The following is a 40,747-nucleotide window of genomic DNA, read 5'->3' on the forward strand; positions in this document are numbered from 1 at the left end:
GGCCTTCGGAGGCGGCCTCGCCGCCGCTAATGAGACAATATCCGAAACACCAACACGGTGAACGCGAATGCCAGAAGCGTTCGTCTGTGCCTGTTCGTCGAGCAAGCCCAAAGGTAACTCCAAGTCCACTGACGTGTCAGCGACTCCCTGCTGGCAAAAACAACAGCTGGGAGTCAACGGCATTGAGGATAGGAGTAACGGCGGTTTGGCACCGCCAGTCAGCCACCGTTTCGTGATGGGTTAAACGAGTTCCCGAAGAAGAAACTGGACTCATGGTTGCGAACCTGAAACTCCCACCGCTCGGGATTCCTCCGCCTTCAGGCGGAGGAGGATGTCAATCTCTGCTCTATCAGTCAGTCGTTGTCACACACCTCACGTTGGCTTCTGGACTTGCCGCGCAACGTCGCGCATCACAATAATGAGCGTTGCCCCTATTACGACCGTGGAGAACGCGGTCCAGAGGCGCACGTTGATTCCGTTGACACCCGCCCAGAACGGCACAGTGGGCCGCTGTTGCGCCGCAACGAACGGCCACAGCAGGTCCGATGGAATCTGGCCGGCGAACAGGCGCCGGTACGTGTCGCCAAGCAGGTGTGACAGGTACGCAACCACGAACGCGCCAGCAACGCGTGGTCGCTCTGTGTACAACCCGTACGCGAGTACGCCACCAGCAATCGGGAGCGCGAACGGCAGCGAATGGATGAAGACGCGACCGCTGGGGAGGACGCCGAACTGGTGTGCGAGCGGTTTGTCCACAAGGTCCGGAAATTGACTGCCAACCACGGTCACAAACATCACCGCGCGTGTTGGTAGGCGTCGGTCGCGAACCGCGACGTACGCCACTACTGGGAGGAGGGCAACGAGCAGATGCTCGTGGGGGAACACGTTCGTATTTCGTGGACAGGACCAAAGAACGTTCTCACCATCAATCTCGTAGTCACCAGTAGAAGATACCAGGCCGTCAACCTGTGCTAGACCGCTCTACTGGGTACAATAGCGTCAGAATATTATCAGTGAAGAGTGAGAGGCGGACGCTCGCCTACATATACCCGAGGTCGCGCAGCCGCTCCATCAGGTCCTCTTTGTCTTGAGCACGCCCGGCACGCTCGGTCGTTCCCTCAAGATCCTGAAGCCACGCGGGCTCCTCGGTCGTCTTGTCCGTACTCACTTCACTCCCGAGCGAGCGGAACCCGGCGAAGTACTTCGGCGAGATCGGAACGTCCTCTTGGGTGACCCCCTCGGGGAGGTCGTCGTCGGCCTGTGGGACGTACCCCTCCTCCGGGAACGCCTCGATGGTGTCAGGAACGACAAAGTTCCAGAAGGCATCCCAGACATCCGCCTCAGCAAACTGGAGGATGGGTTGAATACGGTCGTGCGGCGGGAACAGATCCGGATCATGCCGCGGCGAGAAGAACGTCTCGTCGGCACGGGCCTCCTGTTCGTCCCACCGCACACCCGAAATCACGCCGTCAATATCGTACTCTTCGAGGGCGTCGTTGAGCGCGACCGTCTTGAGCAGGTGGTTGCCGACGTACGTATCTAACAGGAACGGGAACGAATCCTCCTCGAACTCGAGGATCTCTCGGATATGGTGCTGGTTGTGCTCAGAGAGCGCGTCGACGGGGATGTCATCGCCCGGTTCGAGCCCATGCGCATCAACGTAGTCACCCACGTCCTCGTTGCGTGCGTACACCAGCTCAATGTCCCACTCGTCGGCCCAGTGTTCGACGAAGTCGGTAATCGAATCGAAGTGCTGGAAGTGGTCAATGAACACCGCAGTGGGCTTCTCGTAGTCGTACTTTTCGGCAACCTGATTAATGAAGTACAGCGTCAGCGTGGAGTCTTTGCCGCCCGTCCACATCACCGCCGGATTGTCGTACTCCTCTAACCCCTTGCGGGTAACCTCGACCGCCTTCTCGAGTTTGTGCTGGATCGACGGGTAGTCGTCCGGGTCTTCGCCTTCGCCGTCAGTGTAGTCGACGTCGACGCTCGCCGGGAAGTTATCGCTCATACATCGAAATTGTCTGTGAACGAACTAATATGGCTTCTGAATTTCGTCTCCGGAATTCGACATGCGTTAACACGCATCGTACCAGTAGACACGTTAGAACACAACCGATATGTCGGCAGATACACATCCACAGGTATGGGCCTGTTCGATCGGTTACGCGGCGATGACGATGAGCGTGTTGTGTTCCTTGGGATTGATGGTGTTCCATTGAATCTCGTCCAGGATCATCCTGACGTCTTCGAGAACCTAACTGACATCAAAAACACTGGCTCAGGCGGCCGCTTAGAGAGCATTGTGCCACCCGAGTCTAGTGCGTGTTGGCCGAGTCTCACCACCGGCGTGAATCCTGGCGCCACCGGTGTGTACGGCTTTCAAGACCGCGAGGTTGACTCGTATGAGACGTACGTCCCCCTTGGCCGCCACGTGAAGGCGACACGGTTGTGGGATCGTGTTACTGACGCCGGCCGGGATGCGACCGTACTCAACGTGCCTGTCACGTTCCCGCCATCAACCCGGATCCAGCGGATGGCGTCTGGCTTTCTCTCCCCTGATCTGGAGTCGGCCACCAGCGATGAGTCACTTCGCCGCACACTCGAGGAGTTCGACTACCAGACCGACGTCAACGCGAAACTCGGCCATGACGACGATAAAACCGAGTTTATCGAGAACGCCCACGCTACCCTCGACGCTCGGTACGAGGCGTTTGTCCACTACCTCGAGCAGGATGACTGGGATCTCTTCTTCGGTGTCTTCATGAGTACTGACCGGGTGAACCACTTCCTGTTCGGTGACTACGCGACGGACGGCGAGTACAACGCAGAGTTCCTCGAGTTCTACCGAACCCTCGACGAATACATCGGCGAGATCCGTGACTCACTCGACGACAACACCACGCTGATTGTCGCTTCCGATCACGGGTTCACCCACCTGGAGTGGGAAGTGAACTGTAACCAGTTCCTCGCCGAGGAAGGGTGGCTCTCGTATGAAGCCGATGACCATGATGCCCTTACCGATATCGGCGAAGACGCCCGAGCGTACTCGCTGATCCCCGGCCGCTTCTATCTCAACCTCGAGGGGCGCGAGCCAAACGGGGTTGTGTCCCAGTCGGAGTACGAGGCGACACGCGAGGAGCTCATCGCCGATCTCGAGTCGCTCACTGGTCCGGGCGGACAGCAGGTGTGTAAGCGAATCGTGAAAGGTGAAGACGCCTTTGATGGCCCGCACGACGACATCGCGCCCGATCTCGTCGTCATCCCCGCAAATGGCTTCGATTTGAAGTCTGGGTTCTCCGGGAAAGAAGCGGTGTTTACCGAGGGGCCGCGCAACGGGATGCACAAGTTCGAGAACTCGCTGCTGTACACCACAGAACCCGGCCTCAACTTGGATGGCGCGAACCTGTTTGATGTGACGCCAACTATTCTGGACCTTCTGGATGTCGATACAGACGTCACGTTCGACGGGACGAGCCTACTGGGGTAACCCTATTACCTGCCTTGCGGTCGCTGTTGTCTGGCACTCTTCGTTTGGTTGTCTCCACGCTGCTAACTGTGAGTGCGAGTGTTTAGAATTGTGACTATGGCACGAGTAAACGTTGTCGACCTCTGATTTGATGGTTTCCCATAGCGGCGGCGTGATGTTGTTGGCCGGGTTTCGGGTCGGGAGAGCCGTGTACCCCCACGGATCATCCCGGCGATTGTCGGGTAACTTCCTCTCGGCTTCTCTGTACCGACGTGAAATCTCCCCCTTCTGCTCCACCGCTCGTGGATTTCACCCTTCGACTCGGGATCTCGGTCGGTGTCATCATCTTTCTCCTTCGCCACAGTTTGTCACCACCTACGCATCGTCTCTCCACGAGCCCCACACCTCTCGATACTTCCCGAGTTCACGGTACTCCTTCTTCCGTTCGAAGGCGTCGATGGCGTACATCACCTCGTTGTCCTTGTCCCAGTCGATCAGGACGCGGAAGTCACCAACACGAAGCTTGTAGCCGGGGTGGTTCTTCAGCCGGTCAAGAAAGTGGTCGGGGAAGTCGCCGATGTCCTCCAACTTGTTGATGATCCGCTCGGCGTCCTCGGTCTCAAGTTGCTCCAACGTTTCGACCAACGTCTCCGTCAGAACGACTTCGTGGGCCACCGTTCAGCCCTCAGTCGTCGATATCGAGGCGTTCACGGGCCTCGTCCGCGGACATCGTCCGACCCGCTGCGACGTCCGCGTAGCCCTCTGAAACGCTTTCCTGTGCGCCGGGCGTCAGAATCGGCTCCGTGGTGTCGCGCAGCACCTCACGGATGAACTCCGAACGGTTGGTGTACTCCAACTCCTCGGCCAGTTCGTCGATTTCTTCGAGAAGTCGCTTCGGCACCTTCACGTTGAGTTTGACCATGTCCCCATCGCCGTTGTCTTCCGTGTCCGTGCTCATACTGTGTGGTACGTGGGTGGTACTCAAAGAACTGTCGCTCAGTCGTTTCGCGCATTGCCAACCAGTTCGTAGAGACCACTCTCATGAATCTTTTCGACGTGTCCGGCAGCGACAAGAACGTTCAGACGGTTGTGGATTGTCTGTTTCGACAGACCCGTCTAATCCACGAGAACGGCAGGCGTACACCGCCCCCTTTTGAGTTCATCGAGGATCTCTCGGTCGCTCTCTATCAATTCGTCCGCCTCGATCTTTGTTGCGGTCTTGACATTCTCCTGCGCCTGAAGACGCAGGAATCCCGAGCGGTGGGAGTTTCAGGTTCGCAACCATATCTCTGCCACTTAACGGGAACCCGTTTAACCCAGCCGTCGTGAACAGCGGCTGACTGGCGGTGCCAAACCGCCGTTACTCCTATCCTCGGCGTCATTCGACTCCCATCTGTTGTTTTTGCCAGCAGGGGGCTAAACGTCGCTTCGACGGACTCAGAGTTACCTTAGTGCTTGCTCAACCAACAGGCACAAGCCGAACGTTTCAGCGTTCGTGTTCACCGTGTTGGCGTTTCGGATACTGTCTCATTAGTGGCGGATAGACCGCCTCCAAAGGCCGCTCGGAATCGCTCCGTTCTGACCTGACCTTACCCTCTGCTACGAAGTGACAAGACTTGAAACTACGGATTGGAAACTCTGTAATTCCACCGAACGTGGTTAGTTTAGCGTAGTGTCGGATTCATCCTGCGGCTAAAGCCGCAGGTATTCTCCTTGATTTCGTACAACAGTTGTTATAAATACGATTTCTTCATTCATCATATTAGTTGTGAGAGAAGTCAGAAGCTGACAAACGGAAGTATTGCTTTCGCGTTTTCATCGTAGGAAAGCGCTTCAGCTTGACTCACACCCACGGGAGTGATCAAGTCGATCACCCGTGGAGCGTTGCCGGAGGCCCCCTCACGGGCTCCACCGAAAGTGAACGCCCCAGGATTCCCCACTTGTACGTCGCGGAATGAGCCGAAGTTCTCAGAGCCAACTACTGGAATAACTTCTGTGTTTGTGAGATCAATATCCAGACTGTCTTTGTCCACGATTAGTGTAACCGTGTTGGCAGTGCGATCGACCGCAATTTCCGGGGTGCCGAGGTTTGACCCCTCGGCGTTTATGACATCCCGCTTGAAGAAGTCAGATGCCCTCCCGAGGCCGCTAGCAGCGACTCGGTAATGCCACTCGTCGGCGAACTCTACGTTTACTCCCAAGTCGTCGCGTGAAGTTTTGCTTCCGTTAGCGAGTGACGGGTCGCGGAGCCATAGGGTGAAGATCTGCGGCGAGAAGTACTCTACGTCGAAGCCATTCTGTAAGCTTTCAACCTCAAAGGTGAACTCATAACTACTATCCGACTCGGTCAGCGTGAACTGCCGCAGGTCGAAGGCGCCATCGTTGAACGCGCTGTCAGTCGGGTACGTGTATGAACCGGGGCCGTAATCATCACCCACCGGATCGTCGAACTCAGTCTCGATGCCACTCGGGGGATCAGCGGGTCGGATACGCATCGCAGTCCCGCCGCTGGCTCCCATCGAGATAGCGACTGTGTCACCTGCTGAGACGCGATAATTGCTAATGTCGATTTCTGTCGGATTACGCTCCACGCCGGTCCCGGCGGCGTCGGCATACTCCGTCACCATCCACCCATTCTCCCGGCTGGTGAGGAATTCTTCGAGCGAGACTGTCAACTCTCGCGCGTTCTCGTCAGTCATCGCACCGAGGAACCATTCCTCACCACTGCGTCTAGCGACGATAATATACTCCCCGATGGCGGCGTCTACGACAGTCGTCTCGTCCCAGTTCGTGGGGACCTGTTTAATGAATTCAAACTCTGGTTCGGTATCGTAATTTTCTTTTTCAGTGTCCTTGCTCTCGAAGTCCGTGTACGCCGCAGGGAACGGGGGAGCACTACCCTGCTCGGTGACACCGATGGTGTTGAGATTGAGACCCCCAACATCGTCTGCGCCGAGTTTTATCGCTACCGTGTTGTCACCGGCTTCGAGATCGACCGAAACCGTGTGAATAGCCCAGTCATCCCAGTACTCAGTGAATGCCGGTGTGAGTTGTTGTTCGGATCCGCTGACCTCCAGTGTGAGTTCCGGATTCCCGTTCCTGGTAACTACGTCCCGGTTATCCTCTTCATCACTCGCGTATCGAAGGTGGAGATCGTAGGTTCCAGCCTCAGCGACATTCTTTATCCTGAACGCTACTGTCGCGCCTCGTGGTTCGCGGTTGGGATCTATGGGGACATAATGAGCACCGTAGGCATTGCGCCACTGATCAGCGGTGATCATACCGTTTAGGGCTCCGGCCTGTGCCTGAACAAACTCGCCGATCTCGAACGTGTTATCGATATACGCTTCGATGCGATCGGCAGCCATCTGGAGACCGGCTAGATACGCCGGATACATCGCTAACTGCTTCGCTCGAGTTGTCTGGATCTGCCCACCTTCGTCATCGTTGAATGTAATGTCAAAGATACCGGGCTGGTAACTCGTGGGGCCGGCGAGCATCCGGGTGAACGGAAGGGTAACGTGATGATCTCGTCCGACGTCCGCACCGAGCGCGCCGAACCCGTCATACTCCTGTGCTTTCACGACTTCCCGCGCAGCGACGTTGGGGTACGTCCGGATTTCACCAGTTGGTTTGATCCCCTCGTGGATCTCCAACATCTGGCGGTTCGCAGCGGCGGCTTGGATAACACTCCGGTGGTGGTTCACCGCACGCTGAGAGTGGTGGGTATACGTCGCCTCCTCATCGGCTTCTTCATCGTACAAGCCCGGGTCGTTGACATAGCCGTTCTTGATCGACCGAATCCCAGCCGCCTCGTACTCTGCGAATATGTTTTTATTTTCGATCTCGTCTTCGTAGTTGCCGAGATTCCCCGACGTCTCATTGTGCATGGTCATCTCGACAGCGTTCGAGAGATCGGCTCCGAACTGAGTGACCTCGTTCACATCAAAGTCCGGATACGAGTCATCAACACCAAGCTCGAGCGCTGCTCCATCGGCACCGGCACCATAGGTACTCCACCCCTCATTCCATCCTTCCGCGAGAACACTGTCGATGCCGTGCTCGCTCGCGAATCGCATATACCGTTTCATCCGCTCCGTCCGCGCGCCGTGGATGTACGAAGCAGGATTGTTACCATTGCCGGATATCTCACCATCGCTCTTATACTCCCAGTTGGCGCTTCCAGCGATCATCGTCCACCAGATACCGACGTACTTCCGACCGTCTTCAAGCCACGACGTGTCACCACCACTCGGGAACGCTGCCTTGTCGAGGGGGTCTGCTAGCAAGGGGATGAGTTGAGACTCTACAAGGTCTCCCGGCGTGTCCCCGATCTGGAGCGTTCGCCATGGGGTCACGTGGGGAGCCGAAGCCTTCACTGATGACCCGTCTGGAAGCGGCGCGAGCTCCGCCGCAAATCGTGGACTCCCTGCGCTAGATTGAGACGCCAGCGACAGGGACGCGTAATCGGTGAGATTCGATTCGTGAACGCTCAGATACGGCCCATCACCGCCAGTATCGATCGTCAGCGGCGTGTGTGCACCGCGTTGCACTGAGTTCCCAAGCGGCCGCGTAGATCCGGCTCCTGACGGAATGTCACTCAACGAGCTCGTCTCGTACTCCTGTTCGAACCTCGGATTTACCCACTCGTTTTCGATCCACCACGCGTCATAATCACCGGCGAAATTAAACTCCGTGTTCTCTGAGTTAATAATGAAGTCCCCAAATTCGTCACCCAACAGCACGCGGAACCCAAGCCCGCTGTTGAAGACACGCATCTCAAGGCTCGCTGTGCGGCCGTCTTCTGTTGTCTCCTCGTCTGTTATCTCTTGTAGATTGAGCGTGAGATAATTGTACTCCTCCTCGACAGAGGCGAAATCGCCCCACTCTGGTGTCCACGATTCTGTTGCAGTCCCACGCTCACCGCCAATAACAGCAATATCTGGTCCACTGCCGCTAATGTCTGTCCCGAACGCCTCTTGATCATTGAAGTTGAACCCAATTGGCGACGACTCCAGGTACGTCGTTCCTTCATAGCTGACAGTATAGCTGGGGACTCCCGAAGAGACCTCGACAGACATATCGATAGATCCGTCCGGGGAACTGACCGTCTGCGTATCGAGATCTCCTTCAATCGCGTTCGCATCGTCCGGCTTCTCGACATCAGCGTGAATGGTCACCGGAAGCGTCTGCTCGGCCGTAACGGATTCTGTATCGATATAGACGCCAATTGATTGGCTTTCGCCGACAGCTAACGTGGGCACGTCGCCCTCGCTGTTACGAAGCCGCTCATCCTGATTGCCTCCTCGATAAAAGTAGATGGAATCTGAATCAAAGGGTGTGTCACTGAAATCGAGAGTCCCCCAGGTGTAGATCGTCTGTGTTCCTTGATTTGTGATCTCAAAGACGTCATCAAACACGTACACGGAGTCGGGGCCTAACCCTTGACCACCAGAATCTGTGTCACTGAAATCAAGTCCAAGCTGACCGGTATCTGTTACTGTTGCGTATTCACCGTTCGGCCCGCTAGACGGTGCCAATCTGAGGAATGCATCCGCATCCCCCGCAACTTGAACACTAACATCTCGATTTGCTGTGACACTACTGAATGCACCAGTCCCGACGGCACTAGCGCCAGCGGCGCCGCCGAGCAACATGAGGAGTTGGCGTCGGTTCACCATGGTTGTTCAACCGATGCCCAATGACGGAATCGAACCGTCGGATCGTGGCTGAGAACCACAGACCACACCTGTGTGGGTGATACGCCATCGTGAAAATGTAACTGACTACACATCTGAGATGATAACTGAGCTATTTTTCCTCTCGTATCGCGTAAAGAGCCTTACTTATATGATCTTTGAAACTATATCATGTAGAACCCGGTGGGTTGACTATAAGTTCGAGAACTCGCTGCTGTACACCACAAAACCCGACCTTGATCTGAACGATGCGAACCTCTTCGATGTGACGCCGACGCTTCTCGACCTGATGGATGTCGACACCTATGAGACGTACGTCCCGCTCGGCCGCCACGTGAAGGCGACGCGGCTATGGGATCGTGTTACTGACGCCGGCCGGGATGCGACCGTACTCAACGTCCCTGTCACGTTCCCGCCGTCGAGCTGGATCCAGCGGATGGCCTCCGGCTTCCTCTCGCCGGACCTGAAGTCCGCGGCGAGCGACGAGTCGCTTCGCGAGACGCTCGACGGCTTCGACTACCGCATCGATGTCAACGCAAAACCCGGTCACGACGACGACAAAACAGAATTCATCGAGAACGCTCACGCAACACTGGACGCCCGGTATGAGACGTTCTCGCACTATCTTGAGCAAGACGATTGGGACCTCTTCTTCGGCGTCTTCATGAGTACGGATCGGGTGAACCACTTCCTGTTTGGCGACTACGCAACGGACGGTGAGTACGCCGATGAGTTCCTCGAGTTCTACCGGACGCTTTATCAGTACATCGGCGAGGTCCGTAACTCCCTCGACGACAACACGACGCTGATCGTCGCCTCCGATCATGGGTTCACCCACCTAGAATGGGAAGTGAACTGTAACCAGTTCCTCGCTGAGGAGGGGTGGCTCTCCTACGAAACTGCGGATCACGACTCCCTCACAGACATCGACAACGAGGCGCGCGCATACTCACTTATTCCCGGGCGCTTTTATCTCAACATGGAGGGTCGCGAACGCAATGGTGTTGTGCCCCAGTCCGAGTACGAAGCGACACGCGAGGAGCTCATCGCCGATCTCGAGTCGCTTACTGGTCCGGACGGCCAGCAGGTGTGTAAGCGAATCGTGAAAGGTGAAGACGCCTTTGACGGCCCACACGACGATATTGCGCCTGACCTTGTCGTCATCCCTGCGAACGGCTTCGATCTGAAGTCTGGATTCTCGAGCAAAGAGCCAGTGCTCACCAAGGGCCCGCGCAACGGGATACACAAGTTCGAAAACTCACTGTTGTACACCACGGAACCGGGCCTCAATTTACGTGAGGCCAACCTCTTCGATGTGACGCCAACTATTCTGGATCTCCTCGACGTCGACGCTGATGCCGCCTTCGACGGCGCAAGCCTTCTCGGATGACTGTGCGTCAAAGCTGACTGCTGCTGCTCTCGTGACTACCCAACATGAATCGCTGGGCGTTTGTTGTCCCTACAGGCGGAGCAGGCCGAGCCTCAAGGCTTGATTTTGAGACAGTTCAGGGTGATTCATTATCTCCCATAATCCCATAGAACTGTGCAACACGGTAGGCTGTAAAGGCGATGAACACGATTGGTGTCGAAATAAAGAATAGCAAAATCACCTCTTCACGGGTGAGCAATCCTGTGACCGCATTTCTGTTGAGACCCGGCAATCCCGCGAGGACGATTGGGACTAATAACAATATACTGAACATTAACGCAGCCGTCAATCGTGTGTACGGCCACGGTTTGTCGTCACCATCTGTCGATGACATTAGGCCTTCACCTCCTGACGGATGTCGCTATCTGCCGAGGAATGGCTAACTGTATCCCAATCTTGGATCGCCCACCGCTGAGCGCGCTGGACGCGGCCGGCCGCAGATTGGAATTGGCCGGGCTCGCCGTGTGCTTCGGCGTAGCGAAGGCGGCGGAGCAGGCCGTCCATATTCGCGTTTTGGATGCCCAAGCCAGGGCGTCGATTCACCTCAAGAACCATCGGGCCATTACTTTCATCAAACACAATATCAACGCCAGCGAATCCAAGCCCGCTGGAAATCGCTGCGCGAGAGGCCATTGTGAGGACAGCGTCCCAGTCTGGAATGGCGAATTCAAGATCAGCCCCGGTATCGGGATGCGACTCGATGAATGTCCCGCGAGTCTGCTGATAGCCACCGGAGGCTTCACCGGTTACAATGTCGATCGCGACAGCAATCGCACCGGTATGGATGTTGGCGGTCCCGTTTGACTCTTCCGTGGGAAGCCGAACCATCGACATCACAGGGAACCCTTGAAGCGTGATGACGCGAAGGTCGGGCACTCCACCCGTTGTTCGGTCCGCAAGCATCCCATCGGGTGTAATAAAGCCCTCTACAAGCGCCTCTCGCCGAGCACCGTAGTCACCAACGCCACCAACACAGATATTCCGCGCATGAGCCACAACCTCATCAGCGGTCAACTGTCCACGGTTCGTGAGAAATGTATCTGTCGCGTCGTCTCGCCCCCGAACAATCAGGATGTCGCGGCCGCCATACCCATCAAGTGGCTTGATAGCGAATTTTTCTTTGGTTTCCATCAGCGTCCGTAGCTCAGCAAAATCGGATTCATCTTGCGCGATGAGATAGGTTGCCGTTGTAGGGATTGACAGCCCGTGGAGCGTCTTCTTCATATCTCCTTTGTTGAACTGACTCATGATCGATGACGGATTGTACTTGTGAATGAACTCTCGATTTCGGACCCGCATCGTCAGGATGTCACTGGTGTTTCCGTTCCCAAGCGAGCGCCGGAGCTCTCTGAATCGGAGGTATTCGCCAAGCCGGGTGTCTGTGAGGGTTCCGAGGGCAATATTGACAGCAACGAGTGCGACCCAAAGCTCTGGTGAGTGAATGATGAGCCTGATGAGCGGTTCGAAGGTAATGATCATGAACGCAGCAGTGATTCCAACAAGGGTCGCAGCAAGACGCCGTGTCGCGGGTACCCACCCAGTTTCGGTGAGACTCCCAACAAACCGCTCGGCGTACCACGTTGTCAACACGACCGGGAAGAGAATGATCGCTTGAAGCGACGGGATGTCTTGGAGTTGCCCAGCAGCCTCGATAACGAACAAGCCAATCGCTGCGACGACAAGCAGTGACGCCACACGGTGAGGCGTTCCAAGATTCAAATCACTAATCGCAATACGAGCAAGGGTCGTGAGAATAAATATATACGCGATAACGAGAAATCCCCAAAATGGTCCAACAACGATCCAAGAAAAAGCCAGAATGACTGGCCCGAATACACCAAACGTACTCATTCCAATTTCATTCCGAAGGACAGCAATGACTGTCCCAGCAATCATCAATTGGAAGGCAAAGTCGAGATCTTCGGCTACGGGAACAAACAATGCTGAATTGCTTCGTAGAAACACGGCAACAACAGCTAATCCGAACAGCAGCACCAAGCTTGGAAGGTGCTGTTTAAAATTCAGATCCATGCGTTCTCTCCAAATGGCTTCCACAGTATTCTCTGGCTACTTTCTCTACCGTCAGATGACACGGCAGGCAAAAAGCAGTCACTTTGAGTCCACGTAATATACATTCCTTACTGTCATGACACGCCCGAGAATCTTAAACTAACCTCTTATATACACTTGATTTGGAGGAGCTTACCAGCAGCTTCGACTCTGTTAGTGTCTGAAAACTGCGGCTTCTGGTTCTTCTCGCGGGGCGTCTACAGGCGACCCAGATACTCCCACCCCACTGCTTCCGCTGTTAGCACAGAGCGACCTATACTCAACTCCCCCTCGCGGTCGATAGTTCACGCCGATTCTAACAACGTTGACAATCCGCTTCGAACCGCCGACACGGACTGCGCTAGTTCATGTTCGTTGTACTTGCCACCGCCTTTTCCACGATTGTACTCCGTCACCTCGGTGATCCCCAGTTGTGCTAATTCGCCCAAGTAGTCACGGACCGATCGCTCTGAGACCGGACTCACCCCTTCCGAATGGGCCATTGTCCGGTACGTCTCGACAACTTCGCGCGTTCGGACCGGCGTCTCGCCGCGTTCGTGGAGGCGTGTGAGCGCATATAAGACGAGTTGGCCGTGCTGAGAGTAGTTCTGGATCCCTTCGACAACCTGATCAGTCTGAACGCGCTCACGAGCCTGTTGAACGTGTGATTCTGTTACGATGTCGGACCCGCTCTCGCGGGCGACGTCACCGGCCTCCAAGAGGAGATCCAAGGCTTTCCGTGCGTCACCAGAGTCTTTTGCGCCGTAGGCCGCACACATCGCAATCACGCCATCTTCGAGCACACCATCCTGAAATGCGACGCGCTCGCGCTGTTCGAGGACAAGTCGGAGTTCGTCGGCATCGTACGCGCTGAAAGAGACCTCCTTTTCACAGAGCGACGACTGAACCTTAGAGGACAACTGTGTCCGGAAGTCTAGGTCGTTTGAGATACCGATGACACCAAGCTTCGCCTCACTCACGTCTCCATTTGAACGCGCACGCGATAGCTTATACAACAGTGAGTCGTCACCAATGTGGTCGACTTCGTCGAGAACAATGAGTACTGTTCCCTCACGTGAATCAAGCTCGTCAAAGAGGAACTCGTAGACACTCGCCTGTGGATAGCCTGTGTTAGATATCTGGCGTCCTGGTTCACGAAGCTCATTGACCAACTTGACAGCGGCTTGGTATGACGTGTTGAGCCCGTCACAGTTGATCTCAATTGTTGTGAGCTTGAGTTCCGATACGTCAGTTGCGTCCCGCTCAAGCGTACGGAGCAGATAGCGCGTAGCCGCAGTCTTGCCCACACCGCTCTTTCCTTAGAGAAAGACGTTTGAGGGAGTCTCGTTGTTGATGACCGGCTGGAGGGCTGCGTGGTACCGAGTCAGCTCTTTGTCGCGCCCGACAAGGCTATTTGGCGTCCACTCTTCAAGGAGCGCTTCTCGGTTCTCAAAGATAGAGTCGTTTGGAGTAAACGAGAAGTCATCCATACATTTGGCATTCGCTACTTATATATAAAACAATCACTTCCGTTGTTTCCGCTGTTTGGTGTCTACACCGTTCGCTCTTGACTCCGCCGTCTATTTTCCGTGTTGGAGCCGTGCTCTGTTAGCGCATTCTGGGTAACAAGGTGCTAGACCCGGTGTTCTGTACTAACAGCGGAACCGACGGGGTAGATGGAGTGAGTAAACCACCCTGTCTGGTGTCGTATAACAGCGGAACCGACGGGGTGGGTGGGGTGAGTAAACCACCCTGTCTGGTGTCGTATAACAGCGGAACCGACGGGGTGGGTGGGATGAGTAACCCTTTCTCCGTACTGTGTGTGAACAGCGGAAGCGGTGGGGTAATAGCTCACATGATATCACGCGTATCGAGCACGATGGATGCCATACGGCTGCTCGTTGCTCCCCCGAGATAGGATGTACAACGCGTGCTCATTCTACACTAACAGCGGAACCACCGGGGAGAGTGCTCTCTGCTATTCTCGGGCCTCGGCATCTATCTTACCGAAGTGCGAGGAGAAAGCCCCGTGCTTTAGCGCTGGGAGGATGTCGACAAACGATCGAACGCCCAGCACCGATCGATTTATTAAATACGCTGACAGGTACTGCGTATGCGCTCGTGGTTGTCGACGGAGTCCTCACAGGATTCTTTTGAACTGACGCTTTCCCAGCAGCAACTATCCAACCTAATTTCGCCACTGACGGCAGCTGCTGAGACGGCTGTCCTTGAGGTGCGCAATGATGAGCTCACAGTCCATGCGATCGATACAAAACGGGTTCGGGCAGTCACAACCACGCTTCCTGCTGCGTCCTGTCACCAGTATACAGGTACTCCCTGCCAGTTGGCGTTCGACCCCACAGTAATGGACGCCGCAATGAGCGGTGCGACAGCAAGCTCTCCGGGGTCGGCTGAGGTGACACTGTCATATCCCGGTGATGAGGGGGCGCTCAGCATTGTTTCGCAGTCGATCACCCAAACACAGCCTGTCGAACCAGACCCCGAACAAGCGCTGCCAACACAAACGGCGTGGCCGGAAAGTGCTACTGTTCACCACCAATCGAACACACTTGCTGCTGTGTGTGAGTATTTCACAACAGTTACCGAAATGGTCTCGATTGCGTATGATGTCTCCGAATCCGCGTTCCGGATTGAGAGTGTTCCCCGTTCAGCCGAGGAGAGTACAACTGAAACCGCAACAGCAGTGTATGAACGCTCGGCTACCGATTTACCTGGAGAAACAACCGCAGTATCCGCCAGCGCGACGTTCTACACGTCAGTACTACATGAGGCCGTTGCTACCATTCCTGAAAATATCCGCGTCAGTATCGATATTGTCCCGGATCATCCGCTCCGGCTGAGGTGGGTGCCCTCAGCGACGGCCCAGACGGAAGTTGATGTGGAGGCGGCGACGCTGATTGCGCCGTGTGACGTTACTGCGGAGGAAGAAGCGGAGGCCACATTCGGCTGGATCCGTCGCAGTTTGTTGAGTTAATGTGACAAATATTAACAGTTATGTGAGTCGACGTGAACCAACGTGGCATGGTCCCTGTATTCGCCCACGCCCTCTGTGGAGCAGCGCTGCTTCTCGTTTTTGTCTGGCCAGTGATGTTCCGGTATGAACTCGGTCCACGCACCATCCTTTGGCTCATCCCAATCGGTGGTATCTGGGGAAGCCTGCCAGAGCTGTACGCGCTTGGTTCACGCGCAGTTGGCAGTACACCAACCGTACACGACTCCCGATGGATGGAGCTGTTTGGACTCTACTATACCGTTGATCAGATGCTCGCACGTATTCACGTGTGGATCGTTATTGGCCTGGCGTTTGTCGCTCTTCTGGTAGCTGTGGCTGGCGTATGGATAGCGACGTATCTCGCTCAGATTGATGGTGTCGCAAAACATCCCATTGAACGCCTCTGCGTGGTTTGTCCCGCGGCACTCTGCTGTGCTGTATTGGCAACCGCCGCGTTGATGATTGTCCTCCGGATCCAACAAGGGTTCTTTACGGTGGGCAGCTTGATCGGAGTGCCAACCCAGTTCGCTGGTTGGGCAGTTGTTGGCGCTATCGGCATTGGTGCTGGTCCCTTACTCGCGGGTGGGATTGAGCTCACTATCCCCTCTTCATGCTGGCGGACATGGCGGCCGGCCGCGGCGGTCGGTGCTACAAGTGGTACCGCCGTGTGGGCTGGCATTGTTGTGGTCGCAGTTCCAGTTGTTACTCGGCAAACAGTCCCATCACTGTACGCTGGGTCACTTACTGGATGGGTCCTGTATGGTGTAGTCTTCGGTGGGTACTACTGGCTGATGCGATCGCCGTTCACGGCGGTTGCGAATGTGGGCCACCCCGGCTGATGTATTCACAAAAACACTGTTGTGGTGTCAGACGGCGGTTGCGTGGAGGCTGAGGATAATCTGTTGTTGTCTGCGACGTTGTTGTACTGACCCAAAGTTCCTCCCGGATCATTGAGCGGGTCTACAGGCGGTTCAAGACGAGTGCCTCGGGGCTTGACCCCGAGGGTGAAGCCGACCAATAGTTTTACACACACCGGCCTTGGAATAATTGATACAGTCACAGAACCCTCAAATACAGATTAAAGATCTTAATCTAATGCTGACTGAGACAGTTATGGAAATGTGGTACCTCTCAAAACTCGCGTCTCCGACGCAGTGAGACAGGTACTATCGGGCGGGGTGGAGCCGCCGACCCTCACGGACGCAATCGGGCTTTCGGGTGTTACTTCCAGCCGACCTCGAAAGAGGGAGGTCGAGGGGAATTAAATTCGCCTGCGGGTGTAGTGCTGAACCCTAAACGGTGAAGCCTCGGGACTTGTCCCCGAGGTACTTCACTCTGCTTTTGTTGTACGTCAGTGTCACAGCGGTCAGGTCCAAACTGTTTGACGAGTCACCGAGTTTGACCTCGGCGCGTTCACTGTCTCTCCGGGTTCTCTCAATACGAGGTTTCCGCTGCTTAGAGCAGAAATACCGCGTCCTCACGGGCAGAGAGAAGTTGGCGATAGAAATAAACCGTACGTACTTCACGACCCCACCATGTCAAGAAACTTTGACGCAGAAGATGAGAAAAATCTCATTGAATATATTGCCACACTGTGTGGCTTCTCTCGTCTCTCAACAACTCTCCCTGGACGGGATATTTACCCACCGTATCTCTTCGTTGGGGCGTTCAGTGTCTTGGATCTGGCCGTTCTCCAAGTCTACGTACACCTTACCGGTGGAACGCATATCCTGCTTGAAACTCCAAACACCGCCGCCGGGTATGTGGCAGTATTCTTAGGAGTGGTTGGAGTTCAGTACATGTCTCGTGGCTACGAGAACGCACTTGCTGCGCTCCGGGCACAGGATCGCATTGATCGGACCGAAATCGACCAGTTTCGGCGGATATTCAGTTGGCGAACAAAGGTTATTGTCTATATCTGCGCTGTTGTCGTGTTGTACGCAAATACGGTTTTTAACGTCGGCGTCCCAAACCGAGTAACAGCGATCAATTTTCTCTTCACTTGGGAGTTCGTGTTCCTCCCGGTCATCGTTGAGTTCGCGTTCACCTATTACGGCATCCACTTTCTATTACCACGGCGGATCAAAACGACCGATTTCAATCTGTTCTTTTATGATCCGCGCAATATGGGTGGGTTTGCCGCGGTTGGTCAGTTGCTGAAGCGGTCGTACTATATCTATACCGCTGGGCTGCTCCTCTTTTTCTTGCTCGTTTACGGGCCAGTACTGCTTTCGGTGGACGGATACGTGCCTGGCCTGTTTGAGTTGGCCTTCTTTTCAACAGCGTGGCTTGTTGGCCTGCTTTCGATTGGGTATTCAATGTACACTATTCACCAGCTGATGTCTGACAAAAAAGAGCGGCGTATTCGTGAAATTGAAACTGAGATCCATCAAGCAATTGAGAATCCGTACGACATTAACAACTCGAACGTCGTCAACCCAGACAAATTAGACGACGCGCGGCGACGCCTCAAGCAAGTCCGAAACACGCGGGTGTACCCAGCAACGTTCACAATGTGGAGCCAAATTGCGATCAGCGTGCTCCTCCCGCAACTCCTCCAGCTCACGGTTCAACTGGCGCTGTAGCACACTTTACGTCGGTTTCCAGACATCCTAGTGTACATCACCTGCTAGGTGTCAGATCTGCCTGGCTGCTCTGTGAGTTAGGCACACGTTCCACCCTCAGCCGAACTACGTATCGGAATCGCCAGCAAGAGATGGTAACATCTCGACGACCGTGCGGGCGGTTTCTGTAGATACCGACTCGGGCGCGAACATCGCTTGCTCGTAGGCTGTCGTCAGTTGATACACCTGTGAGGAATCAGAACGATCCAGTGCTTCCCATCGATCGTATACCTCCCAGTGTGTCTCCGGGAGATCTGCGTCGGGTGGTGTGGCTCGAGCCCTGAACGCAGCGTACGCAAACCGGACCGCAGCATCCGGATTCCCCGCGTCAAGCGTAGTCCGGGCACGCTCGATAAAATCACTCGATGTACTGTCCGACGCGCTAGCCACAGCGGCTGCGGGGGCCCCTGTCGAGGAGCCTTCTCTCGGTGTGGCTGCGGGCTGTGCCGAACTGTTTCCGCCTGTCACCCGACTCCAGAGTTGTCCCCAGACCGTTCCGTTTCGCCACCAGACCAGCGTGAGCCCGCTGATAACCAACAGCGTAACTGCCCCACCGACGAGTGTTGAGCGACCAAACGGACTCATCGACGAGACAGGGAGGGTCTGTTCTGCGGTACTTGCTTCGAGGCTACTCCCAGTAGGCGCAAACTGAACGGTGAGTGTTCGAGCCTCCTCAGGGATGGTAGCACGATCGAGAGTCGTCCGGTATGCGCCCGTCGCGTCTGTCTCGACGGTCGCAACCGGTGTATCCGCGAATTGAAGTTGTACTGACCGGTCAGCAAGCGGCTCGCCGCCCTCGGTTGTGAGTGTGCCAGCAATCGAAACGTTCTGGTCGTCGGCCTCGGTTTGGTCCAGCTCAACTGTCAGCACAGTCGGCGTTGACGTAACGGAGAATGGAATCGTTGTGGTGGACGATTCAAGAATGAACTGGTCAGCCGCAAGCCCAACGCGGAGCTCCCGCTCGCCGGCAGAAACCTGTTCGGGAAGCGGTGTGTGAAGCGTAAAACTCCCATTGGCTGTTGTCTCTGTCCGTGCCAGTTGCGCTCCAGCAATCTGTAGCGTGACCGGCACGCCGGCAGGCAACCGAGCCTCCCCCGCGGTGGTGGTGACGTACCCAGCGACGTGGACTGGATCTGTAAAGCCAGCTCTTGTGGTTGCGTTCGTCACCGTAATCGAGGTGGCTGGCTGCCCACGGATAGCGACGTTTGCTATCGCCGTACTCGATAGATATGGGGAAGCCGGAGCTGGCGTGTATGTTGCCGTGAGCGTTGACGCATTTGGCGCCACGACAAGCGGCTGATACGCGGCCGTATACATGCCATTTGCGTCAGTTTGGGTTGTGATTGTATCTGCCCCAACCCCAACGCGGATCGTGGCGTTTGTGATCGCTGTTCCGTTAGCAGCCGTTAGCTGGCCACTTACTGTTGTTTGCTCTGTGGCTGACAGGTTTGATCGTGCTGGTCGAACGGTCAGGTTTGTGTTGGTGAACTCACGGCTCGCGACGGCACCCGCTGCTCGCGCGAGACGTTGTTGACTCGTGTTGAGCGCGTCTTGTGCGGCGGCAAAATCTAGATTGGTTTGTGTTTCGAGTGCGTTGTACTGCTGGGTGAGCGTTGTCGTGCTCTGATTCAACTCGCTCGCGTTCTGGACAATGTTTCTGGCGAGTGCCCGCGCTTGCTCCTCATTCCCGTTTTCAACGGCCGCCTGATAAGCGGCGGCCGTCTGGTTGAGTTGCTCAGCTGACGCAATGATCTCCAGTTGCTGTTCGCGTGTAAGATTAAACTGTTCTGCGGCCTCTGCTAATTCAGTCTCGTCCGCGACAGCGGCATACTGTTCTAAGAGGACATCATACTCGTCGCCGATGAGCGCACGGCCCTGCTCATAGTCTTCGTTGCTGGTGGCAAGCGCACTGGCGTTAAGTCGAGACCCAAGCTGCCGGGCAAGGTAGATACCAACCTGCCGGCTGTCGCCGCTTTCTGTGACTTCTGTTGGGTTCTGATGTGATGGCGTCGTATTTGTGGCCGTCGAATTGAGTGGCTCTGGAGCGGGTGTTGTCGCACTTACACCCATTGTAACGCCACTCACAAGGATGATTGCGGCTACGACAAGTGCGAGACGACGCGTACGAGCCGACACAGTTGGTGTCTGATGGGGACGATAATAAAAAGCGCGACGACAGCCGCTCAACAGGCAGCCGACAACGAGACTGGATTTTAGAGTCACGGAGAGCCGCGATCTAGCACACGGAGTCTCCCACGAGCGAATCCGGAATAGGTGGAGAAGCCAAGTTTCAATTTACCCCGCGCTGAGACAGAAGTAATGGAGGTCACGGAGCAGTGGTGGACGCTTGCGAGCGCCGGCCTGCTGCTAGTCGGCCTCGGGTTCATCGCAGACCAACTTGTGTTTCTCCTTGCTGCGGCGGGCCTTGGAGCGTGGTTGGTTGGGGGGGCAATCGCTGCCAGTCAATCATTTACTACACAGCAGCGCCAGCTATCCGTTTCGTATACACTTGACACCACAACAATATTAATCGACACAGCAGCCGAGCTCACACTTCGGGTCTCTCGCCCCTCGGCTGCGGCACAGGTGCCGGTTGTCATCACCGTTGAGATGCCACCTGGCATCTCGGCTGTAACTGGCAACCCAGCTGTCGTACTCGGGTCAGGAGAGACATCACAAACAACGACGTGGACCATCTCCCCGTCAGTTGTTGGGCAGTTCGACTTTCCGCCCGCAGCAATCATGATTGGTGATCGGTACCAGCTGTATAACGTAACGCTCCCGGACACAGAGACTCCGACACTCACAGTCCAACCACAGACACCAGAGCTACATGTCGGCCAAGGTGGGACCGGTGTCCAAAATGCATATGGCCAGCACCGGTCAGATCGCCCTGGCCCTGGGGTGACAACGCGGGAGTTACGAGAGTACGTGCCGGGCGACGATGTCCAACAGATCGACTGGAACGCGACGGCTCGGCTTGGAGAAACGTACGTGCGCGAAACAGAGGGCGAAACAGATCGGCAGACACTCCTCATTGTCGACCACCGTCATCGCATGACCGCTGGGGTTGATGGCGGTACAATGCTTGAATACGCGCGTGAGGTGGCTGGTGGAATCGCTCAGACGGCCGCAGACAACGGTGATCCACTCGCGTTCTCTGCCGTCGGTTCTGAGGGAATTACTACCCAAATCACCGCCGGGACGACACCCCAAACATACACCAACATTAAATCAGCACTGTATGATCTTCAGCCAACGGCTGAGGCCAGTACACAAGGAAGTCGGTCGGCACCGCAGGCACGCCAGCTTGCCGACCGCCTTCGTGGCGATACAAGCCCCTTTGGCACCGCGCTCAGCGCGTACGTTGAGGATCAAACGCAGTACGTCCAGCGTTTTCAGACTGACCCGCTTGTCAGTACCGTTCGCCAAGCCCAGTCGACCCGTGGCAGTGATGGAATCATTGTACTCGTGACCAGCGACAGAGACCGGGCCAAACTCCGTGAAGCGGTCAAGACGGCTGTCCAAGGCGACAGCCAGATTTTGGTGTTCCTGATGCCACACTGTCTGTTTGAGCCGCCAGCCCTCTCAAAGCTTGATGAGCTGTATGACCACTATCGTGCGTTTGAGGAGTTCCGACGCGAGCTTGAGCGGCACCCCCGAGTCAGCGCGTTTGAGGTGGCGCCTGAATCACGCATCCAACGGGTGCTGGCTCATCGCCAAGCAACAGGGGTGACACAGTGATGCCACAGTCCACGCCAGAGCTACCCACTTCGGACGATCCCGTCTTTGATTTGAACGCCCGCGACTGGGGAAGCGCGCTTGGGCTGGGGGTTGTCGCAGTTACGCTAGTACTGATGTCGCCATCGGTGCCGATCGCGTCACTAGTCGTCCTTGGGGCTGCGGCAGTAGTTCATTCGGCACCGCTGGGGTTTGTCATCGGGCAGATCGCGTGTATCCCCGTCGTGAGTGGAATTTCACCGCTCACAGGCGTCGTCCAGCTTGGCCTCCTAGCTGTATTGACAGAGCCGACCCGTTCTCCTCGTGATACAACCACACTCGGGTTGAGTATCATCGCTTGGGTCGTCCTTATCGCTCTCGTGGTGGGGACAACTGACCAAGGACTCCTCGTGACAGGCGGACTGGTGTGTCTCGCTGTCGGGGGTAGCGTGTACGTCACGTACCGCGTCACGCTTGTCCGTCTTGATCTCGTCACAGTCGGTGCGCCCGATGACGATAGCAACCTGAACACAAAGGGGTAAGTGAGGCTGGCATGAATCGGAGAATATCGTAATGGCCCACTCCGGTGGAACCGAACCCGCAGGCGGACCCGCAACCGACGAGTCTGCGTCCACGGCCGAGGCTGTGTCCGAGAGTGACACGCCGGCACTTCAGACGCGTGTCGCAGTGCTCGAAGCTGAAAACCGGCAACTTCGCGAGGAGTACGCTCGGGCCCGTCAAACCACGTACCGTCGGACCGCGGTGAGCCTGCTTGTCGTGGGGCTGTTCGGCATCGCTGGCGGTCTTGTGTTCCCTGACGCGCGTACCATCCTCTTTGCGCTTGGTGGCACTGGCATTTTTGCGGGTGTGCTCACCTACTTCATCACCCCAGAGCGATTTATCTCGGCGCAGATTGGTGGGCGAATCTTTGAGGCGGTTCGTGCCGATCGTGAGGCAACGATCGACGAGTTAGGACTGCGAGGCGAGCCAGTGTACGTCCCGGGAGATACGGTCCGGCTGTTTGTCCCGCGCGAAGCGAACGCACCACTTCCTGAGCCGATATCTGATCTCGATCTGTTTGTCGTCCCCGAGGATCCCACAACCGGTGGGGTTGCGTTTCATCCGACCGGGGTCCCACTGTTTGAGGAATTCTCAGACACACTGGATCAGTCGCCCGGGACGGCGCCACAGTCGGTGGCGCCGGTCATCGCTGATGCGCTGGTCAATGTCTTTGAACTTGCTGATGGTGTTGAGTCGGCAGTCGATACCGACACTCAACGCATCACGTTTGAGATCAGCGGTGCCGGATTAGGTGACCCAACCGCCATCGATCACCCCATCGCCTCATTTCTCGCTGTGACCCTCGTAGAGACACTCACAGAACCGGTTGCGGTTACAGTCACAGAAGAGGCACCGCTTACGGTGACGTGTCGTTACGGACGTGAGGATTGACATCCTCCCCGCGCTGAAGCACGGGGCTTTCTCCTCGAATTTCCGTAAGTACCAGATTAAGACTAGTTGGTCCGCCACCCTCTGAGCACTCCGACTGCTGGCTACTCGCTGGGCACTGCCTGCTCGTCTGGCTCGGCAAAGGTTGTATCAGCACTTGGCGGTGTCACATCATCAAGAATCCCATTGATGATCACCGGGACAGACTCGTCAGCAAGTTCGGCGTCAGTCGTCCGGATCACCCGATGGTTGAGGACAGGTGCTGCGAGTGCCTTGATATCGTCCGGAATGACGTACTCACGTCCCTGAATCGCAGCGCGGGCCTTGCCAGCACTCAAGAAGGCTAGTGTGGCCCGTGGGGACCCACCGTGTTGTAACATCGGCGACGCCCGTGTGGCTGCCACGAGATCCAGAATGTACTCTTTGACTGGATCAGCAACGTACACCTCTGTGACGGCCTCACTTGCACGCTGGAGGGTATCTATATCGATGACCTGCTCGACCGCTGACGGACCGAGCTCAGGTGCTGTATCGAACCGGTCAAGCACTTCGCGTTCACCGGTCCGGTCAGGGATATCCACAGTGTATTTCAGCTGGAAGCGGTCGCGTTGCGCTTCTGGCAGTTCAAACACTCCCTCCATTTCAATTGGGTTCTGTGTCGCAATGACCATGAACGGCACCGGCAACCCAAGCGTGTCACCGTCGATGGTAACCGTCGATTCCTCCATCGCCTCAAGCAGCGCACTCTGTGTCTTCGGCGTGGCCCGATTGATTTCGTCGGCCACAACGAGATTGGCGAAGACAGGTCCCTTTTTGAGTTCGAACTCGCCGGTCGCCTGCTGATAGACGTTTGTCCCGACAACGTCGGCGGGCACCATATCAGGCGTCATCTGAATCCGACTATATGAGAGCCCGGACGCCCGTGCGAACGCGTTAGCAATTGTTGTCTTTGCGACGCCCGGGACCCCTTCGAGCAGAAGATGCCCATCAGTGAGCAGAGCGATTGTTAATCCTTCAAGAACCTCGTCGTTGCCAACGATAACATCGCCAACTGCCTCACGAAGTGTCTCGTACAGCGCCTCGGGACTACTCATCTTGTTCGTCTCGTGGCCGCTCAGATAAAACAGCTGTTATCACCTGTTGAACTTGTGTTTCACCAAGTTCGGGGTACTCTTCGTGAACTGCCGTCCGTAGCGTCTCAGCATCTAGATAATGCGACTGTGTGCTCTCGGATCGGTCCCAGAGCCACTGAGGCAGTAGCGACAATGCTCGTACTGGGAGCAGTGTTTCGAGGGCGTCACTCATGGTACCCACACGGATGCGACGCCACACTAGCAGCCACACACCAAGTGTGGCAAGTCCACCACCAACCTGGAGGAGTGGTGATGCTCGCAGTAGCACTAGCGCTTGTGCTAACGGCGGCTGTGTGCCCGCGTGTGAGTAGTCAAGCAGGGCTCGGTCGTGGGTTGTGACGAGCTGTGTGGCAAAGAGACGGTTATCCGGTTGAGCCAGCATCGAATTGATAAAGATACTGGGGTCGCTGAGTGTGATGACTTGGCCATCTTCGATGGACTCAACAGTGACAACAGGATACGCGCCGAGTTCATCACCGGCTGAGAGGTTCCCCGTCGCGTTCCGATCGAGATAGGCGAGCTCGGAGCTCGTCACAATCGGAGTGGCATTTCCTGGTTCAACCGCGGTGGCACCATTCAGCGTGAGTTGTGAGACACTTTGGGTGTACGGCGTTGTCGTTACATTTGGCGCCAGTGGGAGCGACGGCCCGCGGTAATACTCCTGTTCATCACGGAGCTGGAGCCGGCTGAATCGGGCGTCTGCTCCAATTGCCGTCAGGAGTGGATTGCTATGTGGCCCAAAGTCATCGGCGATAACAACGGTCCCACCCCGTTCGACAAAGTTGCGGAGCCGTTGTGATTCGTTAGCTGAATATGGCTCTGTGGGTACAAGGATAACCGAAACGGTATTTGTGGCATTTGCTGTCTCGTATGGGGTTGTGTCAAAGACGATTCGGCTATCTGAACGCTCATCGACGAGTTCGCGGAGCTCACTCGTCCCGTCCCACTGGGAGTTGTATGCTCCAAACGAGGCTGTTGAGGTACTGGCAGCAAAAATCACTGTGCCAATGAGAAAGCAGATAAGAACATACAACACAAGCCGGGGGACTGGTGGCGTTCGCATTTAGAAGGTCCCCTCTGGTAGAATTTCGATAATACGCCGGATGACGATGTAGCTGAACCCAGCAAGTCCCACAAGAATGATTGGGAGCAGCCGCCGCCGCCAGCGCGGTGTGACATTAAACGGCGCAGTGAGTTCAACAACCACGAGTAAACCAATGAGAGACACTACAAAGAACAACTCTAACTCTAATGCGTCGAGTACGCTGAGCAAAAGAATCACGCTCATCATCCACGCCACGAGTGTATACACAAATCGCCGCCGTTTTTCCAAAGTCATTGGTAGTATATCGTTGACACGATTGTTTCTTCCGTTTGAATATTAGATTATTTAAACACGCTCATTCGCTCTATGTTAGCAGATATTTAATCATCTGTTTCGTATTAGTGACTTCTCTATTTGTTCTAGTACCGTCCCATTAAGTCTTGTAGAACACATCAGTTTACGCAAAACAGGCGTGGATCACATACTCCCGGCAGCTCGGCGAAGCCCGGCACCAACTACTAACGTAATTAGGATTGCTTGTACCGCATAGAGCGGTACGCTGTCCTCTGAACTGTCGGGTGAGGCAGGATCCTCGTTGGGCTCAATTGTCCCATTTGGCTCGCCTGCTTCATCAGCAGTTCCATTCCCATCTGTCGAATCATCGTTTCCTCCGCTAGTGGAACCGTCGGTGTCAGATGAAGAGTCCGTCTCTCCATCCGTTGAGCTGTCGTCTGTATCTGAATCCGGATTTATGCTGTCTCCGGAAGCATCGCTGTTGTCTTCATCGGCGGTGTCGGTTTCATTGGACTGGTCACCACTTGTGTCTCCACTATTACTGCTTCCGTCACTTCCGTCGCCGCCATCGGTTCCGTCACTTCCGTCGCCGCCATCGGTTCCGTCACTTCCGTCGCCACCATCGGTTCCGTTTTCAGAGCCGCCATCTCCTCCACTCTCTCCACCTGAATTATCATCAGTCTGTTCAACGGTTATTGAATAAGCCTCGCTCAATCCGATTAGAGAAGGACGTCCATTGATGTCTTCACCCCCACGAATCCTGACCTGTGTCTGGTACTCTCCCTGATTAAGCGATGATATGTTTCCTTCATACTTGTTGTCCGCTGTCTCAGTCAATGTGATGTTTTGACGCTTATCACTATTCCAAACGGTCAGGGTTACGGATTCTATTGATGTTGGCTCTATTGTTGAGAGTGAAACCTCAACAGGCACGCTCTCAGATGGATGTATAGCTGTATTTTCTGGCGCTGACCCATTAATATCCAGAGAATCTACCTCATGTGAGGCAATCACAACTGGTAACACCGACTTAATTAGCCCTTCATCGGTGTCTAGGATGTTAACGCCATAGCTACCAGGTGATTCTACACTGTTTGCAAATTCATACGGTGTTTCTGCTCCAGTCGTACTCTTCGAGGAAATTAACGACTCATCTGAGTCGCGGAACTGTATTTCATATGATTTGTTCTCTTGATCCGGAACTGTCGCTGTTCCAGTAAGTGGCTCATCTGGAGTGATTACTGCTGTTTTATCGACCTCTAACTCACCATCAATGAAACCATCAGACACGGTCTGAGACGGAATTGAGACTGTAGAATCCGAGTCTAGTGTAAAATCACTAGTTGATTGACCCCCAACACCCACACTTCCAATGGTTACTCCAAGACAGAGTAGAACGACAAAGAGGGCTGATCGGCGGTTCATAGGAGATGTTGGCTTCCAACGCGGTATCACTTTTTTGGTTCTATCACTGTATTCTTGACACCTCTGCTCGCAGTCCTCTTGTAAGAAAGATATAAAGCGGATGCCAAAAATTAGTATCTATGACACGCTCAGCGAGACAGGTTACACTCGCTATTCTATTCAGCCTCGTCATGATCGGATCGATGATGGGGCCGTTTGTTGGAGGAGCACTAGCTTCAGTGGATGAGTCCCACTCATCAACGAGCGCGATCGAACCCACAGGCCAACCAGTTGAATCAAACATTGGAACAATCAATATTACGGATGACCTAGCCGTTTGGGAACGGGCGCCTCTTCGCCCTGTAACTGTTGATCGACAAACCGGACCCGATAACCCAGCAACCGCAATCAATAGCCCAGAAGTTACCCTTGAGGGGGTCAATATAGGGACCTCAAAAGAAGTCATTTTCGAGGAAGGTGATGATGTCAGGTTCAATCTTGACGGCACATCAGACCTCCCCGAGAATGAATTTAGGGTACTTGTCACGCGTATTGACGCGAATCAAGACACGACAGAAGTATTCCTTAATTCACAGAATGTGAGTGTTGAGGAAGTTGAGCGTGCGTTCAGAGATGTTAGTGGATACGGCGAGTTCGAGTCAACTGTCCAAGATCAAAATGAAGTTCGGTTTGGGACTGTTCGTGACTTCTTTAACGAGACTGACCGATTCGAGACGTTCGCCAAATCGTTCGCAGAAAATCAAACGCTAACCACTGAGCGATTTAAGGATGCACTCACATCAGATGAGTTCCTAAAACTCACGAGCTTTAAAACAGTTACCGCTGGAGATATCCGTCCTGATGGTACGCAAGAAGCCACTGTCAATCTTGATGAGTCGGGTACTTACATCCTAATCGGACATATCGGTGACGAAGTGTATGAGGAAGGCGATGAACGACCTCGGTTCAACAATACAACAGCACTCGGAGTTGATGCTGTCACGGCTCAAGAGGGTCCCTCCACGATCAACTTGGACAGCACACAGATTGAACCTGGTGAGAATGTCTCGTTGACCGCAACAGCTGGGCTTAGCTCTAATGAGAATATCTCACATGCTGTCGCCGTTTTCGATAACAGTACATTCAGTGACAGCAAAACTGAAATTTTAGTCAGTGGTGGATTCTCCCGTGATGTGCGTGCTGAAGACGTGACTGTCGGATCATCAATCGCAGAGATTCAGGGAGTCGCCAACGTACAACCGAATGTTCAGATCTCTGGGACTAATATCGCTTCTGAAGAGTTCTCGGGCACGGTGAGTACAAAAGACCAAGCAGACAGTTTCTTTGACATTCGCAATGCGTTGGTTGATGGATTTGACATCCGCGACCAAGCCGGGGACGCAGCCACGTTCAATACCATCGGAACTACGACACTAAACGCCTCGTTGACCGCTATTGGTGACGCCTCTGGTGAAGAAACAATCAAAGTTGAAACACTGGAGGGGTGGCAGACTGGTGAGTACGCGGTTCTCCACATCGCGGCTGATCAAGAAGACGGGACCATCAGTACGAGCCGTACTGGTATCCAAATTAACGACAGTACAGGTGGAGGTGACGACAGTGATGACGGTGGCGACGACGACAGTGATGACGGTGGCGACGACGACAGTGACGATGGTGGCGACGACGACAGTGACGACGGTGGCGACGACGACAGTGACGACGGTGGCGATGACGACTCGGCTGACGTCCAGCCGCCCGAACCGCCGGCTGACGTAAACATCGAAGCAGAAGAGACGGCAGATCTCGTCGCCGACGACGAGACGGACACTGCGACGGCCACGTTCAGCGAGGAGAACGCTGTCGAGTCGGTCAGCTTCGACTTCCGTGCTTCCGGCGGCGTTAACGCTCGAACGCTAAGTCAAGAACCAGCCGAGACTGGACCTGCTCCAGGTTCCTCAGCGTCTGTCGCCCAGATCACCGTGGGCGATATGCTCAGAGACTCCGAGGCGACAATCCGCAAGCGCGTCACGCGAGAGCGTCTCAGTAACATCAGTGCTGACGCTGAGGACCTCACCGCCTTCCGCTTCGCGGACGGAGAGTGGCAGGCCCTCGACACTGAGGTCGCCAATGAGAGCGACCAACGAGTCGTCGTTGAGTTCCAGACGCCCGGTTTCTCGTACTTCGCCGTGAGCGCGACCGGAGAACCGACCGCCGCGATCGACGCGCCGAGTGAGGTTGAAGCCGGCGACGAAGTCACTCTTGATGCTTCCGGCTCCGAGAACGAGTTCGGCGAAATCGTCTCGTACAACTGGTCTGTCGACGGCGAGAGTCTCAGCGGCGAGACCGCCACAGCAACCCTCGACGAAGCCGGTGACGTCAGCGTTGAGCTGACCGTCGAGAACGACGCCGGCGAGACGGACACCGCGTCTGCGACGATCACCGTCGCGCAGGTCGACGACGGCGACAGCAGCGACGGCGGTGACGACGGCGACGGCAGCGACGACGGCGACGGCAGCGACGGCAGCGACGGCAGCGACGGCAGCGACGGCGGTGATGGTGGTGATGGTGGTGATGGCGATGATGGTGGAAATCTCGGACTTGCCCTCGTCATCGTCCTCCTTGCCCTCCTGATCGCTGGTGGCTTCATCTACTATCTCAACGTTCAGGAGTAGTCGCTAACACACTACCCTCTGAACGGCCCTCCAAATGGCAACTCAGCACAGCTCAACCCCGGTCGTCTGCTCAGACGTGACTCGTCAGTATGCCGGTTCCACAGACCGACTTGGAACAAGCGGCACTACTGTGACGGCGCTTGATTCCGTCTCATGTGAAATCGCACAGGGATCGGTTGTTGGCGTTGCCGGACCAAGCGGCAGCGGAAAATCGACACTGCTTCACTTGCTCGCAGGCCTCGATACGCCAACGGCTGGCGAGATTCAGATCTATGGGACCGCACTCGACGAACTTTCATCACGAGAGCAAACGGCATTTCGCCGGTCACATATTGGGATGGTGTTCCAACGGTTCCATCTGTTACCCGCGCTTACAGCGGTCGAAAACGTAGCAGTTCCACTTGTCCAAGCGGGCATGAGCCGTAGTGAACGTCGCAGCCGCGCTACGAAGTTACTTGACGCGGTTGGACTCGGGGCCCGTCACGACCACCGGCCCGGGTCCTTGAGTGGCGGCGAACAGCAACGGGTAGCGATTGCACGGGCACTTGCTGCGGATCCAGCGGTTGTGATCGCCGATGAACCAACGGGCGAGCTTGATCACGAGACTGGCGAACAGGTGCTTGATTTGTTGACTGATATCGCTGCGGACCGTGCTGTCGTGATTGCGTCACACGACGAGTACACTCTTTCTCGGACAGACCGAGTGATCAAGCTGCGGGATGGACGGCGAAAGTCGTGAGTAGCCGGCTACGCCAGCTGGCGGGGATTGGTGGCCTCGGTGTCCGGCGTGTTATCGGTCGCCTCTACACCGGTGGACGAGGCCGCACGATTGTCTCAATCACCGGTGTCGCCCTTGCGGTCGCACTGTTGGTCGTTGTGACAAGTTTGTCAGCGGGGCTCGCCGGCGGGGCAACCGTCCAGAGTGAGGATATCGACTACTGGATCGTTCCCGATGAGTCGGGTGCGGGGAGCGTTCCACTCAACGCAGAAGGGGCCCAACTGAGTGAGGTACATCGGATTACGGCACAGCTACGCACCGATCCACGGGTTGAATATGCCACTCCTGTTGCGATTACCCCAGTTCAGCTTCGTCACCCACCAACCGATGAGCGGATGTATGTCCTCGCGTTAGGCGTCATTCCCGAAACAGGGCGGCATGTTGCTGGACTCAATACGACACCCCTTACAGGCTCATATACACACTATGATAACGGATCGTACGCTGGACCGTGGAGCGGACAACTAGTTGTTTCACCGGCTGTCGCCGCTGACCTCAACGTTACGCCGGGAAACGAGCTAGCATTCGGTGGGAACGCCCGTAGTAGCACTGTCGCTCACGTGACTGACACCAACATTGAGGCCAGCGTAGGTGAGGTTCCAGCAGTTGTGATGCCGCTTGCAGAGCTTCAAACCCTCACTGGACAGACCAGCAGTGATGCGGCTAACCAGATTCTGGTGAGCACGTCAGCTCCCAGCGTCAAATCACTCCTCAGCAATATCTATCCGAGAACCAGCGTAGTCTCACGCGCAGGACTCACGGGCGTAGAGACCTCAACAACTAGTTTACCGATCGCAATGGCGCTGGCAGCGACGCTTGTTGCTGGTGGGATTGGAGTCGCATTTGTCGCCACGATGATGGGGCTAGAACTGACCGCAGGCCGGCAAGAGTTAGCGATTCTCGGTGCGGTCGGGTTTTCTGTGCGGGCTCGGGTGATTGTTGTGATGGCCGAGACGATTACTGTTGCTGTACTTGGCGGGGTGCTTGGCGTTAGCCTCGGGAGTGTAGGAGTTGTTGGCCTCAACGTTGCCATCGCAGAGTTTGTCGGTGTCGCGACGCTGGCGACGCTAACACCCGGCATCATCTTGTACGCGCTGGCTACAGCCGTTACAGTGGGCGTATTGGCGACCCCATACCCGCTTTATTTGGCTACACAGACAGATGTACTGGCCACGCTCACTCGCTAATGAAAACGCGACTCAGACAGCTCCATGGGCACGTATGGATTGCGCTTCGGCAGCTGCGGTGGGATAAAACTCGAACCGTCCTCGCTGTAGTCGGCATTGCGCTTGCCGTCTTATCTGTCACGTTGCTTGCGGGAGTTGGAACTGGCGTGACAGAAACAGGGAACGAATTAATTAACGAAGCAGATCGCGATCTATGGATCACCGGTGGCCCAATTGAGTTGGCACCCGGCTCAGTCGGTGGCTTCCAAAATCCAGTTCCAAACGCACACACCACCGCGACAGAGATTGAGCAGCGCGAGGATGTCCGTACTGCCGTCCCACTGGCATTTCAAGTCGTGTACGTCAGTACTGATGATGACGAATTTGAAACGATTGTCGGCAGCGGAACAACGGGAGTAGGGAGCTTTCGCATCACAACCGGCAGGGGGTTTAACAGCCCTACTACACACTACGCTAACGGCACCTACAGCGGAAATTTCACTCATCAAGCGATCATTTCGCCTGATCTTGCCGACCAGCAGAACCTGTCGGTTGGCGATACTATTCGTGTGGGCGGGACCATTGCGAGCGCACGCGCCAATGAGTTTGAAATTGTCGGGATCTCTTCTACCTTCTCAAATTTCTTGGGGACACCTACGGTCACTCTCCCGCTAAGTGAGCTACAGACACTCACTGGCAATGCGTATGATGACAGCGCAACACTGATCACCATCAGAACAGCTGACGGCGCCGATCGTGAGGCCGTGAAAGCAGACCTCGCCGAAGCGTACCCAGAGTATACATTCCGCACAAATCAGGAGCAGTTTGTTGAGATACTCCAACAACAGGCGGTCATACTCGCCGCCGGCACGAGCCTTGTTATTCTCGGGGTCGTTGCCGGCGGCGTACTCGCGTTGAACCTTCTGTTATCATTGGTGTATATTCAGCGCGCACCGTTTTCCATGCTCCGCGCGACAGGAGCAACCCAGCGTGGAATCGCGACCATTGCGATCGTCCAGACGGTCAGTATCGCCCTAGGCGGGTATCTCCTCGGCGCACTACTGACTCCCCTACTTGCGGCTGGGATCGATCAGATTGCGTTTTCCGTGACCGGATTTAAGGGACTCGTTCAGGTGCCACGTGTTGCCTACCTTGCCGGTGGAGGTGTTGCTGTCGGGTTCGCGCTGATTGGTGGGCTTTTGGGTGTCTGGCGTGTGACCCGAGTGACGTCCGCTCGTGGCCTGATTGAGTGAACTCCCCCGCCAAGAGTTCACACCGTCAGGCACGGCGGAATGTCAATTCGGATACCCCTGATCGTTTGCTTTTGATAGCAAGAGGGACACAAGACACCTCAAAGCACCACTTGTCCGACCACACAGTAGGCCACAGTCTGACAGGAGTTATAAATATTAATTTGCTTTGAACAGCAACGGCGAGATGAATGGACGATCTCACCGCGTTTCAACGAGATATGTTGTTCGTTATTGCGGGCCATGAGAAGCCGCATGGACTCAAAATAAAGAATATGCTTGAGAACTACTACGAAGATGAAGTCAATCACGGACGCCTCTATCCGAATCTTGATGACCTTGTTGACGAAGGCCTGATAAACAAGGGTGAAAAAGACAAACGAACCAACTGGTATACACTCTCAGCACAGGGCATTGAGGTGCTCAATCACCGCCGCAACTGGGAAGATCAGTTCGTCGAGCAGCACTTCTGACGTCTCTTCTCGCCGGCCACTACGGCACCTGTTTGCTGCCTAGCAGCACAGTTGATTTCCTCTCACAACAGCCTCATTAAAATGTAATAAGGCAGTAGTATATTTCAGTTGAAACATCTGTGTATCTATGATCGCTTCCATGATCGCAGGTGACCGGGCTAGCGTCTTGGCTGTTGGTCGCATCGTTCCCTTAGGGGTACATCGTCGTGTTGACCGCAATCACTGCGAACGTGCTTTCACAAATTTCAGTTCTTTGAGTATCGTTGTTATGATTCAAGCAGTACAAACCACTACCACTGAGGTTCGTCCAAGACATAGTTGACAAGCGAATAGCTTAATTGACACAAGTGTTGATACACACTCATAAGTAATGCTTGAGCGGGTGAAACAGTGGCTTCGTGACGTGTATGTGGGTGAGATCAAGCAGTCTCTTCATTTGACACCAGACCACGTCGCTGTGATCCAAGATGGGAACCGCCGGTACGCGCGCGAACGGGGGCTCGATCCGTCAGACGGCCATGCTCATGGGGCAGAGACAACCGAAGAAATGCTCCGTTGGTGTACTGAGTTCGATATTACAGAAGTCACCCTGTACACCTTCTCAACAGAGAATTTTGCACGGCCGGAAGAAGAGCTCACTGAACTCTTTGATCTTATTGAAGACCGACTGTATTCGTTTGCGGATGCGGATCTTGTTCATGACAACGAGGTCTCTATCCACGGGTTGGGTGAAATCAAACGACTTCCCGACCGCGTGGGTGAGGCAGTTACGTACGCTGAACAGCGTACATATCAGTACGATACACTCAAGCTTAACATCGCCTTGGCATATGGCGGCCGCAATGAGCTTCTGCGGACAGCACAGCAGCTCACACAGGAGGTTGCTGACGGCGACTTGGACCCAGAAGCCATCACCGCAGACCTGATTGGCGAGACACTATATCGTAGGCCGGTCCAAGACGTCGACTTAGTCATTCGGACTGGTGGCGATGAACGGACCTCGAACTTTCTCCCGTGGCATGCGAGCGGGAACGAGGCTGCGGTCTACTTTTGTACGCCGTACTGGCCAGAGTTCAGTAAAGTGGAATTTGCGCGGGCCGTTCGCACGTACGAAGCACGCGAACAGTCGTGGCAAGAAACCCAACTACGCCGTGCTCTTTCTCTTGTTCATGCGGTCAAACACACGGAGTACCAGCCACGAACGCAACTGATCCAACGACTTCGCGACCAACTCACTCGAGAGACCGCGACACGGTTTGTGGATTCGGTTCAGACTGATACCGAGACAACACCTGCGGATGGCGACACGAAACAAGCTCACCCCGTCTCAAACGACTGAGATGCTCCTATCTAGGATTTCACCGATCCGGGACACCACTCTTGATCGACTGTTGAACGGTGGTCTGCCTCTCATTAGGACAGCTCCATCGCATGACTGAAGCTGGGGCTTCTGCTCTGTTACTCCCGTAATCTAGTAGCCGTAGCGGAACAAATCAATCGGGGCACGTCGGCGCGCAGACGCACGCTGTCAGTAACGTGGATATAACCTTATCGTACAAGCTGGTACAGTGGTAGTGTCTCTATGACGCGCATTCACAGGAACTGACCCCAGACCAGCTGTACTCATGTCACTCTAGCGCACCACAATGAATCGTCCTGTAACCCTTCCAAGACTCGTCGCTTTTGCCGTTCTTGTAGTTTCTCTGGTCTCGTTAATCACATTATGGGGTATTTTTTGGACGATGTGGGTCCGCGGTGAGACATCAATCGTCCTTGAGTCAGATCGATTTAGTGAGTTTCTCCCAGAGTTTATATTATTGACACTAGCAATTGTCTTCCTTCCAGTACTCCTGTATGAGCTCGATCGACTCCTCACCAGCTGAATATACTCCTCCCGCTGTCGCCAACACATCTGGTCGCAAGGGAGTCGTTGACACTAGCAACCAGCCCACGCAACTTCGGTTGTCAATGTGTCTCCACTTGAACTGAGCATCTCTCGTCTACGGGACAAACGATCTCACGAGCCTACAATGGGGCCGGGACTGCTTACTCAGTTTCGTCACTAAAGGCCTCACCAGCGTTCAAAACGGCTTCCTCTGAGACGAAGCCATCGCTACCTGCCTGTGCCCGAGTGAACACTCCAATCCCCTCAATGCCGATCCCGATGATCTCGTCCCCGTTATTTTCCCATCCAAAATCCTTCGGACCAAGTTCTGCTCCAGTAGTCTGTTGACCCGATTTAATTGATCCAACAGATCCACGCCCGCTCTTGCCAGATCCACGAATATAGGCTTTTGCGCTGATGTTTTTATCGTCGTCTATGTGTATTATAACATTTCCATTCTTCATGAACTCAACTTGAATTTTCGAAGTGCTTTCAGACGCACTCTCACACCTGAATTTGAACACTCGTTGTTTATTCACCGTCGTGCCACCGGCGTCACCTGTGAAAGCGAGTGACAGTGAGGTCCTCGCCGTCTCATCTGTCTCACACCTGACTGCGACGAACGCTTGCTCACCCGGGGTAAGATCGACCTGCTTCTTTTCACCAACTTCGAGTTGATCACCAACTGTTACCTGATCAACTGCTTCGCCTCGGCCGTTAAGACTTATTGTCAGATTCAGATCGCTGGTGAATTTATTTGTAATTTGTACGACATTTGTCTCCGTGGCACTCTTTACGACTCTGTCTTCGTTTGTTGTTAGGTTTCTTAACCCCAAGTACGCCTTTTTATCTTTCACGACATTCACTTCTACGTCGCGCTCGGCCTCGACGCCGCTGAACGCGCTGGTGCCGACGCTCATCGCACCGGAGCTTGCGCCGCCGAGCAGCAAGATGAGGGTTCGTCGTTTCATTCGTGATGAGATCGGTCGGTTCGGTTAGTTGACGCAATGCGTCCCTACTCTAAGCTTATGCGGTGCCAGAACCTCAGTAGATGCTGGTTGAATACTGCTCTTTTATGTGAGTCCCGGCGGCTCGTCAGGTTCACCAACTTTCATTTTCGCGGTGTAGTACTTGTGTGTTATCGCAGAGAACGTGAATGCGACGACGATAGCGGTCATCCACGCCATATTGGGGAGGAGAACGAATGGCCACGCGTCGAGCCATACTGCGCCGGCGAGCGCGAGAGCGACGCCCGAGAGCCCGAGATAGTAGGTGCTCCACGGTATTTCTCGTCCCTCGACGATGTCCATGTAGAGGTCGACGTCTTGGAGTGCGGACGTTGGCTCGATGATGCCGCGGTCCTTGTTGAACTCGACGACTCCCGCATCGTCCATCTTCGGGAGATGAGACTGCTGGAGCGCTGTGTACACGCGCTTCCGCTCCGGCCCCGTGATCTCGGTCGTTTCGATTCCGTTCTCCCACGCCGCGATCTGCTCGGCCATATCGCCAATCCTGAGCGTGTCCTGATCCTCACGTTTCAGCAGATGGACCGCGAACCGCCGCCGTTGGTTCGCCAGTACGTCGAACAGTTCGTCTTCGGACACCTCCCCCGCTGGTTCCGATTTCTCTTCGTCGAACTGCTGTACCGACGCCATTTCTGTCTGACACATATGAGCATGCCAACATAAATCCCGTGGTTATGATAATCTGCTAAACTTTTTCTCCGTTCAAACAGCTGTTTATTTGTGCGCGTGTACAGCCGTTTTGACGGTTCAAACACCAGAAAACCGCATTTATGCGCGCTACATTCACAGCTGCTTCTACGCTATTTATCAAATCCTACCAGGTTTGACAGTATTTTCTCAGCAATAATTGCTACTTCAGGGTGGTCCTGAACGGGCTCTAAAGGGATCTCAGGCCGGGCCTGAAGCAATCGAACTGGGTTTCAGGTAGGGTCGGAACGGTGTGGCCGGTACTTCACGCTTGTCCGGAAATGTTTCTGGAGATTCATAACGATATGGGACAGGCGCCATGGGTGTCATAGAGCGACCCCGAGTGACGCGGGATGTCCCGCATTGGTGGCCCGCGGGTCGCGTGCGGACAAAAAACTATGTCAAACCGACGAAAATTTATTGCTGGACTAGGGGCGCTGGCTACAGGGAGTGCGGCCGCTGTAGGAACCGGCGCATTCACCAGTGTGACGGCGGAACGCACGGTTAACGTACAGGTCGCTGGAGATGCTAGCGCGTACCTCGGGCTGGCACCAGTCAGTAATAGTCCAAATTCGGACTACGTTGTAGTGAATAATCAAGAGGTATCGTTCGACTTCTCCAGTGGCGACGGCGACTCAAGCGGCGGAGGCTCTGTTGACGGGGATGGTTTCAACCCTGACGCGACGACGCGGATCAATGACTTACTACGCGTTACCAACCAAGGGAATCAATCGGCAAACTTCTGGGTCAATATTGAGAATCTCGGCGCTGGAAGCGACTTTCTCACGATTGAAGCGAGCGGCTATCCCACATACAGCCCTAATATGGGAAGCAAAACAGGCGCGAGCACACAACTCGCTTATGATGGTGGGAATGATTCCGGAGTTCACCCGTACAAACTAGACACAGGGGAAGACATCTACCTACACTTAGTCGTTGATGCTACTGCCCGGGGTGGTCAGTCACCAAACAATTTCAGTGGGAATGCCACGTTCGTTGCCGCGAGTGACGACTCACAGCCCCCACTCTAACAACGAGGTAATACACAATGCAACGACGCAAATTCGTTCTCGGACTCGGATCGCTCACCGCCGCCGGGGCGGCCGCAGTAGGCTCTGGCGCGTTCACAACCGCAGAAGCCACTCGTGATGTCTCCGTTGAGGTCGCGGACGACAGTACTGGCTACCTTGCGATACAACAGTCCGGCGGACCGAACAGCAAGTTTGCTTCGCAGGCTGGCAACGGTACCATCGGACTGAACTTCTCTGGAAGTGGCAACAGCGGAGGCGGCGTAGGTACCAACTCGGTGTATAATTTCGATAACGTCTTCTCCATTACGAATCAGGGCACTCAAGCGGTCTACGTTTGGGTGAACTTCTCTGGATCGACGTTTGACGACTCCAGTCTCTATCTCTACCCGAACGGGTCGCGAGATACGAAGCTTAACGATGGGAGTAACAGTGTTCTCGCGCTATCTCCTGGAGAAGAAGCTAATATTGGAGTCCACGTCGACACAGAGAGCATTACCGCGGACGGCTCGCCGACAATGACGATCAAAGCCGACGTGGATAAGCCCGGGACAAGTGAGTCCGTTGGATCAGACGGAGACCAGACGTTGGTCGTCAGCCAGAATCCTGACCAAGGTGATTTCTCTTCGATTCAGGCAGCGATCGACGCTTCTGACGGAACAACGATTTATGTTGAACCGGGCCGTTATGAGGAAGACCTCAGTATCTCGAAAGATATTACACTGGTAGGCGCACAAGGTGGAGTACCAGCATTCGATCCGAGCAGTGGCACTACCCGAAGCGCTGATGACCTGAGTGGCGAGACGGTTCTTGACAGTTCTGGTAGCTTCGATTATGAGGGTGAGGGACCAGCAGCACTCAATATTGGGGGCGGTGCGAGCATCACTGTTGATGGCTTTACGTTAGCCAACAATGGATACTTCGTAGATAGCGATCACTGGGGAAACCTAGTGATGAAAAACAGTATCCTAACAAACTCCGGCACCGCAGCCAACGGTCATATTGATCTTAGTGGATACAAAGGCGGAGTCGGAAGTCTAACCTTTAGAAACAACTACATCACCGAAAATAGTACTTCTAATGGGATCCGAATCCGTAATAGTACGGACAGCCCAGCTGTGTTGACAATCGAGGACAACCTTTGGGAGAACAACCGTGCTTGGGCAATGAATCTTAATTACTCTCGTGGGTCCATTAAGAACAACACATTTAGGAACACTACCGAATTCAGTGGAACCACGCTTGAGGGACAGGATGGTGAAAAATACACTTATAAGCAGTGGGGAATTATTGTCGCCGCTGATGATAATGACTTGACTATCCAAAACAACACGTTTGACGCGCTGAATGGCCCAGGTGTTAATATCTACGGGAGCTTCACAGGAACGGTGAATATCGATAATAATGCGTTCAACGTGATCAAGGATGATTCAATCCTACTGATCGATCGACAGACTCCAGATCAGTATCCGGCTCAGCAGGTCAATATCAACATTACAGACAATTCATTTACCATTCCCGAAGATGAGCTAGCCATTAATAACGAAATTCCAAACCAGATCGCAATTGATGTAGTTGGGAGTAGTCTTAGCTTACGTGATGTTTCCGAAGGTGTGAACCTCAACTAATAACATCTTCAAATATTACTTATATTGATTATAATAGTCATAAGGTAGCGCCATCAAATCTTCAAAATATATGAAAATTCTTTATATTAATACTGCTGCGATTTTGTTAATTATCGTCGTAGGATCGCTCGCCTTTGCGACGGGAGCGGCGGTGGTGAACGACGACGCCGACACGTTCGCGGACGACGCTCTCGCAGTCCACCCGGCCGACGGACCGAACGGAAAGTACGCGTATCTCAATGACGACGACGAGATCGCGATCGATGTCTCCGCGTCGAATACGAACATCCGGGACCCTTCCTTTGAGGGCGTCAACGTCGACACGACCGGGACGATCGACAACGTATTCAGGATCACGTACACGGCCGACGAGTACGCGTACGTGTGGATCGACGACGCGAGCGAGAACGTCACCTTCGTCGCCGATGGCCGGTCGATCGAGGGCGAGGCGAACAACGTCACGCTCGCGCCCAACGAGACCGTCACGGTTGGACTCGCGCTCGACACGCGCGGCAAGACCGCTGGGACGCAGTTGGGCGCCGACGAGCTCTCGATCAACGCGAGCCTCGCGGAGCCCCAGGAGACCGGCAGGGATACGACCGGGACCGGCACCTCGACTCAAGAGCTTGACGGCGGTGGCCCCATCGTCACGGTCTCATCGCCGAGCCCGAACCGCCGCGAGTTCGTCGCGAGCGGGGTCGACGACGGCGAGGCGGTCCGGTTCCGCGCAGAGGGCATGCCACTCGACGGCGACAACCTCTCCGCGGAGGGGATCGATCTGGAAGGGGTTCGGAACGAGCGCATCGAGCTGAACGCGGCGGGGG

At 54.9% G+C, this 40,747-nt stretch carries 31 protein-coding genes and 1 pseudogene; 17 read left to right on the forward strand and 15 right to left on the reverse strand.

From position 1 onward, the window contains the following. Window positions 1-372: 372 nt before the first annotated feature. Window positions 373-885 carry a metal-dependent hydrolase gene (locus C464_RS12810; protein ID WP_049911160.1) on the reverse strand — a complete coding sequence of 171 codons (513 nt, stop codon included), beginning with the start codon at window positions 883-885 and terminating at the stop codon, window positions 373-375. Between the two features lie 154 nt (window positions 886-1,039). After that, window positions 1,040-2,011, reverse strand: a complete 972-nt coding sequence (locus C464_RS12815) for a phosphoadenosine phosphosulfate reductase family protein (protein WP_006114169.1) — start codon at window positions 2,009-2,011, stop codon at window positions 1,040-1,042. 135 nt (window positions 2,012-2,146) lie between these two features. Between C464_RS12815 and C464_RS12820 the strand changes: the two genes are divergently transcribed. Beyond that, entirely contained in the window at window positions 2,147-3,490 is a 1,344-nt protein-coding gene (locus tag C464_RS12820) for an alkaline phosphatase family protein (RefSeq protein WP_006114170.1), read from the forward strand. 354 nt (window positions 3,491-3,844) lie between these two features. Here the strand turns inward: C464_RS12820 and C464_RS12825 are convergent, their stop codons facing one another. The 3 genes from C464_RS12825 to C464_RS12835 all read right to left on the reverse strand — a co-directional run bounded on the left by C464_RS12825 (window position 3,845) and on the right by C464_RS12835 (window position 9,150). Next, the gene (locus C464_RS12825) at window positions 3,845-4,144 is read right to left on the reverse strand and encodes a type II toxin-antitoxin system RelE family toxin (RefSeq protein ID WP_006114171.1); all 300 of its coding nucleotides are present in this window, start codon (window positions 4,142-4,144) and stop codon (window positions 3,845-3,847) included. A 10-nt stretch (window positions 4,145-4,154) separates the two neighbouring features. Next, window positions 4,155-4,427 carry a ribbon-helix-helix domain-containing protein gene (locus C464_RS12830; protein ID WP_006114172.1) on the reverse strand — a complete coding sequence of 91 codons (273 nt, stop codon included), beginning with the start codon at window positions 4,425-4,427 and terminating at the stop codon, window positions 4,155-4,157. An 820-nt stretch (window positions 4,428-5,247) separates the two neighbouring features. Then, window positions 5,248-9,150: a glycoside hydrolase family 97 catalytic domain-containing protein gene (locus tag C464_RS12835; protein WP_152420949.1), complete on the reverse strand. Its 3,903-nt coding sequence runs from the start codon at window positions 9,148-9,150 to the stop codon at window positions 5,248-5,250. Between the two features lie 118 nt (window positions 9,151-9,268). Here C464_RS12835 and C464_RS12840 point away from each other — a divergent pair, with 118 nt between their 5' ends. Next, the gene (locus C464_RS12840; protein ID WP_006114174.1) at window positions 9,269-10,558 is read left to right on the forward strand and encodes an alkaline phosphatase family protein; all 1,290 of its coding nucleotides are present in this window, start codon (window positions 9,269-9,271) and stop codon (window positions 10,556-10,558) included. A 115-nt stretch (window positions 10,559-10,673) separates the two neighbouring features. Here the strand turns inward: C464_RS12840 and C464_RS18575 are convergent, their stop codons facing one another. The 3 genes and pseudogenes from C464_RS18575 to C464_RS12850 all read right to left on the reverse strand — a co-directional run bounded on the left by C464_RS18575 (window position 10,674) and on the right by C464_RS12850 (window position 14,136). Further along, window positions 10,674-10,931, reverse strand: a complete 258-nt coding sequence (locus C464_RS18575) for a hypothetical protein (RefSeq protein ID WP_152420950.1) — start codon at window positions 10,929-10,931, stop codon at window positions 10,674-10,676. Then, a complete protein-coding gene (locus C464_RS12845; RefSeq protein ID WP_049911161.1) occupies window positions 10,931-12,628 on the reverse strand; it encodes a sugar-transfer associated ATP-grasp domain-containing protein in 1,698 nt (565 codons plus the stop codon). The genes C464_RS18575 and C464_RS12845 overlap by 1 nt, the downstream gene beginning before the upstream one ends. Window positions 12,629-12,951: 323 nt before the next feature. After that, a pseudogene (locus C464_RS12850) lies at window positions 12,952-14,136 on the reverse strand (orc1/cdc6 family replication initiation protein). Between the two features lie 623 nt (window positions 14,137-14,759). On the opposite strand from C464_RS12850, the gene C464_RS18580 reads away from it, so the two are divergent. The 3 genes from C464_RS18580 (at window position 14,760) to C464_RS12855 (ending at window position 18,244) form a co-directional block, all read left to right on the forward strand. Then, window positions 14,760-15,641, forward strand: a complete 882-nt coding sequence (locus C464_RS18580) for a hypothetical protein (RefSeq protein ID WP_152420951.1) — start codon at window positions 14,760-14,762, stop codon at window positions 15,639-15,641. Window positions 15,642-15,688: 47 nt separating this feature from the next. Beyond that, window positions 15,689-16,498: a hypothetical protein gene (locus C464_RS18585; RefSeq protein ID WP_152420952.1), complete on the forward strand. Its 810-nt coding sequence runs from the start codon at window positions 15,689-15,691 to the stop codon at window positions 16,496-16,498. Window positions 16,499-17,194: 696 nt separating this feature from the next. Continuing rightward, on the forward strand, window positions 17,195-18,244 hold the full coding sequence (locus tag C464_RS12855; RefSeq protein ID WP_152420953.1) for a hypothetical protein: 1,050 nt from the start codon (window positions 17,195-17,197) through the stop codon (window positions 18,242-18,244). A 105-nt stretch (window positions 18,245-18,349) separates the two neighbouring features. Here the strand turns inward: C464_RS12855 and C464_RS18590 are convergent, their stop codons facing one another. Further along, the gene (locus tag C464_RS18590) at window positions 18,350-20,353 is read right to left on the reverse strand and encodes a hypothetical protein (protein ID WP_006114177.1); all 2,004 of its coding nucleotides are present in this window, start codon (window positions 20,351-20,353) and stop codon (window positions 18,350-18,352) included. 249 nt (window positions 20,354-20,602) lie between these two features. On the opposite strand from C464_RS18590, the gene C464_RS17635 reads away from it, so the two are divergent. Genes C464_RS17635 through C464_RS12870 form a run of 3 tightly spaced genes read left to right on the forward strand, consistent with a single transcriptional unit; the run spans window position 20,603 to window position 23,455 of the window. Beyond that, complete coding sequence (locus C464_RS17635; RefSeq protein ID WP_080510454.1) at window positions 20,603-22,027, forward strand: DUF58 domain-containing protein; 1,425 nt, start codon at window positions 20,603-20,605, stop codon at window positions 22,025-22,027. Further along, complete coding sequence (locus tag C464_RS12865) at window positions 22,027-22,545, forward strand: hypothetical protein (RefSeq protein WP_049911164.1); 519 nt, start codon at window positions 22,027-22,029, stop codon at window positions 22,543-22,545. Before C464_RS17635 ends, C464_RS12865 begins: the two co-directional genes overlap by 1 nt. 31 nt (window positions 22,546-22,576) lie before the next feature. After that, entirely contained in the window at window positions 22,577-23,455 is an 879-nt protein-coding gene (locus C464_RS12870) for a hypothetical protein (protein ID WP_080510455.1), read from the forward strand. Window positions 23,456-23,556: 101 nt separating this feature from the next. On the opposite strand, the gene C464_RS12875 is transcribed toward C464_RS12870, so the two are convergent. From C464_RS12875 to C464_RS18595, 4 genes are all read right to left on the reverse strand, one after another. Continuing rightward, window positions 23,557-24,546: an AAA family ATPase gene (locus C464_RS12875; RefSeq protein ID WP_006114180.1), complete on the reverse strand. Its 990-nt coding sequence runs from the start codon at window positions 24,544-24,546 to the stop codon at window positions 23,557-23,559. Then, the gene (locus C464_RS17640; RefSeq protein ID WP_080510456.1) at window positions 24,539-25,648 is read right to left on the reverse strand and encodes a DUF4350 domain-containing protein; all 1,110 of its coding nucleotides are present in this window, start codon (window positions 25,646-25,648) and stop codon (window positions 24,539-24,541) included. Before C464_RS17640 ends, C464_RS12875 begins: the two co-directional genes overlap by 8 nt. After that, a complete protein-coding gene (locus C464_RS12880) occupies window positions 25,649-25,924 on the reverse strand; it encodes a hypothetical protein (protein WP_006114182.1) in 276 nt (91 codons plus the stop codon). Between the two features lie 183 nt (window positions 25,925-26,107). Next, window positions 26,108-27,349 carry a hypothetical protein gene (locus C464_RS18595; protein ID WP_152420954.1) on the reverse strand — a complete coding sequence of 414 codons (1,242 nt, stop codon included), beginning with the start codon at window positions 27,347-27,349 and terminating at the stop codon, window positions 26,108-26,110. A gap of 119 nt (window positions 27,350-27,468) precedes the next feature. Between C464_RS18595 and C464_RS18600 the strand changes: the two genes are divergently transcribed. From C464_RS18600 to uppS, 6 genes are all read left to right on the forward strand, one after another. Next, the gene (locus tag C464_RS18600; protein WP_239640234.1) at window positions 27,469-30,003 is read left to right on the forward strand and encodes a PGF-pre-PGF domain-containing protein; all 2,535 of its coding nucleotides are present in this window, start codon (window positions 27,469-27,471) and stop codon (window positions 30,001-30,003) included. A 34-nt stretch (window positions 30,004-30,037) separates the two neighbouring features. Further along, the gene (locus tag C464_RS17645) at window positions 30,038-30,742 is read left to right on the forward strand and encodes an ABC transporter ATP-binding protein (RefSeq protein ID WP_006114185.1); all 705 of its coding nucleotides are present in this window, start codon (window positions 30,038-30,040) and stop codon (window positions 30,740-30,742) included. Then, window positions 30,739-31,968, forward strand: a complete 1,230-nt coding sequence (locus tag C464_RS12895) for an ABC transporter permease (protein WP_239640235.1) — start codon at window positions 30,739-30,741, stop codon at window positions 31,966-31,968. Before C464_RS17645 ends, C464_RS12895 begins: the two co-directional genes overlap by 4 nt. Next, window positions 31,968-33,200 (forward strand): ABC transporter permease, encoded by a 1,233-nt coding sequence (locus C464_RS12900; RefSeq protein ID WP_049911166.1) that lies wholly within the window; start codon window positions 31,968-31,970, stop codon window positions 33,198-33,200. Before C464_RS12895 ends, C464_RS12900 begins: the two co-directional genes overlap by 1 nt. 188 nt (window positions 33,201-33,388) lie before the next feature. After that, complete coding sequence (locus C464_RS12905) at window positions 33,389-33,670, forward strand: PadR family transcriptional regulator (RefSeq protein ID WP_006114188.1); 282 nt, start codon at window positions 33,389-33,391, stop codon at window positions 33,668-33,670. A 370-nt stretch (window positions 33,671-34,040) separates the two neighbouring features. Further along, entirely contained in the window at window positions 34,041-35,009 is a 969-nt protein-coding gene (gene uppS, locus C464_RS12910; protein WP_049911168.1) for a polyprenyl diphosphate synthase, read from the forward strand. Between the two features lie 707 nt (window positions 35,010-35,716). Here the strand turns inward: uppS and C464_RS18605 are convergent. Continuing rightward, entirely contained in the window at window positions 35,717-36,526 is an 810-nt protein-coding gene (locus C464_RS18605; RefSeq protein ID WP_152420955.1) for a hypothetical protein, read from the reverse strand. Between the two features lie 102 nt (window positions 36,527-36,628). After that, window positions 36,629-37,210, reverse strand: coding sequence for a DUF7344 domain-containing protein (locus C464_RS12915; protein WP_006114191.1), 582 nt, complete (start codon window positions 37,208-37,210; stop codon window positions 36,629-36,631). 455 nt (window positions 37,211-37,665) lie between these two features. Here C464_RS12915 and C464_RS19290 point away from each other — a divergent pair, with 455 nt between their 5' ends. The 3 genes from C464_RS19290 to C464_RS12920 all read left to right on the forward strand — a co-directional run. Beyond that, on the forward strand, window positions 37,666-38,298 hold the full coding sequence (locus C464_RS19290) for a hypothetical protein (RefSeq protein WP_006114192.1): 633 nt from the start codon (window positions 37,666-37,668) through the stop codon (window positions 38,296-38,298). A gap of 17 nt (window positions 38,299-38,315) precedes the next feature. Beyond that, entirely contained in the window at window positions 38,316-39,923 is a 1,608-nt protein-coding gene (locus C464_RS17650; RefSeq protein WP_080510457.1) for a right-handed parallel beta-helix repeat-containing protein, read from the forward strand. 154 nt (window positions 39,924-40,077) lie between these two features. Next, window positions 40,078-40,747: DUF1102 domain-containing protein (locus C464_RS12920; protein ID WP_394296107.1), on the forward strand; the 670-nt coding region annotated here is incomplete at its 3' end.

The organism is Halorubrum coriense DSM 10284, from assembly GCF_000337035.1.
GTDB classification, from domain to species: domain Archaea; phylum Halobacteriota; class Halobacteria; order Halobacteriales; family Haloferacaceae; genus Halorubrum; species Halorubrum coriense.

Bases quoted from the DNA above. Each gene is read 5' to 3' on its own strand.
- C464_RS12840 (WP_006114174.1), top strand. From the start codon at position 9,269: ATGATAACTGAGCTATTTTTCCTCTCGTATCGCGTAAAGAGCCTTACT.
- C464_RS12880 (WP_006114182.1), bottom strand. From the start codon at position 25,924: ATGACTTTGGAAAAACGGCGGCGATTTGTGTATACACTCGTGGCGTGG.
- C464_RS18590 (WP_006114177.1), bottom strand. From the start codon at position 20,353: ATGGGTGTAAGTGCGACAACACCCGCTCCAGAGCCACTCAATTCGACG.
- C464_RS18575 (WP_152420950.1), bottom strand. From the start codon at position 10,931: ATGTCATCGACAGATGGTGACGACAAACCGTGGCCGTACACACGATTG.
- C464_RS12865 (WP_049911164.1), top strand. From the start codon at position 22,027: ATGCCACAGTCCACGCCAGAGCTACCCACTTCGGACGATCCCGTCTTT.
- C464_RS18605 (WP_152420955.1), bottom strand. From the start codon at position 36,526: ATGAAACGACGAACCCTCATCTTGCTGCTCGGCGGCGCAAGCTCCGGT.
- C464_RS18600 (WP_239640234.1), top strand. From the start codon at position 27,469: ATGACACGCTCAGCGAGACAGGTTACACTCGCTATTCTATTCAGCCTC.
- uppS (WP_049911168.1), top strand. From the start codon at position 34,041: ATGCTTGAGCGGGTGAAACAGTGGCTTCGTGACGTGTATGTGGGTGAG.
- C464_RS19290 (WP_006114192.1), top strand. From the start codon at position 37,666: ATGTCAAACCGACGAAAATTTATTGCTGGACTAGGGGCGCTGGCTACA.
- C464_RS12820 (WP_006114170.1), top strand. From the start codon at position 2,147: ATGGGCCTGTTCGATCGGTTACGCGGCGATGACGATGAGCGTGTTGTG.
- C464_RS12830 (WP_006114172.1), bottom strand. From the start codon at position 4,427: ATGAGCACGGACACGGAAGACAACGGCGATGGGGACATGGTCAAACTC.
- C464_RS17650 (WP_080510457.1), top strand. From the start codon at position 38,316: ATGCAACGACGCAAATTCGTTCTCGGACTCGGATCGCTCACCGCCGCC.
- C464_RS12905 (WP_006114188.1), top strand. From the start codon at position 33,389: ATGGACGATCTCACCGCGTTTCAACGAGATATGTTGTTCGTTATTGCG.
- C464_RS18585 (WP_152420952.1), top strand. From the start codon at position 15,689: ATGGTCCCTGTATTCGCCCACGCCCTCTGTGGAGCAGCGCTGCTTCTC.
- C464_RS12835 (WP_152420949.1), bottom strand. From the start codon at position 9,150: ATGGTGAACCGACGCCAACTCCTCATGTTGCTCGGCGGCGCCGCTGGC.
- C464_RS18595 (WP_152420954.1), bottom strand. From the start codon at position 27,349: ATGAACCGCCGATCAGCCCTCTTTGTCGTTCTACTCTGTCTTGGAGTA.
- C464_RS12900 (WP_049911166.1), top strand. From the start codon at position 31,968: ATGAAAACGCGACTCAGACAGCTCCATGGGCACGTATGGATTGCGCTT.
- C464_RS12855 (WP_152420953.1), top strand. From the start codon at position 17,195: ATGTCAAGAAACTTTGACGCAGAAGATGAGAAAAATCTCATTGAATAT.
- C464_RS12815 (WP_006114169.1), bottom strand. From the start codon at position 2,011: ATGAGCGATAACTTCCCGGCGAGCGTCGACGTCGACTACACTGACGGC.
- C464_RS12870 (WP_080510455.1), top strand. From the start codon at position 22,577: ATGGCCCACTCCGGTGGAACCGAACCCGCAGGCGGACCCGCAACCGAC.
- C464_RS17640 (WP_080510456.1), bottom strand. From the start codon at position 25,648: ATGCGAACGCCACCAGTCCCCCGGCTTGTGTTGTATGTTCTTATCTGC.
- C464_RS17645 (WP_006114185.1), top strand. From the start codon at position 30,038: ATGGCAACTCAGCACAGCTCAACCCCGGTCGTCTGCTCAGACGTGACT.
- C464_RS18580 (WP_152420951.1), top strand. From the start codon at position 14,760: ATGCGCTCGTGGTTGTCGACGGAGTCCTCACAGGATTCTTTTGAACTG.
- C464_RS17635 (WP_080510454.1), top strand. From the start codon at position 20,603: ATGGAGGTCACGGAGCAGTGGTGGACGCTTGCGAGCGCCGGCCTGCTG.
- C464_RS12915 (WP_006114191.1), bottom strand. From the start codon at position 37,210: ATGGCGTCGGTACAGCAGTTCGACGAAGAGAAATCGGAACCAGCGGGG.
- C464_RS12845 (WP_049911161.1), bottom strand. From the start codon at position 12,628: ATGGATCTGAATTTTAAACAGCACCTTCCAAGCTTGGTGCTGCTGTTC.
- C464_RS12875 (WP_006114180.1), bottom strand. From the start codon at position 24,546: ATGAGTAGTCCCGAGGCGCTGTACGAGACACTTCGTGAGGCAGTTGGC.